This is a genomic window from Bythopirellula goksoeyrii (assembly GCF_008065115.1).
Classification (GTDB): Bacteria; Planctomycetota; Planctomycetia; order Pirellulales; family Lacipirellulaceae; genus Bythopirellula; species Bythopirellula goksoeyrii.
The window spans coordinates 6169092-6226762 of the sequence record NZ_CP042913.1 but is presented as its reverse complement, the minus strand read 5'-3'; the positions used below and the strand labels follow the sequence as shown (position 1 = coordinate 6226762).

General features: G+C 55.0%; 56 protein-coding genes (2 of these 56 cut by a window edge). 40 read left to right on the top strand and 16 right to left on the bottom strand.

The window, feature by feature from the left end; all coding sequences use genetic code 11:
• From Pr1d_RS24695 to Pr1d_RS24665, 6 genes are all read left to right on the top strand, one after another.
• Window positions 1-438, top strand: partial view of a MogA/MoaB family molybdenum cofactor biosynthesis protein gene (locus Pr1d_RS24695; RefSeq protein WP_238476588.1) — the 3' portion only. The gene continues 129 nt to the left of window position 1, outside the view; the window shows 438 of its 567 coding nt (coding positions 130-567); its start codon lies off the left edge, out of view; the stop codon is at window positions 436-438.
• A 233-nt stretch (window positions 439-671) separates the two neighbouring features.
• Entirely contained in the window at window positions 672-1751 is a 1080-nt protein-coding gene (locus Pr1d_RS24690; RefSeq protein WP_148076020.1) for an endonuclease/exonuclease/phosphatase family protein, read from the top strand.
• A gap of 148 nt (window positions 1752-1899) precedes the next feature.
• Complete coding sequence (locus tag Pr1d_RS24685) at window positions 1900-2187, top strand: type II toxin-antitoxin system HicB family antitoxin (RefSeq protein WP_148076019.1); 288 nt, start codon at window positions 1900-1902, stop codon at window positions 2185-2187.
• On the top strand, window positions 2184-2369 hold the full coding sequence (locus Pr1d_RS24680) for a type II toxin-antitoxin system HicA family toxin (protein ID WP_148076018.1): 186 nt from the start codon (window positions 2184-2186) through the stop codon (window positions 2367-2369). Before Pr1d_RS24685 ends, Pr1d_RS24680 begins: the two co-directional genes overlap by 4 nt.
• A 1101-nt stretch (window positions 2370-3470) precedes the next feature.
• Window positions 3471-4064: a hypothetical protein gene (locus tag Pr1d_RS24670; protein ID WP_148076017.1), complete on the top strand. Its 594-nt coding sequence runs from the start codon at window positions 3471-3473 to the stop codon at window positions 4062-4064.
• A gap of 1 nt (window position 4065) precedes the next feature.
• On the top strand, window positions 4066-5103 hold the full coding sequence (locus tag Pr1d_RS24665; RefSeq protein ID WP_148076016.1) for a S1 family peptidase: 1038 nt from the start codon (window positions 4066-4068) through the stop codon (window positions 5101-5103).
• Window positions 5104-5221: 118 nt separating this feature from the next.
• Here Pr1d_RS24665 and Pr1d_RS24660 read toward each other — a convergent pair whose 3' ends face one another.
• A complete protein-coding gene (locus Pr1d_RS24660; protein WP_148076015.1) occupies window positions 5222-5461 on the bottom strand; it encodes a hypothetical protein in 240 nt (79 codons plus the stop codon).
• A gap of 37 nt (window positions 5462-5498) precedes the next feature.
• Between Pr1d_RS24660 and Pr1d_RS24655 the strand changes: the two genes are divergently transcribed.
• The 17 genes from Pr1d_RS24655 to Pr1d_RS24575 all read left to right on the top strand — a co-directional run bounded on the left by Pr1d_RS24655 (window position 5499) and on the right by Pr1d_RS24575 (window position 20805).
• Window positions 5499-6179 carry a hypothetical protein gene (locus tag Pr1d_RS24655; RefSeq protein WP_148076014.1) on the top strand — a complete coding sequence of 227 codons (681 nt, stop codon included), beginning with the start codon at window positions 5499-5501 and terminating at the stop codon, window positions 6177-6179.
• A gap of 141 nt (window positions 6180-6320) precedes the next feature.
• A complete protein-coding gene (locus Pr1d_RS24650; RefSeq protein WP_148076013.1) occupies window positions 6321-6575 on the top strand; it encodes a hypothetical protein in 255 nt (84 codons plus the stop codon).
• Window positions 6576-6636: 61 nt separating this feature from the next.
• Complete coding sequence (locus tag Pr1d_RS24645) at window positions 6637-7200, top strand: ParB N-terminal domain-containing protein (RefSeq protein WP_148076012.1); 564 nt, start codon at window positions 6637-6639, stop codon at window positions 7198-7200.
• Between the two features lie 84 nt (window positions 7201-7284).
• Window positions 7285-8430 carry a GNAT family N-acetyltransferase gene (locus Pr1d_RS24640; protein WP_148076011.1) on the top strand — a complete coding sequence of 382 codons (1146 nt, stop codon included), beginning with the start codon at window positions 7285-7287 and terminating at the stop codon, window positions 8428-8430.
• A gap of 105 nt (window positions 8431-8535) precedes the next feature.
• Complete coding sequence (locus Pr1d_RS24635) at window positions 8536-8985, top strand: hypothetical protein (protein ID WP_148076010.1); 450 nt, start codon at window positions 8536-8538, stop codon at window positions 8983-8985.
• Complete coding sequence (gene terL, locus Pr1d_RS24630; protein ID WP_148076009.1) at window positions 8982-10610, top strand: phage terminase large subunit; 1629 nt, start codon at window positions 8982-8984, stop codon at window positions 10608-10610. Before Pr1d_RS24635 ends, terL begins: the two co-directional genes overlap by 4 nt.
• Before the next feature lie 114 nt (window positions 10611-10724).
• A complete protein-coding gene (locus Pr1d_RS24625) occupies window positions 10725-12089 on the top strand; it encodes a phage portal protein (RefSeq protein WP_148076008.1) in 1365 nt (454 codons plus the stop codon).
• A 153-nt stretch (window positions 12090-12242) separates the two neighbouring features.
• Complete coding sequence (locus tag Pr1d_RS24620; RefSeq protein ID WP_148076007.1) at window positions 12243-12794, top strand: PH domain-containing protein; 552 nt, start codon at window positions 12243-12245, stop codon at window positions 12792-12794.
• 87 nt (window positions 12795-12881) lie between these two features.
• Complete coding sequence (locus Pr1d_RS24615) at window positions 12882-14126, top strand: serine hydrolase domain-containing protein (RefSeq protein WP_148076006.1); 1245 nt, start codon at window positions 12882-12884, stop codon at window positions 14124-14126.
• A 117-nt stretch (window positions 14127-14243) separates the two neighbouring features.
• Window positions 14244-15098 (top strand): pyruvate, water dikinase regulatory protein, encoded by an 855-nt coding sequence (locus Pr1d_RS24610; RefSeq protein WP_148076005.1) that lies wholly within the window; start codon window positions 14244-14246, stop codon window positions 15096-15098.
• 140 nt (window positions 15099-15238) lie between these two features.
• A complete protein-coding gene (locus Pr1d_RS24605; RefSeq protein ID WP_148076004.1) occupies window positions 15239-16330 on the top strand; it encodes a DUF6268 family outer membrane beta-barrel protein in 1092 nt (363 codons plus the stop codon).
• Between the two features lie 59 nt (window positions 16331-16389).
• Window positions 16390-17220, top strand: coding sequence for a PEP-CTERM sorting domain-containing protein (locus tag Pr1d_RS24600; protein ID WP_148076526.1), 831 nt, complete (start codon window positions 16390-16392; stop codon window positions 17218-17220).
• A 199-nt stretch (window positions 17221-17419) separates the two neighbouring features.
• Window positions 17420-17602, top strand: coding sequence for a hypothetical protein (locus tag Pr1d_RS24595; protein WP_148076003.1), 183 nt, complete (start codon window positions 17420-17422; stop codon window positions 17600-17602).
• 182 nt (window positions 17603-17784) lie between these two features.
• The gene (locus tag Pr1d_RS24590; protein WP_148076002.1) at window positions 17785-18564 is read left to right on the top strand and encodes a hypothetical protein; all 780 of its coding nucleotides are present in this window, start codon (window positions 17785-17787) and stop codon (window positions 18562-18564) included.
• A 96-nt stretch (window positions 18565-18660) separates the two neighbouring features.
• On the top strand, window positions 18661-19131 hold the full coding sequence (locus Pr1d_RS24585) for a hypothetical protein (RefSeq protein WP_148076001.1): 471 nt from the start codon (window positions 18661-18663) through the stop codon (window positions 19129-19131).
• A gap of 175 nt (window positions 19132-19306) precedes the next feature.
• Entirely contained in the window at window positions 19307-20467 is a 1161-nt protein-coding gene (locus Pr1d_RS24580) for a phage major capsid protein (RefSeq protein WP_148076000.1), read from the top strand.
• A gap of 122 nt (window positions 20468-20589) precedes the next feature.
• Window positions 20590-20805: a hypothetical protein gene (locus Pr1d_RS24575; RefSeq protein WP_148075999.1), complete on the top strand. Its 216-nt coding sequence runs from the start codon at window positions 20590-20592 to the stop codon at window positions 20803-20805.
• A gap of 31 nt (window positions 20806-20836) precedes the next feature.
• On the opposite strand, the gene Pr1d_RS26820 is transcribed toward Pr1d_RS24575, so the two are convergent.
• Window positions 20837-21202, bottom strand: a complete 366-nt coding sequence (locus tag Pr1d_RS26820) for a four helix bundle protein (RefSeq protein ID WP_168205472.1) — start codon at window positions 21200-21202, stop codon at window positions 20837-20839.
• Between the two features lie 44 nt (window positions 21203-21246).
• Window positions 21247-21777 carry a helix-turn-helix domain-containing protein gene (locus tag Pr1d_RS24565; protein WP_148075997.1) on the bottom strand — a complete coding sequence of 177 codons (531 nt, stop codon included), beginning with the start codon at window positions 21775-21777 and terminating at the stop codon, window positions 21247-21249.
• Between Pr1d_RS24565 and Pr1d_RS26435 the strand changes: the two genes are divergently transcribed.
• Window positions 21772-22332: a DMT family transporter gene (locus tag Pr1d_RS26435; protein ID WP_238476587.1), complete on the top strand. Its 561-nt coding sequence runs from the start codon at window positions 21772-21774 to the stop codon at window positions 22330-22332. The two genes, Pr1d_RS24565 and Pr1d_RS26435, sit on opposite strands and share 6 nt — an antisense overlap.
• A gap of 23 nt (window positions 22333-22355) precedes the next feature.
• Here the strand turns inward: Pr1d_RS26435 and Pr1d_RS24555 are convergent, their stop codons facing one another.
• Complete coding sequence (locus Pr1d_RS24555; RefSeq protein ID WP_148075996.1) at window positions 22356-24686, bottom strand: serine/threonine-protein kinase; 2331 nt, start codon at window positions 24684-24686, stop codon at window positions 22356-22358.
• Window positions 24687-24885: 199 nt separating this feature from the next.
• Here Pr1d_RS24555 and Pr1d_RS24550 point away from each other — a divergent pair, with 199 nt between their 5' ends.
• Window positions 24886-25257 carry a hypothetical protein gene (locus tag Pr1d_RS24550; protein WP_148072168.1) on the top strand — a complete coding sequence of 124 codons (372 nt, stop codon included), beginning with the start codon at window positions 24886-24888 and terminating at the stop codon, window positions 25255-25257.
• Window positions 25251-26729 (top strand): group II intron reverse transcriptase/maturase, encoded by a 1479-nt coding sequence (gene ltrA / locus Pr1d_RS24545; protein WP_148072169.1) that lies wholly within the window; start codon window positions 25251-25253, stop codon window positions 26727-26729. The genes Pr1d_RS24550 and ltrA overlap by 7 nt, the downstream gene beginning before the upstream one ends.
• A 268-nt stretch (window positions 26730-26997) precedes the next feature.
• Here the strand turns inward: ltrA and Pr1d_RS24540 are convergent, their stop codons facing one another.
• Both Pr1d_RS24540 and Pr1d_RS24535 read right to left on the bottom strand, forming a co-directional pair.
• The gene (locus Pr1d_RS24540; RefSeq protein WP_148075995.1) at window positions 26998-27804 is read right to left on the bottom strand and encodes a hypothetical protein; all 807 of its coding nucleotides are present in this window, start codon (window positions 27802-27804) and stop codon (window positions 26998-27000) included.
• A 218-nt stretch (window positions 27805-28022) separates the two neighbouring features.
• Window positions 28023-28475: an ion channel gene (locus Pr1d_RS24535; protein WP_148075994.1), complete on the bottom strand. Its 453-nt coding sequence runs from the start codon at window positions 28473-28475 to the stop codon at window positions 28023-28025.
• 377 nt (window positions 28476-28852) lie between these two features.
• Here Pr1d_RS24535 and Pr1d_RS24530 point away from each other — a divergent pair, with 377 nt between their 5' ends.
• The 5 genes from Pr1d_RS24530 (at window position 28853) to Pr1d_RS24510 (ending at window position 35673) form a co-directional block, all read left to right on the top strand.
• The gene (locus Pr1d_RS24530; RefSeq protein ID WP_148075993.1) at window positions 28853-30151 is read left to right on the top strand and encodes an efflux RND transporter periplasmic adaptor subunit; all 1299 of its coding nucleotides are present in this window, start codon (window positions 28853-28855) and stop codon (window positions 30149-30151) included.
• On the top strand, window positions 30148-33273 hold the full coding sequence (locus Pr1d_RS24525; protein WP_148075992.1) for an efflux RND transporter permease subunit: 3126 nt from the start codon (window positions 30148-30150) through the stop codon (window positions 33271-33273). Before Pr1d_RS24530 ends, Pr1d_RS24525 begins: the two co-directional genes overlap by 4 nt.
• Before the next feature lie 99 nt (window positions 33274-33372).
• Window positions 33373-33894, top strand: a complete 522-nt coding sequence (locus tag Pr1d_RS24520) for a hypothetical protein (RefSeq protein ID WP_148075991.1) — start codon at window positions 33373-33375, stop codon at window positions 33892-33894.
• Between the two features lie 370 nt (window positions 33895-34264).
• Window positions 34265-35122, top strand: a complete 858-nt coding sequence (locus Pr1d_RS24515) for an HAD-IIA family hydrolase (protein WP_148075990.1) — start codon at window positions 34265-34267, stop codon at window positions 35120-35122.
• A gap of 77 nt (window positions 35123-35199) precedes the next feature.
• Complete coding sequence (locus tag Pr1d_RS24510) at window positions 35200-35673, top strand: hypothetical protein (RefSeq protein WP_148075989.1); 474 nt, start codon at window positions 35200-35202, stop codon at window positions 35671-35673.
• A 111-nt stretch (window positions 35674-35784) separates the two neighbouring features.
• Here Pr1d_RS24510 and Pr1d_RS24505 read toward each other — a convergent pair whose 3' ends face one another.
• From Pr1d_RS24505 to Pr1d_RS24495, 3 genes are all read right to left on the bottom strand, one after another.
• On the bottom strand, window positions 35785-37179 hold the full coding sequence (locus Pr1d_RS24505) for a Gfo/Idh/MocA family protein (protein WP_148075988.1): 1395 nt from the start codon (window positions 37177-37179) through the stop codon (window positions 35785-35787).
• 130 nt (window positions 37180-37309) lie between these two features.
• Entirely contained in the window at window positions 37310-38641 is a 1332-nt protein-coding gene (locus Pr1d_RS24500) for an SUMF1/EgtB/PvdO family nonheme iron enzyme (protein ID WP_238476586.1), read from the bottom strand.
• A gap of 247 nt (window positions 38642-38888) precedes the next feature.
• On the bottom strand, window positions 38889-39284 hold the full coding sequence (locus Pr1d_RS24495; RefSeq protein ID WP_210417832.1) for an SRPBCC domain-containing protein: 396 nt from the start codon (window positions 39282-39284) through the stop codon (window positions 38889-38891).
• Window positions 39285-39387: 103 nt separating this feature from the next.
• Here Pr1d_RS24495 and Pr1d_RS24490 point away from each other — a divergent pair, with 103 nt between their 5' ends.
• From Pr1d_RS24490 to Pr1d_RS24480, 3 genes are all read left to right on the top strand, one after another.
• Window positions 39388-39777 (top strand): type II toxin-antitoxin system RelE/ParE family toxin, encoded by a 390-nt coding sequence (locus tag Pr1d_RS24490; RefSeq protein ID WP_148075985.1) that lies wholly within the window; start codon window positions 39388-39390, stop codon window positions 39775-39777.
• Window positions 39770-40090, top strand: a complete 321-nt coding sequence (locus Pr1d_RS24485) for a helix-turn-helix domain-containing protein (protein WP_148075984.1) — start codon at window positions 39770-39772, stop codon at window positions 40088-40090. The genes Pr1d_RS24490 and Pr1d_RS24485 overlap by 8 nt, the downstream gene beginning before the upstream one ends.
• A gap of 67 nt (window positions 40091-40157) precedes the next feature.
• Window positions 40158-40649 carry a GNAT family N-acetyltransferase gene (locus Pr1d_RS24480; protein WP_210417831.1) on the top strand — a complete coding sequence of 164 codons (492 nt, stop codon included), beginning with the start codon at window positions 40158-40160 and terminating at the stop codon, window positions 40647-40649.
• Window positions 40650-40691: 42 nt separating this feature from the next.
• Here Pr1d_RS24480 and Pr1d_RS24475 read toward each other — a convergent pair whose 3' ends face one another.
• Both Pr1d_RS24475 and Pr1d_RS24470 read right to left on the bottom strand, forming a co-directional pair.
• Window positions 40692-41318 (bottom strand): hypothetical protein, encoded by a 627-nt coding sequence (locus Pr1d_RS24475; protein WP_148075983.1) that lies wholly within the window; start codon window positions 41316-41318, stop codon window positions 40692-40694.
• A gap of 9 nt (window positions 41319-41327) precedes the next feature.
• A complete protein-coding gene (locus tag Pr1d_RS24470; protein WP_148075982.1) occupies window positions 41328-42374 on the bottom strand; it encodes a hypothetical protein in 1047 nt (348 codons plus the stop codon).
• Between the two features lie 284 nt (window positions 42375-42658).
• Between Pr1d_RS24470 and lpdA the strand changes: the two genes are divergently transcribed.
• The 4 genes from lpdA (at window position 42659) to Pr1d_RS24450 (ending at window position 49060) form a co-directional block, all read left to right on the top strand.
• A complete protein-coding gene (gene lpdA, locus Pr1d_RS24465) occupies window positions 42659-44077 on the top strand; it encodes a dihydrolipoyl dehydrogenase (protein ID WP_148075981.1) in 1419 nt (472 codons plus the stop codon).
• Window positions 44078-44308: 231 nt separating this feature from the next.
• On the top strand, window positions 44309-47020 hold the full coding sequence (gene aceE, locus Pr1d_RS24460) for a pyruvate dehydrogenase (acetyl-transferring), homodimeric type (protein WP_148075980.1): 2712 nt from the start codon (window positions 44309-44311) through the stop codon (window positions 47018-47020).
• A 67-nt stretch (window positions 47021-47087) separates the two neighbouring features.
• Window positions 47088-48464 (top strand): 2-oxo acid dehydrogenase subunit E2, encoded by a 1377-nt coding sequence (locus Pr1d_RS24455; protein ID WP_148075979.1) that lies wholly within the window; start codon window positions 47088-47090, stop codon window positions 48462-48464.
• Between the two features lie 242 nt (window positions 48465-48706).
• Window positions 48707-49060, top strand: coding sequence for a hypothetical protein (locus Pr1d_RS24450; protein WP_148075978.1), 354 nt, complete (start codon window positions 48707-48709; stop codon window positions 49058-49060).
• An 84-nt stretch (window positions 49061-49144) separates the two neighbouring features.
• Here Pr1d_RS24450 and Pr1d_RS24445 read toward each other — a convergent pair whose 3' ends face one another.
• The 3 genes from Pr1d_RS24445 to Pr1d_RS24435 all read right to left on the bottom strand — a co-directional run bounded on the left by Pr1d_RS24445 (window position 49145) and on the right by Pr1d_RS24435 (window position 54189).
• Window positions 49145-50059 carry an aldo/keto reductase gene (locus Pr1d_RS24445; protein ID WP_168205471.1) on the bottom strand — a complete coding sequence of 305 codons (915 nt, stop codon included), beginning with the start codon at window positions 50057-50059 and terminating at the stop codon, window positions 49145-49147.
• A 319-nt stretch (window positions 50060-50378) separates the two neighbouring features.
• Window positions 50379-52577, bottom strand: coding sequence for a hypothetical protein (locus tag Pr1d_RS24440; protein WP_148075976.1), 2199 nt, complete (start codon window positions 52575-52577; stop codon window positions 50379-50381).
• Between the two features lie 10 nt (window positions 52578-52587).
• Window positions 52588-54189, bottom strand: coding sequence for a hypothetical protein (locus Pr1d_RS24435; RefSeq protein WP_148075975.1), 1602 nt, complete (start codon window positions 54187-54189; stop codon window positions 52588-52590).
• Window positions 54190-54489: 300 nt separating this feature from the next.
• Here Pr1d_RS24435 and Pr1d_RS24430 point away from each other — a divergent pair, with 300 nt between their 5' ends.
• A complete protein-coding gene (locus Pr1d_RS24430; protein WP_168205470.1) occupies window positions 54490-55479 on the top strand; it encodes a helix-turn-helix domain-containing protein in 990 nt (329 codons plus the stop codon).
• Between the two features lie 33 nt (window positions 55480-55512).
• Here Pr1d_RS24430 and Pr1d_RS24425 read toward each other — a convergent pair whose 3' ends face one another.
• Window positions 55513-56157 (bottom strand): zinc ribbon domain-containing protein, encoded by a 645-nt coding sequence (locus tag Pr1d_RS24425; protein ID WP_148075973.1) that lies wholly within the window; start codon window positions 56155-56157, stop codon window positions 55513-55515.
• Window positions 56158-56303: 146 nt separating this feature from the next.
• Entirely contained in the window at window positions 56304-57440 is a 1137-nt protein-coding gene (locus Pr1d_RS24420; protein ID WP_210417830.1) for a DUF6607 family protein, read from the bottom strand.
• Between the two features lie 195 nt (window positions 57441-57635).
• Between Pr1d_RS24420 and Pr1d_RS24415 the strand changes: the two genes are divergently transcribed.
• Window positions 57636-57671 carry the 5' end (the start) of a type 1 glutamine amidotransferase domain-containing protein gene (locus Pr1d_RS24415; protein WP_148075971.1) on the top strand. 495 nt of this gene lie beyond the right edge of the window, so 36 of the gene's 531 nt are visible here — the first part of the coding sequence; it begins with the start codon at window positions 57636-57638; its stop codon lies beyond the right edge, outside the window.

The following is a 57671-nucleotide window of genomic DNA, read 5'->3' as shown; positions in this document are numbered from 1 at the left end:
GACACCCGTACGCTGGACACGGACAAGAGTGGGCACCTTATTGTTGAAGGCCTGCAAGGGAAGGGACACCCAGTGGTTGAGCACATCGTTGTGCCCGATGATCCCTTGCCGCTGGCCGAGCTTGTGACAGCACTCGCAGCGCGCGACGACGTCGATGCCATTCTTGTGACGGGCGGGACTGGTATCGCCGCGCGTGATCAGACGCCCGAGGCGATACTTCCGCTCTTGACCAAAGAACTTCCAGGCTATGGAGAATTGCTCCGCTCGCTCAGCTATCAGGAAATCGGCGCTGCCGCGATGCTTAGCCGCGCCTGCGGTGGATTGATCGGCCAGACGCTGGTGCTGACCATGCCTGGCTCGTCAGCAGCCGTACGACTGGCGATGGACAAACTCATTCTGCCCGAGTTGGGCCATCTCGTGAACCACGCCCTACGATAAGAAAGCGGTCAACTCCATGTCATTCTCGCGCAGGCGGTAACCCAGTGGTTCACCGCCACCGTCTGGATTCCCGCCTGCGTGGGAAAGACGTAACAGCAGTGCGACGCTAGCACGGAAAACACATCTGGTCGCGATAGCACCTTTTCGCTACCCTTCGTCCACTTTTTCGCCCGGGAACATGCTGCGCTTTTCAATCTCTTTCACCATCTTGTTCGTCACCCAAGGAGGGGGTCGTGCAACGGATACTTTCACTAGGAACACTCGCCTTGATCGGCTGGCTCGGCTACACCTTTCTTCAAGGAGGTGGCCTTGAGCACATTGCCACGCAGTCTGGCGCGAGTCAGCAGAACTCTCCCCAAGCCGGCACCCAGTATCGCAGTCCTGGCAATTGGAATGCACCGCCGACCGACTCTTCGCCCTATCAACCCGCTTCCACGGGAAACAACGGCGCGATTCAGCCACCTGGGCAACCCAACAGCGGCCCCGTGATTCGAATCGCTTCGTTCAACGTCCAAGCCTTGGGCAACACCAAGGCGGGCAAGCAACATGTGATGGTGCGACTGGCCGACATCATCCGCAAGTTCGATATCGTTGCCATTCAGGAAATCCGTTCGAGCAACGACTATTTAGTCCCGAATTTCGTCCAGCTTGTCAACAACCCCGGCGGCAATTTCCCCCAGCGACGCTACGATCACATCATCGGTCCCAGGGTAGGTCGCACGACCAACCAAGAACAGTTCCTCTACCTATTCGACACCGAACGCATCGAAGTCGACCGCCAAAGCGTCTACACCATCAGCGACCCCGACGATCTGTTGTTTGCCGAACCGCTGGTGGCAACTTTCACGACGCGAGGGGTCCACCCTGATGAAGCCTTTACATTCACGGTGGTGAACAATCGCACCGACCCTGTCAAGGTGAACGACGAACTCGACGCTTTGGCCGAGGTCTATCGCGTGGTACGGCGTTCGGCCCGCCAGGAAGACGACGTGATACTGGTAGGAGATTTTCACAGCGACGACCGCCATCTCTATCGCCTAGGACAAATGCCGGGCATTTTCCCCACGATCGCCGGCGTATGGACCAACACGCGGCAGGACAATCAGTACGACAACCTCATCATCCACCAACCTTCGACCACCGAATACACGGGTCGCTCGGGCGTGTTCGACGTGATGCGCAACTACAATCTCACCGAGCAACAGGCCCTGGAAATCTCCGACCATTTTCCGGTGTGGGCCGAGTTCAGTGTCTATGAGCGAGACTACCAAGGCCGCGTCGCCAATCGGCGATTGGAAGGCACTAGGCGCTAACTGATAGACGCCAGTCATTCCTGGTTGTCGGCGGGAGCAAATATTCTCTACTCGCTTTGGCATTTCTCGCCGAAAGGGTATAATAGACTCGTGTCGAATAATCTATTAATGCCATGAATTGTCAGCCACAAATAGGCGAGAGTTCCAAATGATACGTTACAAAGCGGGTTACAAATACGTCGATGGCGGCGTTCACGCTCAGGTCATGGACTTCCCGGCAGCCATCACCTGCGGGCAAGACTTATCCGAAGCACGTCGCCTACTGACGGTAGCCCTACTCGATGTTGCAGAAACCCGCTTGGAACTTGGCCAATCCTTGCCGCTGCCGAATCCCCAGGTGAGTGATCCGGAAATGGATATCGAAGAACCAGTGTATTTACATTTGAGTGTGAGTACCGAGATGGAAGAAAACCTGGCAGGAGAGATCGCTTCATGAAGCGAAAGGATCTTCTGAAGCATTTGCGTCGCCAGGGTTGTGAACTATTGCGTGAAGGACGTGGCCACTCGGTTTGGGTAAATCCTGCCAACGAACAGCAAGCCGCGATTCCACGACATCGGGAGATTAACGACTACACGGCGCGAGGCATTTGCCGACAACTGGGCGTTAGCGAATGTTAAAAGCATGTAGGGGGCACCGCCCACCATAAACAAGTCCATTTTAATATCACTCTTTGGTGGGCGGTGCCCACCCTACGGGAAACAGAAGAGGTACAAGGATACAAACCATTGACCAATTCCACCAAGTAGTCGAGTGGAAAGAAGGAGATCTGATTTTCATCGGCAGGTGCCCGGACCTGATCACCGGCATTCACGGCGCCGATCCAGTACGGGTCTATCAAGAACTGAGCGAAGTAGTACAAGACGTGATCGACCACTTTCAGCAAACGGGTCGGGAATTGCCCGTGGCGAAGACTCGGCCGATAATGGAAGTTGGTTGAGGAAGAGATGGACTCGGAGTGAGTTCGTGGTTTTTTGTGAACGTTATACTGCAAAGGGATGTCGAAATAAATTTCCAATGGCTACTAGCTTTGTCGCATGAAATCATTTGTACGTATACTCGACGCCGAAGAAGTGCAAAAAGAATACCCCATAGCTGATCGGGTTCCAGGATGGTTTTTTCGATTGCGGGAAGTGGCAAACTGCGCATGGATAGCCGAGGGCACTGATTTGTGGGGTAGGCAAGTAAGTGATAGTGGACATGACGAGGAACAGTTATTAGAGTCATGCTGTGCCGCTGCTTACCGCATCAATGAACAGATACAGAAATCAATTAGATAGCAAGCTGCTTTATTGCTGGCCATGACACGTTCTTCATTGCCTCTGTTTCTTTCTGATTCATATCTGAAGATTCTTGCCTGAACGTTTTGCCACTCAGATCCCTCTGGTCGTGAAACTCCCATCGGGATGACAGACACGAATCACATCTCTTGACTCGCGCCTCGCAACTCAAAACTCGCAACTTCTTCCAAACTTTCTTGTAGAAATTGTGCCACCCCTTCTGCTAGGCTGCGGGGGTTGATGAGGTATCGAATATAAGCCCGACCAGGGTATTTCACGAGCCCGTCACTGGAATTCATTTTCCGGTGGCGGGCTTTTTTCGTTGGTGAAGATGTAGGCCGGAACAAGCCCCGCGCAGTTCCGGCAGGACATCGCCACACGTCACGCTTTGCCGGAACTGCGCACGGCTTGTTTCGGCCTACTTGATTGCAAAGGAAACTGATGGTGACACATCAAAAGCAAAAACGGGTCCGGCTCAGCGAGTGTGCCTCGCTGATCTGGAATGGCGACCTGCTGCTCTTTCGTGGAAGCGGACTCCTCGCGCGGCTGATTGGCACGGCGGGTCGTTCGCCCTACACCCATGCGGCGCGGGCCATTTGGTGGGGGGACACCCTCTTTTGCTGTGAAGTGCGGGAACTCAAGGGAGGCCGGGCGGTGACGCTTGCGAGTCAGGTTCGCAAGTTCCCCGGGCGGATCGATGTGTTTGCCACCAATCCCGACAACCGGTGGGCCGAGTACGACCGCCATGGGGCAATTCAACACATGCTGCAACTCACTGGGTGCGACTATGGCTATCGAGGTCTGCTGGAAGCGGCCCTGTTACATGTGCCGCTGTGGCGCGTGTTTATGCGGCCCACGACCGACGATTCGCACGTGGTAAAACGTCCGCCGTTCTGTTCTGAGGCGTGCGCGATGGCGGATCGCATTGGGGGCCATGTCGATCCAGTGCCGCATTTGGCAGACCGCATCACCGAGCCTGCCGATTTGGCCCGCAGTTCGTTTTACCGTTACCGGTTCACTTTGAGGGGAGTGTGAGATGAATCTAGCAAGAGAGAAGAATCGTGGTCTCGCCCCGACAGTCGCCGGAGTGTGTTGGCTGGCCGTATTGCTGTTGGTGCTCTTGGCGATGTGCAACCGTTGCCAGGGAGATACCGTGCCGCATGAAGCGGTGTGCCGCGTGACCAACAGGCTCGGCGAGATTACCAACGTCGGCAGTGGCACACTCGTCGACAAGAGCGACGCGCAAGGGCTTGTTCTCACTTGTGCCCATCTGTTCACTGAGGGCGTGGGTGAAATCGTCGTCGAGTTTCCTGGGACGAAGTCGCACGGGGCTCGATTGGTAGACCTGGACCGAGATGCTGATCTGGCAGCAGTGGTGATCGCCAATCCGGCGAACACGACCGCGACTGTCGAATTCAATTTCAACCAGAGCGACCAATTGAGTGCCTGCGGCTTTGGCCCCACAGGTGATTATCGTTGTGCGACGGGACCGATTGTGGGCGAATCCAATTCAACGGGGCAGCGCAGCATCTTAATTGGCGATGCGGTGCGCTCTGGTGACTCCGGCGGCGGCGTATTCGACAGCCAAGGCCGATTGGTCGCCGTCGCGTGGGGCGAATCGGCAGGCATTACCTACGCGAGTACCGGCCCACCGCTGCGGCGGTTCTTGGATCGCGTGTTGGGGCGGCGCACAGCGACGTTGCATGCCTGCCCGAATGGGACGTGCCCTCGTGTGGTGCCGCAGATTCCCGTGCAGAACCCACGACCACATGAACCACGGCAACCGCAGTTGCCGGGCATTGAGAAGAATCAGTTCGATTCGTTGGTGGAGCGGGTGGATCGATTGGAATCAGAGAGTAACTCGCGGCATGCATCGCTTACGGAACGAATTACAGAACTCGCCAAAGCAAGTGGTACCGGTCGCGTTGCGGAGGCTGTGACAAGTTTGCTCGGCATCAGCGGACCGACGGGCTGGGCAGTGATTGCGGCTGGCAGCGTCGGCGGTTGGCTGATCGGACGAGTTTGGAAACGAAGCGGCGCCGGAGGTCGTTGCAAAGAACCCTTTCGCAGCTAGTGAGGAGACGACCGCCACCGCGGACGATACGTTTCGCGCTGAGTATCAACCGATCGAGCGTGACGACCATGAGACTCAAGAACTTTTACAACTTTCACGACTGGAGGGACGTGACCCGCTACAAGACGCAGTTGCAGGACGCCTTGCACTCGACCGGCTCGACGCGGCTGCCGACAGTGACGCTGATCCGCAGCGTGCGAAGTGGGCCGACCAGCTGAGACGCGAACTCCGCGAACGATTCAACGACATCGCGCCAACGAAGTTCACTGTGGGCCGGAACGCGTAGCACGAACTCCGTCTTACAGTAAGGAACGAACGTAACGCCGGGGGATTGCAATCCCCCGGCTTTCGACAACACCACGTTTCACTAACCACTAACCATAAGGAACGAATCTATGCCTGCTGGAGATCCTGGAAAAGAACAATTTCGACGAGCAATCTCGGAGTTTCGCAATTTGCACATCGTCGCCGCCCTCGGACCCCTTTTTGACTTTCGTAGCGAGGTTGTCTCGAATGATGAGTTCGGTGTCCGCGGGGGCTTGGACGAGACGACCAAGAACCACTACGTCGAACACCTGCTGGCGAGCGACCGCATGCGGCGGCGGGTGACCTACAATCCCGACAAGCGGCCGCTCGGCGAGCTGATCGAGAACGCGACCGACACCAAGATTACGCTCCTGGGTTCGACGAACCCCTTCGGGGGTGACGAAGTGCAAGAGGCCCCCGGCGGGTTGATCGCTTTGCCGTGGGCGCTCGATGGAACGGACCCCAACATCCCGCTGGCGAGTCAGCTCAACTTTCGCAGTCAGAATGCATTGATTTTGCTCGGAGCCGTCGATCGGGCGATCGTCAATTGGAGCCGCCTGGAAAGCCGCTTCCGCAGCACGTTTATCTACGTGAAAGATTCGATGCGAATGTACGGCAGCTACGTGCAGATTCTCGAGTATCTCAACGCGTTTGCTGGCGATGCCAACCGCGTCGATATGGCCGCCGGAGTGCGACCTACCGAAGAACCGCTTGGGCCGACCGATTCGCCTAACCTGAGAAGTGAAACGGCAGGTGGAGGAGTGAAGTAATTAGAAATGTCATCCCGAGGGAGCCTAAGCGACCGAGGGATCTGGGTGGCGACAAGAACATGCATTGAGAACGAGAACATGCTCTACCTAGGTTCCTCGGTCGCGGAACTCCTTCGGAATGACAATGAGAGGAATCTCACGATGACAAGTGACCCACGTAAACAACTCGGTTGGCCAGCGGCGGCGACGTTGATCGCTGCGCTTCTGTCGGCGTCGCTCGCATTGGCGCTCGCGCAAGCGCAGCAAGAACCAACCGCCGAAAGTAGGTTCGCCTCAGCCCGAGAGATTGGCGAAGTGAAAGCTGGCCTCAAGGCATTGGAGCACACCACCGAGCAATTGCGCACCGACATCCGCGAACTCCGCGACTTGGTTGGCCGCTTAATAAACGAACGATAGCCGTAACGCGCCTGCCGAGCCTCACGAGGCGGAGCGGAGCACTGGAATAGGATACTCACCCATGCAAATCCGCGACCGCATCCAAGAACTCCGCCGAGTGCGCGCGAGCGAACTCGTGCCGAACATTCGCAACTGGCGAACCCACCCCGTCGCCCAGCGGAATGCCATGCGTGGCATCTTGGCCGAAGTCGGCTACGCTGACGCACTGCTCGCTCGAGAACTCCCCGACGGACGCTTGGAAATCATCGATGGCCACCTGAGGGCCGAAACCACTCCTGACGCCCTGGTGCCGGTATTAGTGCTGGACGTAGACGAAGCCGAGACGATCAAGATTCTGCTCACCCACGACCCCCTCACCGCGCTGGCCGAAACCGACGAAGAGCAACTGCACGATCTGATCGAGTTGTGCGATTTCAATAATCCGCAACTCGTAGCCATGGTCGCCGAACTCGAAGCGGAAATGCAGCAAGTAGAAGAGGATCTCGACGCCGTCGCCGAGCGTCCCGAACCCCCGATCCCCACCGCCTACCAGGTCGTGGTGGAATGCAAGGACGAAGAGCAGCAGCAAGAAGTATATGAGTTCGTAAATGGGCAATGCTATCGTTGCCGAGTCGTGACATTGTAGGGAAGGCGCGAGTTTCGAGGCGCGAGTCAGAATAGCTCGCAACTCGTGATTCGAAACTCGCAACCAAGTGAGGAACGAACAATTATGACCAAACACAACATCACCGTATCCTGCCCCGTCCCTGAATCTTTCCGCGTGCAGCAGGTGGCCGGCATGTTCGATGTGCCGCTGGAAGACAAATGCACCGAGCGGTTTTCCGTGGAACTACCCACGCAAGACGAACCCTGGGACGTTGGACTCATCGTCGGTCCGTCGGGCAGTGGCAAGAGCACCGTCGCGCGGGAATGCTATGGCGATGCAATTGCTGGCGCCGCCGACTGGCCCGCGGACAAAGCAGTCGTCGATAGTTTCGGCGACATGCCGATGCGGCAAGTGGTGGAGCTCTTCACCGCAGTCGGCTTCAGCTCGCCCCCGTCATGGGTCAAGCCGTATCATGTACTCAGCACGGGCCAGCGGTTTCGATGTGATTTAGCGAGAGCGTTGGGAAGGAGTTTCGAGTCGCGAGTTACGAGTTTTGAGCAAGATGAACCGTCTTCTCTCGCAACTCGTAACTCGAAGCTCGCACCTCTTTTGGTTTTCGACGAATTCACCAGCGTTGTGGATCGCACGGTGGCGAAGGCTTGTTCGACGGCTATTGCCAAAGGGATTCGACGTGGATCGATTCCGTGCCGGTTTGTAGCGGTGACTTGCCACTACGATGTGGCCGAGTGGCTCGAAGCGGATTGGGTGTTGGACATGGCCACCGTTCGGCTAGAACGGAGGCGGCTTCGGCGGCCACTTATCGAACTGGAAATCTATCGCTGCCAGGTGGCTGCTTGGCAACTGTTTGCGCGACATCACTATCTGAGTGGCAAGATCGCCCCGGGAGCCCGCTGCTACCTGGCCCTCTGGAACGGCGAGCCAGTCTCTTTCTGTGCAACGCTACCGATCATCGCCCAGAAAAATCACCGCCGCTTCACGCGGATCGTCACGCTCCCCGACTTCCAAGGGATGGGAATCGGCATGCGCGTGGTCGCGGCAGTAGCCCAATTACATCGGCAAGCCGGCCTGCGGATCAACGTCACCAGCAGCCACCCGGCGCTGATTCGCCACTGTAAGCATTCGCCCCAATGGCGCACCGTAAGCGTCCGCAAAGCCGGTTCACGAACGCGGCAATCCACACGATTCAAAGACTACCGCAGCGCCACGGGCCGCGCCGTAGTGTCGTTTGAATTTATAGGCAACCCGTAGGCCGGAACGAGCGGTAGCGCTGTTCCGGCATGGCGGCGGTGTTGACTATGGCCTGCCGGAACTGCGCACGGCTTGTTCCGGCCTACGAAACGACGATATAAAACCATGGAAGACAAACCAATCACCGAGAGCGACAAGCGAGCCATTCGGACAATGGTTGCCATGGGGTGCGAAATCACCGTGGCGGCTCAGGCGCTTGGGTGGAATTCCGAGCAACTTGCCGACGAGCTCCACTCTAATCCCGCGTTCGCTTCGGAGGTGGAGCAAGCCGAAGGGCAGGCTCAGTTTCATTTTGTCCGCAGCTTGCACAGTGCATCCAAGGACGAAAAACATTGGCGGGCCGCGACGTGGTGGCTGGAACGGCGGGCTCAGAAACAATTTGCCCTGCGTGGCAGCCGCGCCTGGACCGATGCCGAATTGGTCGCTTTCCTGGATTCGCTCACGACAATCATCGTCAAGTCCGTGAGCAATCTGGAGGATCGCCAGCAGTTGCTGGCCGATTTGGGTTCGCTGGCCCAGGGTGAGACTCACACGAGCGAGGGAGCGCTGAAGTGAGTTCTCGCACACAAAGCCTGGTCGATCAAATGTTGCGAACGGACTCGACGCCGCAGCAAACACTGGCAAGCCGCTTGCGACAAGGTGTGAATCGCCAGTGGCGCACCGCAGCCCGCGCGCAAGAGCGGAATCAGAGCCTCGACTTACTCGCCTGGGGGCGGCGGTATCTCGCACGGCACTTTGTCCACCCACCCTCGAAGATGCATCGCTGGTTGGCTGCCGAGTTGGATCTGCTCCCCCAACAACGGGGAACCAAGCTCAACGTGATCGGCCCACGTGGCGGGGCGAAGTCGACCATCGCCTCGCTGGCCTATGTGCTGCGTGTCGCCCTGGAGGGGTGGGAACCCTATGTCTGGATCCTCTCTGATACCAGTTCCCAAGCTCAAATGCATCTGGCCAACCTCAAGCGCGAACTCGTCGAGAACCAGCGAATCACCCAGGAGTACGAACATGTCCACTTCGAGCGCGATGTCACCGAATGTCTCCTGCTCAATAACGGAACCCTTGTCGAGGCCTTCGGCTCGGGGCAACGACTCCGCGGCCGTCGCCACGGGGCCCATCGTCCGTCGCTGATCGTCTGCGACGATCTGCAAAACGACGAGCACATGCAATCGGCCTACCAACGGGATACGAGCAGTCGTTGGTTTCATGGCACCGTCCTGAAAGCAGGTGACAAACGCACAAACATCCTCAACCTCGCCACAGCTCTGCACCGCGATGCCCTGGCGATGCAACTCGACCGCACGCCGGGTTGGATCTCGCGCAAGTTTCGCGCCATCGAGCGCTGGCCCACCGACATGGATTTGTGGGCCGAGTGGGAACGCATCTATACGGACGTTTCGCGACGTGATGCGGGGCAGGCCGCCTGGAATTTCTTCCAGAAGAATCGTCAGGCCATGCAGGCCGGCGCGGATCTCTTATGGCCCGAGCGGGAAGACCTCTACCTGCTCATGAAAATGCGCACTCAGGAAGGCCACGCCACTTTCGAGCGCGAGAAGCAGAGTTCGCCCCTCGATCCCGCGCGGTGCGAATGGCCGGCGGAATACTTTGATGACTCGATCTGGTTTCAAGCTTGGCCTGCCGACTTGCAATTCAAAACGATCGCCCTCGACCCCAGCAAAGGTCGCGATTCAAAGCACGGCGACTACTCGGCCTTGGTCGTGCTGGGAATCGACCGCCGCGGCATGCTCTACGTGGAGGCTGACCTGGCCCGCCGGCCCACTCCTGAAATCGTCGCGAGCGGCGTAGCCCTCTGTTGGCACCATCAAGCCGATGCCTTCGGCGTCGAGGCGAACCAATTCCAGGAACTCTTAGCCGACGAATTCGTCCGCGAGTTTGCCCGGCAGGGAATCCACTGGTGCACTCCCGCAGCGATTCACAACCATGTGAACAAGCAAGTCCGCATTCGCCGTCTGGGCCCGTACCTCGCCCAACGACGCGTGCGGTTCCTCGCTGCCAGCCCCGGCACGCAGCTCTTGGTCGATCAACTCAGAGATTTCCCGCTAGGCAGCCACGACGACGGCCCCGACGCGTTGGAGATGGCGCTCCGCCTGGCGGAGGAACACTACGGCAGCGGAAACAGAAACGACGGCCTCGGAAGCCGGCTGATCGGAGGCGAGCCGTAAGCGTAAGCGCCCGGAGAACTTCAACTCTTTCGTCGCGCAGGATGCTCCGGGCGCTAACGCTTACGGCTCGCCAAAGACACCTATTTATGACACCAACCTAAAAGGAGAATCCAAATGCAAGACACCACCCGCCTTGAACACCGCCTCACCGAAGCCTGCGACGCACTGTGGGATCTGTTCGTCGATCCCCGCAGCGCCTACCTCGACGACACTGGCCAGTGGTGGGACAGTGTCGCCACCAACGGCCAGGCGGGGCAGGGGGTCAGCGTCCCCTTTGCCACCGAACAGCAACTCGCTGACATCCGCAATCAAGTCCGTCATCTGGCGGCCACCAACGAGTTCGCTATCAATGGCATCGAGAACCGCGTGAGCTATCTGGTGGGCACAGGCCACGTCTACCGGGCTTGCGTCCGCAAGGGAACCCACGCCAGCGCTGAATTGGAAACCGAAGTGCAGACAGTCATCGATGAGTTTCTCGAAGTGAATCATTGGCAAGCGCGGCAGCAGGAAATCGTGCGACGATTGGACCGCGATGGCGAGGTGTTTCTGCGCTACTTTGTCGATTCCCACGGCATCACTCGCGTGCGGTTTGTTGAGCCGGACCAAGTGGCCACCCCGCGCGAGCTGGTCAATGTCCCCGAGGCGACTTTTGGCATCCATACCGAACCGCGCGACGTGGAGTCGGTGCTGGGCTATTACATCGATGGCCAGCCGGTGGATGCGGCGGCGATTCAGCATCGCAAGGCGAACGTCGACGCGAACGTCAAGCGTGGCCTGCCGCTCTATTACCCCGTGCGGAAGAACTTGCGCCGCATCGACAAGCTGCTCCGCAACATGAGTGTAGTCGCCGAGATCCAGTCGGCCATCGCGCTGATTCGCAAACATCGGGGCGCGTCTCGCAGCGGCGTGGAGCAGTTCGTCGCCGATCAGAGTCAGACAACTTCCGCCGGCAGTCGCACGCGGCAACTGTCGCACTACGCCCCGGGAACGATCCTCGATGCCCCGGCGGGCTTGGAGTACGACTTCCCCGCCGCAGGGATTGACGCGAGCAATTTTGTCGCCGTGTTGCAGGCCGAACTGCGTGCGGTCGCCTCCCGCTTGGTGATGCCAGAGTTCATGTTCACCTCCGACGCGTCGAACTCGAACTACGCTTCGACGCTGGTGGCCGAAGGCCCCGCAGTAAAGATGTTCCAGCGTCTGCAAGCCGGCCTAGAAACCGACGACCGCGACGTGATGTGGCGGGCTGTTGAAAACACTGCCTTGGCAGGACGATTACCTAACGACATTCGCCGTCTGGTCGACATCCAGATCACACCCCCATCGCTAGAAGTGCGTAACCATTTGCAGCATTGCCAAGTCGAAAAGATCGCTTTCGAGAAAGGCATCCTTTCGCCGCAAACCTGGAGCCTGAAACTGGGGCTTGACTACGACCAAGAGCAAAAGAACCTGGCCATGCACCAAGGCGAGCGGGAAGCGTAAGCGACCGGAGGGTATAAAGAACCACGACGACACAGCGACACAACGTAGAAATGAGTTTAGTCCGTTGTGCCGTCGTGTCGTTGTGGCAAAGAATTCTTTGACATGACAAACCACTGATTGACGCTTATCGGCGCTCATGGGAAAATACCAAGCATGAACGACCAATATCCTGAAACGTTTCCTATCGAGATCGAACGCGACAAGTTGTGCAGATTCTATCGCGTGCAATCATTTATCGCTTGTTCTATCGTGCCTTTTGCGTTTGGTTTTCTTTTCGGGGGAGCCAGTACGAGCAAGGATCGACAGCGGGATTTCGAAAACGCGGAACAAGTTTGGAGCGAGTTTCTGCGTGGAGCAATCACTGGAATTGGATGGGGGCTGCTGATCGGAGCGACTCTTTACTTCGTCTTTGGACATTTTGCTGCTCGGCGATGGGCCACCGCTTTGGAAGTTGCGGTTGAGGGAGATTTCCTTCGTGTCAAAGAGGGGGGCTCCACCAGACGAGATAGAAAACTTCATTTTCGGGCGATTGTCGATTATGCGACTTTTCAAAATCCACTGATGCGCCTCTGCGAAATCGATGGGATTTTGATCACAACGACTTCCGGGGGAGTGTATTCCACGATCAATGTCTATGCCGTCAAGAATGCGTTGGAAGTGCGTGACATGCTAAGCGAGATTGATCGCCTCCGCGAGGATTCTTGAAGCAATACTCCACAGGATTGCAGGCGATGCGTGACTCGACTCTAATTGAGGCTCCAATTCCCATACTCATACCCTTGGCGGCAGGCGATGCATTTCCGAACGATTTTCTTATTCAATTGTCTGGCGATTCTTTTTCTCACCAACTACGGACTTGCCCAACAGCTTCCCACTGTCTCGCCCGAAGAGGTCGGCATGTCGAGCCAGAAGCTCGCCAAGATCAGCGAGGTGATGCAGCAGCGCGTCGAAGACGGAGAAATCGTGGGCGGATCGGTCTTGGTCGCGCGGCGGGGAAAAGTCGTCTTCTTCGAGCAGTTTGGGCACATGGATGCCGAAGCCCAAAAGCCCTGGCAAGCAGATACGATCGTGCGGATCTATTCGATGACCAAGTCGATCACGACGGCTGCGGCGTTGATGCTCGTGGAGGAAGGAAAGCTCGCGCTCGATGACCCGGTCGAGAAGTATCTGCCGGAGTTGGCCGATCGCACGGTGTACGATGAGGCGGGCAATCAGCCAGCGAAGTCAGCGATGACCATCCAGCAGTTGATGACGCACACTTCGGGATTGATCTATGGCAACCCCGAGGGATCACCGGTAGAACGGCTATACGCCGAGGAGGATCTCTTGGACCGTAATGGCACGCTTCAGGACGTGATCGATAAACTCTCTGGTCTGCCGCTAATCTTCGACCCAGGAACCGACTGGCACTATGGCACTTCGACCGACGTGTTGGGTGCGGTCGTGGAGCGGGTATCGGGCAAGCCGCTTGATGCATTCTTAAGCGAGCGGATCTTTGAGCCACTCGGGATGGTTGATACGGCGTTTCAAGTTCCCCCTGAAAAGCTCGATCGGTTCGCCGTTTGCTATGAGCAGAAAGAGGGCAAGTGGACCGTGGAAGATGACCCCGCGACGAGTCGGTATGCGCGGCCGGCAACATTCTTGTCGGGTGGCGGGGGGCTTGTTTCCACGGCCTCCGACTATTGGCGGTTCTTCAACATGATCGCTGCCGGTGGCGAGGCAGGCGGAAAGCGATTTCTCAAACCGGAGACCGTAGCGCTCATGACACACAATCAACTCGACGACAAGACCGGCTGGGCCGATGATCCTGGCGCAGGTTTCGGCCTGGGCTTCCGTGTGGTGTGTAAGCCGATCCCTGCGGAAGATCGACGTCTGCTTGGCGAGTACGGCTGGGGCGGAATGGCGAGTACCCAGTATTGGGCAAACCCGCGCGAAGAATTCACCGTGGTTACCCTCGAACAGAGTTTGCCCTACAGGGACAGCACATTCGTCGTAGCGAACCCACTGGTGTACGATGCGATTGTCGAAGGGAAATAAACGATAGTTGTAGGCCGGAACGAGCAACGCTAGTTCCGGCATCGTTTTGCGTGTGACGATGTCTTGCCGGAACTGCGCACGGCTTGTTCCGGCCTATCTGTCTGTTACAACGGAAGTATGGGAAAAAAACGACAAGCTGCCTCTGATCGCGAGCCTGAGAAGCCCAACGAGTCCTATACGATCCACTTGATTTCGGGCTCTACGGGTGATCTGCTGTTTCGCCTTGCCTCGGTTGCTGAAACACAGTTCTCGGGGATTGATTTCGAGATTCTATCGCACCCTTTGGCGGATACACACGAAAAGCTCGAACACGTCCTGCATGGGATCATGGGGCCACGTGCAATTGTAATTCATGGGCTCCCCGATGCGAGTTCCAAGCAATTCGTGCGGTCGTATTGTGTGCGGCAGCACGTGCCCCATTTCGACGCGACCGGTCCCTTGTTTGATTTCATGGCAGACTGCGTCGGACAATTGGCGGACAATGATCTTTCGCAACTGCACAAGTTGGATGCCACCTATCAGAAGCGGATCGAGGCGATGGAATTCGCGATGGAACACGACGACGGTCTGGGTGCCGCGACACTACAACAAGCGGACATCGTGATCGTAGGCTTGAGCCGTGTGAGCAAGAGTCCCACGACGTTGTACTTAGGTTCGCGTGGTTTCAAGGTAGCCAATGTGTCGATTTCGCCGGTGACAGGTTTTCCCGCAGAGCTTACACGACTTGGCAAGAATAAGATCGTCGCCTTCACGATGCAGCCCAAGCGGCTCCATGAGATTCGTGTGGAACGGATGAAACATGCCGGTTCTCCCGGCACCGACTACGACGACCTGCAGAGCGTGATTCGGGAAGTAATCGAGTTTGAGCAGGAGTGCCAGCGACGAGGCTACCCCTTGATCGACGTGACACAGTTGACCATCGAACAGACTGCCGTGCAGGTACTGAAGGCGTTGGAACTGGCAGCGCGGTGAGAAGTGATAGCAGCGCAAAAGTCTGATCCCCTTTGAATTCGCTATTCTCGCTGGACTTGACGGAGCTAGCCATGCTGGTACGATCTTCCCGCTCTATTTGAACTCACGAAGCACTTGAAGAAACGACGGGGAGGGGTGGCATGCATCGCTGGCAAATCTCTCCAGTTGTGTGTGTTTTCTTGTGGTCGGCTGGTCTCGATGTGCAGGGACAGCAAGCTGTGGTAAGTGACCTCGGTGGGATCGAAGCGGTAGACTTTCAGTTGTCTCCGAGCCGCGATCTTGAGGCCGATGTGTCGCAGGGGCTTGTCGACTTGCCGACTCTGTCTCGACCGGCCAAGCGAAAGGTTGGAGCTCCCAGCGGAGAGCGTTCTCCCTTTAGTAGTCAGGCCTATTGGCTGCCGACGCAGAACCTTGCCAGTCAGCCGGGGAACTGGTCACAAGCGGGAACCGAGATCAAGTTGGCCGCGCCACTTTCACTTGCTGAGGGTAATGTCTGGCTAGCGACGGGTGGCGTGCAATACACATCGATCAACACGCTGGCCGTGCTCCCCGATTCACTCATCGCCATGCCGGGAGAATTGTGGCAGATTCAAACGGGAGTCATGAATTTTCGTGAGTGGGACAATGGCTGGAGTTCCGGCACAATTCTGACGGTTGGCTCTGACAGCGATCAGCCTTTTGCCGCGCTGCGGGATATGACCGCAACAGTGGTTACCTTTGTAGAGATTCCCCGAGGTGATCGGGACGCGTGGAACCTAAGTGTGTTTTACTCCCCCACCTCGCAGTTGCCCTATCCGCTGCCGGGAGTGGCGTACGTCTGGCGGCCCAGCGATCAATTCACTGCTAACCTTGGTGTGCCGTTCTCGCTACACTACCGACCGACCGAAACCTTCACTCTAACGGCAAGTTATTTTCCGCTGACCAATGTTGATGTCTTAGCGAAGTGGCAATTGAACGAGGACTGGAGCCTCTACGGCGGCTATCAGGTGGTGAACGAAACCTACTGGCTCGACGAACGCCTCGACGAGAACCAGCGGCTCTACCTCTTCGATCAGCGCGTCACACTTGGCTTGCAACGGAAGCTCTTCGCGGGGCTGAGTTTGGATCTCTCAGGGGGATATGTCTTCGATCGGCAAGTGTTTCAGTCCGACTCCTTTTCCGACAATCGGCGCGATGAGATCGATATCGACCCTGGATTTCTTGGCCTTGTGCAGCTGAGTTGGGCATTGTGAACACGGTTGCCGCAAATAATAAGTTGTGAGGTCTGCCGGGAACAGAGTATTATCAGGGGATGAAAAATACTTCACGTTGGTTGCTGTTCCTGGTCGTGCTGCTTGGATGTTCCGTCCAGTCTGCGGCGGCACTGACTAATCAGGTCGTGTTCTTTAACGGCTTCCTAGCCGATACGAACCCGAGCACGGGGCTGGGGATTCTCAACTCGACGCTCACCATGCTCGGCATCCCCGGTTACGAGGGCAAACTTTTCGAGTGGACACAACGGCAACAGGCTTATGATTGGGTGCAGCAATACACAAGCGACCGTAGTACCTTGGTGCTCGTCGGCCATAGTTTTGGCGGTAACAGTGCATTCGAGCTTGCCGACGATTTTCTGAAACCGGCGGGGTTAACTGTCGATCTCGTAATCCAGCTCGATCCCGTGGCCTATCAATCCGGTGCGATCGACATGGTGCCGACTAACGTCGATGTGGGCATCAACTACTATCAGATTTCCACGGGATTATTCGAACCTCAGGGAGAAGACTTTGTTGCGGGTGCCACGAACATCAACACGGAAGTGCTGTTTAACGACACATCGATCACGCACACCTCGATCGACAACGACCCGCGCTTGCACGCTCTCATCGGCCAGAATATTCTCGACAATCTCAATCAAACGAGCGTCGACTTCGATCAAGATGGAGACTTCGACGGCGCTGATTTTCTCACTTGGCAACGTAATCCAAACGTCGGCAGCCTAAGCGACTGGCAGGCGAATTATGGCGAAGTCCCAATCTCGGCAGCTTCAACTGCGGTGCCCGAACCATCAACGTTCGTGTTGCTATTCATGGCAGCGAATCTAACGCTTCTCAGCCGGAGGCACACCTGCCTCCGGGGAATGTGAACAGGGAGAAACCGAGAGAACGGAGAACACCCACTCCGTTCTCTCCGTTTGCTTCTGTTTTATTACTTTTCGCTTAGTCGCATTCATTCCCGGACCGAGTGGCGGTTCGGCTAGGGAAGAGTTCTTGCAGGCCACAATCTGCGAAGTGGCACAAAAATAGTTGCTGAATGTGCGCTGCGAATTTGCTAGATTCACACGCATGACAAGAACGAAAGCCAACTCACCGCCGAGCGACCGACGCCGACAAGCGCAAGCCGAATTCCAGCGACTACTAGAAAACGCCTGCGTCGCCGGGTTTCATGGCTCGGCCAGCGTGACGATCACCGTGCAAGATGGGCATATCCAGTACTCGCGAGTCACGGTGGAGAGAATGATTAAGTGATGAGTGACGAGTTGCGAGGCGCGAGTTGTAGGACTCGAAACTCGTAGCTCGAAACTCGCAACTAGACAACAGGTATCCGACAGAGCCACCTTAACCAGTGGTATCAAGTTCCAGCCCCGATTGAGACACACACAAGTGTGTTTCGATCGGGGCTTTTTTTGTGCAATCAGGGAGACTAACCAATGCCAACGACAATCGAGAAGCAGCTTGAAACATTGCAAGAATTCATTGACTCGCGGGGAGTCGATTTGCGAATAGATCGCGAGGCAGGAGTCCTCACAGGAGTGAAACTCCTCGGGCTCAGTTCCCGCAATGGACGAACCTACCGCGAGGCGGCACTTGAGCAGGCGATGCCGCTCTATGAAGAGGCCCGCGTGAATGTGAATCATCCGAAGGAGGGGCCACTCGCGCCGCGGGATTATCAGGACCGTCTCGGCACGATTCGCGGTGTCGAATTTCGCGCCGGCGAAGGGCTCTTTGGCAATCTGCACTTCAATCCCCGGCATGCCCTGGCGGAGCAATTGGTGTGGGACGCTGAGCACAATCCGCGAAATGTTGGCTTTTCGCACAATGTCCAGGCGCGGACTTCGCGAACCGATGCGGGTCTTGTCGTTGAAGAAATCACTCGCGTGCAGAGCGTCGATCTCGTCGCCGATCCGGCGACGACTCAAGGATTGTTCGAGCAAAAGAAAGTTTTCGAGAAGCCTGCCAAGGTTCAGTGGGACTCGCTGACGCTCGAAACCTTGCGGCTGCATCGGCCGGATCTCTTGGCAGAGATCGAAGCACACACTTTGGAGGAGCAGGTCTTGCCCAGAATCGCGGAACTAGAACGCCGCCTCGATGTGGTGACCGGTCCCCGATCGCGCGACCAATTGGCACTCGTTGAATCCAATCGTCGGCAAGAGGCGAATCCGCGCGACTTCGCGCGATCGCTGCGAATTGTAGGCCGGAACGAGCGATAGCGCTGTTCTGGCATTGTGTATCGATCGATTGCCGGAACTGCGCACGGCTTGTTCCGGCCTACCTATCATCAACCACTTCACACAGGAGAATTTCAAATGGCGAATACGATGCGATGGCGTTACGGGGATACCAATCCGATCATGTTGCCCGTGGGCTCGGCCACGGCGATCGAAATTGGCGACCTCTTGTATTTAAACAGCGGCGATGTGTTGCCTGCTTCCGCCTTGTCTGATCAGGGTACCCTGGCCGCTACTCAAGAGGCATTTCATGACGAATTTCTCGGCATTGCGATGCAATGCTCGCCGGTAGGGTCGACCGAGGCGATTCGAATCGCGACCTCCGGTGTGTTCGAGTTTGACTGCGCGTCAGCAACGTTCGAACTGGGCGACTTGGTCGGCGGCAGCGATGCCGGTGCGGGAACTCTCGGTGCTCAAATTGTCGACGGTGTCGCGACCGCCAATCTTGCCCTCGGCCGCTGCATGAAACGCGTATCACCCGCCGCGACCAAAGTGTTGGTCGACGTGGTCAGCACTGTCGCCAAGGGTGGCCCACAAGTGGCGGCTTAACCAAGGCGAGCCGTAAGCGTAAGCGCCCGGAGCAATTAACGGCGAGCCGGCCCGTCCCCAAGCCCGATCTACTTCGCTTTCAATGTAAGTTCAAGGGCGGCATAGACCGGGGGCGAGGACGCCCCGGCTCGCCAGTGGAATGAATCAGCAACCAACAAACAAGGAGACATCAATCGTGTCACTCAATTATCGAGAACTCAAACGACGCTATGAATTGGACGGCGCCGACCGCACGGTCGACCACTTGTCGGAAGCCCTGCGCGAACGGCATCTGACGGCCGAAGATTTTTCACTCCGCGATTTGGCTGAGGCGTTGGTGCCTGATGGTCGACAGTGGTTGCGGATGCTCGACCCGCGCAACAGTGGGCAAGTAAGCATGATGGAAGCCTCGGACGGCGTTGATGTCACAGCGTTTCTGAACGTCACTGGGCAGGTCGTGTACTCCAAGATCCTCGATGCCTATACGCAAGAGGCGTTTGTCGTATCGAAACTCGTACAGACGATTCCTACGCGGCTCGATGGAGAAAAGATTCCCGGCGCCACTCGTGTTGCCGACAACATCGACGAGGTCGGGCCAGGAATGCCGTATCCGAATCTGGGCTTCGGCCAGGATTACATCGAAACACCAGCCACCGCCAAGCGGGGGTTCATCGTGCCAGTGACCAAAGAAGCAATCTTCTTTGACCGCACCCACTTGGTGCTCAGTCGGGCTGCGGAAGTCGGCGAGATTCTGGGCCTCAACAAGGAAAAGCGGCTCTTGGATCTCGTCATTGGGGCGACCAATAACTACAAGACCAATGGCACGAGCTATGACACCTACCAAACGGTTGGGCCGTGGGTCAATACGCTTGCGAGCAACGAACTGGTGGATTGGACCAATGTCGACGCGGCTGAACAGTTGTTCGCGGAGATTCTCGATCCGCATACCGAGGAGCCTGTCTTGGTGCGGGGGACGACGGTGCTGGTGATGCCTGCTTATCGTCACGCGGCCCATCGTGTGTTCAAAGCGGCGGAGATCGAATACACCGCTAGTGGAAGTGAAACCAGTACACGCGCCAGCAACCCGCTGGGCAACTACCGCGTCGAGGAGAGTCGACTGGCCTATCGCCGGGTGATTGCCTCCGGCGTGGATGCTGCCGATGCGCGGAAGTACTGGTTCATCGGCGATCTCGCCAAGGCGTTTGCCTACATGGAGAACTGGCCGATCACCGTCACGCAGGCCCCGGTCAACAGCGAAGCCGATTTCAACAACGACATCGTACTGCGTTTCAAAGCAAGCGAACGCGGCGCGGCCGCAGTATTGAATCCTCGCTTCGTAGTGAAGTGTACTGGCTAAGTGCGTCTTAGGTTCTAGCTCCCGCCGGAGGGCGGGGGTGTTTTTCCTGCATCGTCCATCGGCTTCCGCCGACGGCTACGAATAAAATGTTCTTCTGACACAGTCCTTCGGAGAGTTCAGCCATGCCAAGCGACGTCGAGCAAATCGAAACTATCCGCACACTTACGCTAGCGCAATTGGCGGATATGCACGCGGATCCCAGTACGGGTTATCAATTCGGATCAGAGGATGTTACCTGGGCTGAACTTGTGAGCCGACTCGAGCAAACTGTTGATTGGTGTGACGAGAAACTCGCAGGCTACGAGCCGTTTGAGGTTCGCTCAGAAGGAACGACGTAAGATTGTGTGGTTGGTGGTTTGTGGTTGGTGGTTAGAGATTAAGCTTTCTGCGAAGGGAGCGACGTAATCCTCCGAGTAGCTTGGCGCAGGTCTCAAGCTGCTCTTCTATTGTTGTCACAGATTCTGGTGTAACGAAACGGCGTCGTTGGACAAACGTCAAGAAGGTAGAGAGTTCTGCGAGGGAACCGCGGGATATGGCAACGTGCCTCAGGAAATCTTTTGTCGAATCACGGCCACATCCTTCAGCTAAGTTGGCAGGTATCGAGATAGAGCATCTTTGCATCTGAGAGATAATGCCATATCGTTCATCAGTTGGTAAGAGTTTGCACAGATCATAAACTTGGTCTACTAACTGCATTGATTGCTTCCACGCCTCAAGCTGCTTGAAATCACTCATTCCAATCATTACCTCCCATTCTCTCACCACTAACTACAAACCACTCACCCCACCTCCGTCACCCGCCGAAACAACATTCCGACAAATTCCCGCAATAAATCAGCCTCGCCGGTTTCCAGAATCACCGACACCTGGTACTGCAACTCGCGGCGAGCATTCATTGCGATCGCCGCGGAGAGGGTTCCCTCCTCGGTCAACTCGCCGCCGACCCCCATGCGGCTGAAGAGTTCTTCGTAGTCCGTGCTGTGCCAGTCGTCGAACATCTCGGGATGACTGTCGATCACATCGGCAACGAGCGGATTGGTGGCCCGATCGAAGGCTGCCTGACCATTGCCGAACGGATCCTGAAACAGCTCGTCGGTGGCAACGCCCAGGCCATGAGCCAATTTGTGCAACGTACGCGCATGAGGCCGGGTGGACCCCTGCAACATGCTCCGCAGGGTCCGCTCATCGAGTCCCGTGGCGCCCACCACATCTTGCAGGGTCATATCCAGTCGGGCCATCAACCGCCGAATATTCGCCCCCGGCAGCAGTCGCAGCCCGTGCAGTTGAGTCTCAGATTGTGTCGTATGCATGACGTTGCCTACCAGAAAGAGTACAAAACGCCCCTTGACGAATATAAACGTATGTACACTAATAGGTGTACCGAGTCAAGTGGGGGATACTTCTCGTTAGCCGCAATGCGCAGCGCCAGCGCAGCAGAGCGCGTCCTCGGTCGCCATGTCAAAACGCGCTCTGCTGCGCTGGCGCTGCGCATCGCGGCTTACAATGCAGACGCTAATCAACACGAAATCAAAGGAGATTCCATGGCTTGGCTGTATCTGATCATAGGAGGTTTGTTCGAGATGGGTTGGCCCTTGGGTCTGAAACTAGGCTGGAACGAACAGGGGATCCGGCCCATGCCACTTGCTCTGGCGATCATCTCGATGGCGCTGAGTGGGTTGTTTCTCCTTATCGCCCAGCGGACCATCCCGATGGGATCTGCCTATGCCGTCTGGACGGGGATCGGCACGATCGGGACCTTTGTACTCGGCATCATCGCGTTTTCCGAGCCGGCAACTGCGGCCAGAATGGCAAGCGTGGGATTAATCGCAGCAGGAATCATTGGGCTAAAGGCTTTCGAGCACTAGAACCGCGATGCCTCGCCCATGCTCTATTCTTCCGGCAAGCGCGCAAAAATCGTGACACCACGAGCCTGGGGGTCGATATAGAATCGCTGGGCGACATATTCGTCTTCGCTATGCAATTCAAACGACTCTCCTTCATGGGCCATTTGTTCGGCAACCTGTTTAGGGAGATCGGGGATGGTTTCTCCCTGATGTGCCATGCGTACTCCTTGCTCTGGTTTGGTCGACGCCCAAAGGTTGCCGCTCCCGTCAGCAATGTAAATGTCGCAATCAACAGATCCCAGGCCGCGGAGAACTTCCTGGATTCTTCGTGCGATGTCCGTTTCGATGACGGTCATGCCAAAGCACTCTCCAGAATTATCGCCATAGACGGGAGTGGCGGCGGAAAAGCGTTCCACACTGGTCGCATCATTGGTGTGGCGACCACGTTTTGCCAACGACAACCGTACATCGCCGGGGTCCAGTGTGGAGACCTCATTCATGAGTTCATCCGTTTCGACCATTTGACGTCGGCTCTCCGGCAACACGCGAATCAAAGTGGGATCGGCTGGGCTACGTTCGACGCGTACAAGGTCTACAACTCCCTCGCCTTTCATTTCTTCAAAGGAGAGCGCGAGGTAGTCGGAATTCAAACCGAGCATGCCTTTAAATATCGTTTCGAGTCGAGGGCGCCAAACGTCTTCGCTTTCTCCTTCTACACCGCTGAGTGCATTGACCAGACCTTGAATCGGGGGGAGCGAAGAAAGAAAGCGAACATCCTGAGACATGTCTTTCGCGATTCCCTGCAAATGTAATGAGACCTCGCGGACATCTCCCTCCATTTCGGAATATCGATTGTGCCATTCTGCCTGGTGCCTTTGCCGAGCTGCCATTCCCAGTGTGGTTAGTGCAACGAGAATCACCATCGCTGCACCGATAAGCGATTGCGACAGACGCTGATGCTGTGAGATCCAGCGGTTCACGCGTTGCCAGGAAGTTTCCTGGTAGGCAGTGACCGGCTCGCCAGCCATCCAACGTTGCACGTCCTCGGCCAGCTCTGACGCACTTTGATACCGAGCGTAACGGCGACGTGCCATTGCCTTGCGGCAGATGGCTTCCAGGGCAGGGTCTGCATTCGCATGGACATCGCGTGCCAGTGGTGTGACGCCACTGGCAATCGTGCTGATCATCCCCCGTGCGCCAACACCCGAATCAATCGATTCCTTTTGGGTTTTTTCGTGCGGGGCATAGCCGGTGACGATGGCAAAGAGAATCGATCCCAGACCGTAGATGTCGGTCCGTTGATCCAACTCATCGAGTCGTCCCGCCGCCTGTTCCGGTGCCATGAACAGCGGTGTTCCCAGCACTTGCCCCTCGTTTGTGCGGTCCGCGCTTCCCATTGCCGTCGAATCCATAAGACTTTCGACCGAGGCATCGTCAATCACCTTGGCCAGCCCCCAATCGATGACGATAACCTGTCCAAAATTGTCGATCACCACGTTCTCGGGCTTCAGGTCGCGATGAATAACTTTGCGCGAATGGGCATGGCCGATCGCATGGCACACATTGACGAAGGCGCCCAAGAGTCGCCTCAGCAGCATGGGATCTTCGTCCCCCTCCTCGCGTCGCTCGTGATACTCGCTAATTGAATCTTGTAGCGTCGATCTGCCGAGGAAGCGCATGGTGTAGAATGCTCGTCCCGACTGAAGGTCTTCGCCAAGTTGATAAATTGGCACGATGCTGGGATGATCGAGCCGACCAGTGATCTCTGCTTCGTGTTTGAAACGTTCGATTGCGATCTCAGACGCGTTTGCCCCATGACTGATTTCCTTCAGCGCGACATGGCGATTGAGATTCACATCCCGTGTGAGCCACACACGCCCCAGTCCGCCTTGACCAAGCTTGCGAATGATTTCGTAGCGACCCTGCATCTCGCGGGCATCGTTTTCGCCAGCCCGAGCAGCAACGGTCACACCCAATAGTTTTGCAACACGACCTGATCCGTCGAGCCGCTCCAGCGTTGCCAGCAGCATGCTCTGGCCTGCCGCGGGCATTTCCGTTCCTCCCGCGATGCTCTGGCGCGCGCGATCGATACGCGTGGCAGCACGGATAATGAGCATCTCGATTTGCTCCGCCGTGAGAAGGTCACGGTTCTCCAAGTGTTGAGCCAGCGAAAGACTACCGTACATCGACCAATCGGAAACAGCTGCCGCGATTTCGCGCTCATTAACCAGTCCAGACTGCAAAAGCTCTGCCGCAAGCGCGATGTCTTGTTCCTGGCGCGAGATATCCGCATTGGGCTCAAAGAGCAGGGTGGCGTCGTAGCGGTCGTCGTTGGTCAGGCCCGACTGCGGTGTTTTCTCGGCTTCTTCGGCCATAAAAATGTTCTTCAGAAGGAGGTTCGTCTAGTGATTGGTACCAAATCCTTATCTTACCATGGCGAGAATGATTGTGGGCAAAATGCTGGCGCATATTTGAAAATTCCGCCGAATCGCGTAGCCCTTGAGGGTGCGCTGGGCATGGTCGAGCGATTGAGGGTGGAAGTCCCCTGTGGATCCTAACGGAGGTAACCACGAGGTGAAAGCAACTGCACGAGACGGAGTTTGGACATTGGACAATCGAAGTCTATCCCGCGAGGGCGTGTGGGGAGGAAGCCGTAGCCGAACTGCAGCACCGAACGTAAGTGAACCCTCAAACGGGCTTCTCGGACCTGGGTTAGCGTGCCTTCCAGCGCGACGCCCGATATCCGTTGGTGGCCGAGGAGTAGTGAGGGCGGAGGCGGCAGGACATTGTTCGATCTTACCCCAGGAGATCTCTGCGGGTCCGCCTATCGGTATTCCGGAAGAAGGCAACGACGACCGGTTGATGCCCGCAGAGAAGTCGGATCGCCCCATAGTAGTGCTGAAGCTGGGTAATGCCGGTGGAGCGAAGGGGGCGACAAGTTGTTAAGTGCTGGAACATGCCAACTGGCTTTCGCGTTTGCCGACAGCCCGCATGGGGGCAAGGACGAGAGAACCTCGGACGAATCCAAGGGAAAGTCGCACCTGCTGCTCAGAGCGAATACCAAGGAGGTAGATCATCCAGCCACCTGGGTAGCCGACGACACAAGTCGGTCACTGGAACAAGTAGCCTCGGTGTCTAATTTGGCCCGGGCGTTGCTTAACGTCGCGCGCAATAAAGGTGCGGCAGGTGTGGACGGACGTGGTGTACGGGAAGTGGTTGAGGCTTCGCCCCAACTGCTTGCTCAGCTACGCCGTGAATTGCTTTCGGGTACCTACCTGCCTGGCGACATTCGCCGGGTCTGGATTCCCAAGTCCGGTGGCGGGCATCGGGGCCTAGGTATTCCGAATGTCGTGGACCGCTGGGTTCAGCAGGCCGTACTCCAAGTTTTGGAGCCGATCTTCGAGCCGACGTTTCACGACAGCAGTCACGGATTCCGTCCGAGGCGTGGTGCACAAACGGCCATTGCTGCGGCCAAGCAATATCTGGCAGAAGGATATGCCTGGACGGTCGATATTGACCTTTCAAAGTTCTTCGATCGTGTTCACCACCAGCGGCTATTAAACCGCTTGGCGAACCACGTAAAGGATGGGCGTCTCCTAAAGCTAGTGCATGGCATGCTCAAGGCGAAGGTTGTGTTGCCCGATGGCACACGAACGGCCACGACCGAAGGCGCACCGCAAGGTGGTCCGCTTTCTCCGCTACTTTCCAATGTAGTTCTTGACGAACTCGATTGGGAACTGGCACGTCGTGGACTTCGGTTCGTGCGTTACGCCGACGACTTCAGCGTGTTCGTGAAAAGCGAACGTGCCGGTCGTCGGGTGATGGACTCCGTCAGTAAATTCATTGATAGACGCTTGCGTCTGCTGGTCAATGAAGACAAGAGTTCCGTCACGGGTCCGAATTATCTAACTTTCCTCGGCTTTCAACTCGGCAAGAATGCCGAGGGCCAAGTCATGGTGGCAATCTCTCGCCGAACTAAGGAGCGAATGGATGCCCGTATTCGTGAGCTAACGCCACGAGTCTGGGGTCAATCGCTGTCGACGTGCTTCGAGAGAACCGAACGCTACCTGCGAGGATGGATTGGATACTTTCGGTTGTGTACCGAAGATTCCCTGCGACCGCTCCACAAGTTCGACGCCCACATTCGGCGTCGTATTCGGGCGATTATCATTCGTCAGAAGAAGCGGGACCGGTATCTGTTCCGCCACCTGCAAACACGTGGCGTTTCTCGGAAGTCGGCGGCTAAGACCGCCTTCACTCGTGCTGGCGTTTGGAGACGCAGTGTCAGCTATGGCATCCATCAGGCGTATTCCAACGCCTGGTTCGCCGAACGATTGATGCCGCTCACCGACCGTTGGCATGCCTTGAACCCTTCCCGACAGGTCTTCATCAAACAGCAACGACTGTTTGAAACCTAAGGCAGCAACTTGAAGAGCCGGATGCGTGACCCGCAAGTCCGGTTCTGTGAGAGGCTTGGGGGAGAGATCCCCCGGGCCTACTCGACCGGGCGGATCGATGCGCGTAGAGAGGCTCTTCAAGAGAACCAGCACGCCCTTTCAGGGCTAGCCGGGTTTCTTGAATTGATACCCAGGGCAAGATCCTACAAGCAACAGCGAAGTCAGAACGCCGCCCTGGGAAAATGAATACCATGCCTCATCTTAGCTCTGAAAGAGAGAGCTAAAAATTCTAGCGACGCCGAGCGTTGACCAACGCCATCGCGAACCCCGCAATCAATATCAAGCTCGCTGGTTCCGGAATTGCACTAATCGCAGCATTGCCGCTGGCAACTAGCGCTGCATCAAGCATGGCATCGAACTCGCCGATCGAGGGCGCCGTCTCACCGTAGGAACGTTGCCAACTGAGAAAGTCGCGACCGCCGAGCACGTTACCTGCGGCGTCGTGTCCGGACTGCCAAGCAGCGAGATCCGACGCGCCGACATTCCCATCGTCGTCGAAATCACCATAGGGAATCTGTCGCGCAATCGCCTTGATGTCGTACCCAAAGAAATCGCAACAAAGGGGCTCGGTCCCTCCTCGCATGAACATCCAGCGCCGGAAGGTGGCGACATGCAGATCGACTCGGGATTCTTGAGAATCGAATCCGCTGAAGTGATAGACAACCAGCCCATGCGGGCCATGATGAACGGGGGTTCCGTCCAAGCCGGACAGATTCAAGAAATTGTCAATGTTGTGCGGCTCCATGTAGAAAGGATGTTGCACGGTAGCTTCGACATTGGCGAATTGCGCATAAGGATTGAGCGAAGGCAGCGGAGAATCGCTCCCCTGATAACCCGTGATGAAATCGTACGGCCCGGAGATGGGCATGTGGAAATCAGTCCCGATAAGCCCGCCCGTTTGATGCAACGTGCTCAATCGGGGAATGAATCGATAGGAGCGAAGCAAATCGGGCGGCTGAGCCGAAGCCGATTGCAGTCCGAGTGAGAGCAGAGTGAGTATTTCAAGCAGACTGGCCAGACAAGTTACGCGACGCATGAGACACCTCCTTCGAGTGATGGCCCGCGATAAGAGGAGTATCACTTTAGCAGATTTGGTAAAGAAAGTACACAAGCGGAATCGTACTATCAGGAGAAATCTATGAAAGCTCCCGCCGACTACATCGCTTGGCGGCCTGATTTCGGACTGAAGATGCTTAATTCGTGGCATAGGTTTCCTTTAATAAAAAGTTGCTGACTAGCGCGACCGATCATGAATCATTCGATTGGCAGACTTCGCGATTCCTTAATCGAGCGACGCTTGATAAGTATCGACATGAACGAGAAAAGCACGCTGGTTGTCACGCCAAACATAACCATACCATTGGCTGCCTCAAGTGCGCCTAAGATTCGCCTCTCTTGAGACATTACAACGTCTCCATATCCGAGAGTAGTGAAGTTGACCGCCGAGTGGGAGAAAGCCTGAAACATGTCACTGAATTCACCGATAACTATAAAAAAGCCACCCCAGATCGCAATTTGAACCAAGTTGCCTATTAACATAATAAGAGTGATGAGTGAAAGCAGCAAAGAACTACGAAAAATCGACATTCGAATCAGGCCTTTTTCATCCAGTCGAATGAAGATCCGTAAGAGTATGGCCACAAACAAAGTTTGGATGAAGACGCAGCACACGATGATAAGACTGCTATAGAAGAGATTGGCGATCATGCGTCTTTCCTAACTCATTTGACGCCTTTCATCAAGGTTCCACGTAATTTCGACAGGACTTCCAAATTACTGGCTCCTCACCAGAATCTGTGGGTAAATTCTGGCGAGGAGCCAAACTTGGAATTGCCTTTCTCGTCCTGTGATCGGTTCCGACTACCTGATTTACGCTGAATGTACGGGCTAAAATTGACTATCAGAAAGGTTGCCTGTCAGTGATCTTGCCTAAGTTCGTCTGATTGATGCAAGTTGTCGCCATTATGCACTATAGTATTACTATTATTACAATCGCGAGTGGACAGCGCCTACGGTCCATCCAACCGTCACATTCTGTCCAGTCGCGTCCGCTGCAACAAGTGGGTCCTGCGAGGAGTTGAAAGATGCTTTTTCCAAGTTGGCCTAAGATTTCGTCATGCAGTTCGCTAATACTCTACGGGACTTGCCTGGCTTTGTTGGCTGTTGTTGGTTGTGAGAAGGGTAAGAATACCTATGTTGCTCCACCACCGCCGAAGGTGACGGTCGCTCATCCTGTCGCGGAAGAGATCGTTGAAACCCGCGACTACACCGGCACAACCAAGGCATTCGAAGCGGTCGAAATCTTGGCACGCGTCGAAGGTTTTTTAGATGCAATTGAATTCGAAGATGGTGCCGACGTTAAGCATGATCAATTGCTTTCGCGGATTGATCCGAAACCTTTTGCAGCGGTGCTAGCCCAAGCGAAGGCAAGTCTGGCATTGGCTCAGGCTCGTCGAAAAAGTTCCCAGGCCGAGCTATCTCGAGCCGACGCCGAACTAGCAAACATGAAGACCCAACTCCGCCGCGTCGAAGATGCACAATCCCGTTCTCCCGGGGCGGTCACCGAAGCAGAGATCGATATGCGGCGCACGGCCGTGATGACCGCTGATGCGGCCGTTGAATCAGCCCAGGCAGCCATCGCCTCCTCGGAAGCGGAAATCGCCGTCGCCGATGCCGAAGTCACGAAGGCTGAATTGAATTTAAGCTACACTGAAATTCATTCACCGATTGCCGGTCGCGTGGGACAAAAGAATTTCGACGTGGGGAGTCTAGTAGGTACTCCCAGCACCAAGCTACTGACAACGGTCGTGCGGACCGATCCGATTTACGCATATTTCACAGTGAGCGAGCAAGATTTTCTCCGTTTCAATCGCGAACGGATCGCTCAGGATCGCAGTATGTCGAGCACCAAATCTGGAGGGGAGGCGCGATCCGTGATGTTGGGCCTCGGAGACGAGGAGGGCTATCCGCATCAAGGGATAATCGACTTTGCGGACTTGGCGCTCGATGAAAGTACGGGGACGTTTCTTGTGCGTGCACGGTTCGACAACCCCGACGAATTAATCTCTCCTGGAGCGTTCGTGCGGATTAGTATCCCGATGCAGAAAAAGCCTGCTTTATTGGTAAGCGAAACTGCTGTGGGCCGTGATCAAGGAGGTGCTTATCTCTTAGTGGTCAATGACAAGAACGAAGTCGAGATGAAACGTGTCACCTTGGGCGGAAAATTCAATAGAATGCAAATCGTGAGCGGTGGTGATTTGACGCCAGAGGATCGGGTCGTCGTCGAAGGGATCCAAATGTCACGACCTGGGGCGGTGGTAACACCGGTCGAGAAGTCCAAGGCCACGAGTTCTGCGGAAGAAGGGACTGTCGCACACCCATGATTTCGCGATTCTTTATAAATCGACCAATTTTTGCCAGTGTGATCTCGATTGTGATCATGATCGCAGGCGCGGTTGCGCAGCTTGGGTTACCCGTGGCGAAATTTCCTGAAATTGCTCCCCCTACGGTACAGGTGACCTGTTTCTATCCAGGTGCCAATGCCCAGGTATTGGCGGAGACTGTCGCGGCCCCGATCGAGCAGGAAGTCAACGGTGTTGAGGGGATGATCTATATGTCATCTACTTCGGCCGATGACGGATCATATGCGCTGAACGTGACGTTTAATATCGGCACAGACATCGACATGGCGACCGTGCTAGTGCAGAACCGGGTGTCGATTGCTACGCCAAAACTTCCCGAAGAGGTGCGTCGACAAGGAGTCACGACCAAGAAACAATCCACAAGTATTTTGCAGTTTATCGCCTTTTCGTCGACCGATCCTCGAATTGATGCGTTGTACTTGAGCAACTATGTGAAGATCAACATCAACGATGAATTGAGTCGCATCCCTGGTGTCGGATCGATTAAGGTTTTTGGGGCTGAAGAATACAGCATGCGGATCTGGCTCGATCCCGAGCGGCTCAAGGCCCGGCAACTTACCACCGAAGACGTGGTCAAAGCGGTTCAGGAACAAAACGTACAAGTTGCCGCCGGTCGTATTGGCGAGCCACCTGCCCCGGATGATATTGCCTTTCAGTTGGTGGTAAATACCAAGGGGCGGCTGTCAGAAGCCAGTGAGTTTGAGGATTTGATCGTTAAGGCGTCGCCAGGGGGGCGGATCATTCGAGTCCGCGATGTGGCCCGCGTGGAACGGGGCGCCAAGAGCTACAATTGGCAGTCCAGTTTCAATGGCGATCCCTGCGCGACGATTGCTGTTTACCAATTGCCAGGGGCCAACGGGCTCGAAGTGGCTTCCAAGATTGAAGCGACCTTGAAACGGCTGAGCAAGAGCTTCCCGGCGGGAATGAAATATGCTGTGCCGTTCGACACAACCCGGTTTGTGCATGCCTCGATCGCCGAGGTTTATGAGACACTTTTCATTGCTGTGGTCTTGGTGGTGTTGGTGATTTACATTTTTCTCCAAGATTGGCGGGCAACGCTGATTCCATGTGCAGCAATTCCCGTCTCGCTCATTGGGGCATTTGCTTTCATGGCGGCGATGGGTTTTTCGATCAACATGCTCACCCTGTTCGGCATCGTGCTGGCAATCGGAATTGTGGTAGACGATGCGATCGTGGTGGTGGAAAGCACTGCCGCGAACATTGACAAAGGGATGACTTCCAAAGAAGCTGCCTTGGCGGCGATGGAAGAAATCACAGGACCAGTGATCGCCACTACCTTGGTGCTGCTGGCCGTGTTCGTTCCCACGGCATTCATGGGGGGCATCACCGGGCAGCTTTATCGGCAATTTTCGCTCACGATCTCAGCAGCAGTGGTGATCAGTTCGATCAATGCTTTGACGATGAGTCCCGCACTATGTGCGATTCTCATGCGACCTGCGCCGGCCAAGCGAAATATCATTTTCCGCGCGTTCAACAATGTGTTTGAACGCATTGCCAGTGTGTATGGTGCGGTGGGCGTAAGTATTGTCCGTCGCTTGGTTGTGTCACTGATGGTGTTTGGCGGACTTGTAGCACTCACTGGTTGGGGTTTTAGCCGACTGCCGACGGGATTTCTCCCCACCGAGGATCAGGGCTACGCCTTTGTGAATGTTCAGTTGCCTGACGCGGCGGCCATCGGTCGTACCCAAGAGGTGATGGACCACATTAACACGATTCTCAAAGAGACGCCGGGGATCGCCGACTGGGTGATGATCACGGGGTTCTCGATTTTGAGCAACACCAACGGCTCGAACAACGGCATGGTGGCTGTGGTGTATGAGCCCTGGGATGAGCGGACCACACCAGAGCTCAGTCAGGATGCGATCGTGAATCACCTGCGAAAAGAGTTTCGAAAAATTCGCGACGCATTTGTGATCGCCTTTGTACCGCCGGCAATCGATGGCTTAGGCAACGCCGGTGGTTTCCAGTTGCAGTTGCAAGATCGTGGTAACGCGGGGCTTGAACAGTTGCAGACTGTGGCACGGGAACTGGTTGAGGCTGGCAATGGCCAGACTGGGCTGCAGGCGGTCAACACTACTTTCCGCGCATCTGTGCCGCAGTTGTTTGTCGATATCGACCGCACAAAGGTGAAAACGCTCGGCGTCCCGCTGACGTCGGTCTTCAACACATTGCAGGCATATCTTGGTTCAACCTACGTGAACGACTTCAATCAGTTTGGAAGGACCTATCAGGTCCGCTTACAGGCGGATCACCAGTTTCGTTTGGATCCCGATGCGATCAAGAAGCTTGATGTTCGCAATCAAAATGGCGACATGCTCCCGCTGGGAACTTTTGTAAGGGTCGAGGAAACACTCGGCCCACAAGTCATTCAGCGATATAATCTTTACCCCAGTGCCCAGATCAACGGGGAGGCTGCCCCGGGGTTCAGCTCGGGTCAGGCCCTGCAGTTGGTCGAACAGATGGCCGACAAGACTTTGCCTCCTTCGATGGGTTATGAATGGACCGGAATGTCGTACCAGGAAAAGCAGGTTGGCAACGAACAATATTTCATTTTTGCACTTGCAGTGGTGTTCGTCTTCTTGGTGCTGGCAGCGCAGTATGAGAGCTGGACCAGTCCCGCGGCCGTTATTTCAGTGGTCCCCTTAGCCGCCCTGGGAGTGGTGGTCGTGCTGTTCTTGCGCCATGCCGACAATAATGTCTACACGCAAATCGGGGTGGTCTTGTTGGTCGCACTGGCCAGTAAGAACGCGATTTTGATCGTGGAGTTTGCCAGCGAACTTCGGAAGAAGGGACAGGACATCAGTAAGGCTGCAACTCAAGCGGCCCGGCTGCGTTTTAGAGCGATCCTGATGACGGCGTTTTCCTCCATCCTAGGTTTCTTGCCGCTGTTGTTCTCGAGTGGTGCCGGCGCCGCCAGCCGTCAGGCAGTAGGCAACGCCGTTGTCGGCGGCATGATCGCCGCAACATTCTTCTCGCTGTTGTTTGTTCCGACATTCTTTGTCGTGTTTCGCAGCATCAGCGAGTGGTCGGCGGGGAAACCTGAGATAGATCGGGTTGTTTAGGTTGTCGGATAGTTTCCTCTGGAATGTCCGCTTGCAACTGGACGTTTGCATCAGCCAAGATATGGGCTTTCTTTTAGGAGTAAATACTGGGACTCAGCCATGGAAATTCTCGATGCTCTGCGAGACTTCGATGGTAAGCATACCAAACCATTGGAAGAACTTGCCTTTCGAGGTGAATGGGATACTCAGGCAATAGGGACGCTGCTCGTCTGCGTGGAGAGTGACGAGTCGAATGTGCAATCGGCAGCGACCTGGGTTCTCAAATGCTTGCAAGAGCGTGGGGTCAGCTTCAATGCCTCACAGCATAACCAACTGCTGAATCTCCTGCACAAAGTTGCTCCTTGGGAAGCGAAACTGCACCTTCTGCAAATGCTGCCACAATTGCGAGTCACTTCGCAGCAGGCTGAACCTCTCTTTCAAACAATCGCAGGATTTCTTGATTCCGAGGACAATAAATTCGTGCGCGCATGGAGCTACAACGGACTGATCGTTCTCGCAACGCAGCACAGGAAGTTACGCAAGAAAGTCGCATCACTGATTGCCGAGGGGCAGCAGGAAGAGGCTGCGTCGGTCAAGGCACGGATTCGCAAGGCGTTGAAGGACGTGAATTGGATGGAGTAGTCCTGTCCTTTCCTACCTGTGCCTGCACAGGATCGGCTACAAGCAACGGAGAAGGAAATTCGCAACAGATGGGTGCAAGTGCTGCCTCAATTATGTTCACCACCTGCTCATGTTTTGCGTTTTGATAGCTGCATGCTTGCGTTTTAGCGGAAGGGACGAAAACTCGTTCTACTCGAAATATCATTGCGAATTTTGCTATTCCGACGGAAGCACGTCGCAGAATCTCCGAATGGTACGCCGTTTGCAAATTCGTTCGACTCCCTCCGAAACCTCCCGCCCCGACACCCCACCCCAAATGTCCACTTGTTGCGTTCAGGACGATGAATGGCGCAACGGCATCAGAATAACCATATTTCACAAGGATGATAGTATGCGCTCCCCATTAGGTTTCCTCGTAGACATGGATGGCGTGATCTACCGAGGTTCAGAATTGATCCCTGGTGCGAAACAGTTTATCGAGCGACTGCTCGAAGAACAGATTCCCTTCCTATTTCTCACCAACAATAGCCAGCGAACCCGCCGCGATGTGGCGATCAAGCTGGTGCGGATGGGCATCGATGTGGACGAACACCACGTCTTTACCTGTGCCATGGCAACGGCCCGCTTTCTCGCGCGTCAGAAGCCTCATGGCACGGCCTACGTAATCGGCGAAGGGGGACTTCTGCAAGCCTTGCATGAAAATGGCTACGCCGTGGTCGATCGGTCGCCCGACTATGTAGTAGTGGGAGAAGCCCGGACCATCACCCTGGAGATGCTCGAGCATGCTGTCGATCTGATTCTAGGGGGTGCCAAACTCATTGGTACCAATCTCGACCCGAATTGCCCCACGCAGTCGGGCACCCGACCAGGATGCGGCGCAACACTTGCCTATCTGGAAACCGCCACAGGCAAGAAAGCATTCACCCTGGGAAAGCCAAGTCCGGTGATGCTTCGTATCGCTCGCAAGGAACTGGGGCTCACTACGTCCCAGACTATCATGATCGGCGACACGATGGAGACCGACATTTTGGGCGCCGTGCAGATGGGTTACCGCTCGGTACTAGTGCTCTCGGGAGGAACTCGTCGGAGCGATCTACGAAACTTCGCCTACTGCCCCGGCTTGGTGCTGGATTCCGTCGCAGAACTTTCCGATCGCACACGAGATCTCGAGGAGATATTTCCCGCACCCATATTGCGCGCGGACGATACCCCGCATGACTTGCAGGAATGGATTGCGGCCCACGCTTGAGGAATCGGAATCTAACCGATCAAAGGATAGGTAGATTATTTACTTGAATAGGCGAATCACTTTCGAGAACTAGCTCCATGAATACTAAAGCAACTCGGTCATTCCAAGCCGCATACTTGGCATCTGCAATTGTCGCTCTATTTGTCTCACCATTGTTAGCACGTGAACCCATCGCTTGGGAAAGCAGCAATAGGGCTATGGAAACGAAGGGGCAGAGTAGCATAGAAGGATTCGACTATCCTTGCTTGAATATGGTGAAGTTTGATTTGGAGAGCACCGCCTCTAAGCACATTCAAACCCATGAGATAGACATTGTCCTGATTCCGAATCGCGAATCGAGCGAAGGGAAACTCCTTCCATTAGAATGTGCTGATCCTCTAAGTATTCGAGCAATTGGCCTACTTGAGGAGATTGATCTTTTCGATTTCAGTGATATCGTCGATGCTCAACCGAGTTCGCTAATATCGATTGACTGCGTAGACAACCGGCTTGAAATGCCAAACGGGGGCGCGAAGATTGTCAACATGCCAGCCGTACTTACGATCCAATAAGCGTTGTCATAGTTCGAGCTTATTGAGATGCGATAGAAACCAGAAGAGCTACGGATCAGTGGGAAATCTTTAAGGCAACACTTGCATGCAGGGTGAGTATTTACAAGCAGACTAACTCAACACCTTGTACTCCGCATCGCGGACAATCCCCGGCATGGGAAATGGATAACGCCCCGCGGAGTCCGGCATCACTGGTGCGGGTCCATCGGGGGTGAAATCGGCGATGTTCGGTGCAAGTTCTTGTGGCCAATCCATTGTCTGCTGGAAAGTGATTTCCTGGCCAGTGTGGGCAGCAATGCGACCCATATTGCTAACGACGCTTGCTTCAACGCCACGGGGGACTTCGTTGTAAGGACGATCTTCGACAATCGCGTCGACCAGGTCTTGCCACTCAAGTTGATAGGGGTTCTGTTCAGGCTGAGGATAGGCCCACACGACATCGCGACGATTTTGCCGTTGGCCACCGAAGATGCGGACTTTTCCCGGTGTGTGCCCTGCTGTACTGACTATGGCAGACCCCTTACTGCCATGAACAACACTCGACATGTCGTTGTAGCAACCGGTCATAGTGCGGCCGTCGAAAAAGAATTTGGTTCCGTCATCGAATGTATACTCCACGGAGTAGACGTCGAAGTTTTGATCGACGTAGTTTTCGCGATAATTCCGACCGCCGAGTGCTTGGGCTTTGATAGGCCACGCATTTTTCATCCAACAGATTTCGTCGATCTGATGAATGTAGAAATCGTTGAACAGTCCTCCACTGGCCCACAGAAAGCTATGGAACCGTTCGATCTGCCACATGAGTTCTTTGCGATCTGCAGGTTTGCGGGTGGAGAAACACGAGCCAACCGGACCATGCATTCGATAAGCACGCATGGCAACTAGATCACCGATTTCTCCGTCCGCAATCCTTTGGTGCAATTCCTGCCGTCCGCGGCAATGACGCACCATCAGCCCTACACCGCATTTGAGGTTCTTGGCATCGGCCTGCGCAGCAAGTTCGTACATCTGCTTCGCGGAAACCCCATCGGCTACGAGCGGTTTTTCCATGAATACATGCAGCCCACGGTCGATTGCGTACTGAAAATGGATTGGCCGAAATGCGAGAGGTGTAGCGAAGATGGCGATGTCGCCGGGACTAAGGAGATCCATTGCCTTGCGGTAGGCATCAAAACCAACAAAACGTTGATCTTCGGGGACTTGGACCATGTTGGGCGAACTCTCAGCGAACTTCGTAATTTCCTCGTAGCTGGAAGCGAGACGCTCCTCAAACACGTCGGCCATCGCGACGAGTTGCAAATCAACATTTTCATTCTTGACTGACAATGCATCGGCAGCAGCACCTGTGCCCCGACCCCCGCAGCCAATCAGGGCAACTTGTATTTTATTTTTCTCGCCCTCTGCAGCGTGGACACCCGAAAGTGTCAAAGTACTCAGTGCCGAGGCTGCCCCGGCGATCTTAATAAATTCGCGACGATCGGATTGCTGACTTGGTTGTTTAGTCATGGTTGCTCTGTGGAAAGAAATTTGGGGGCGGAAGTGTAGGGCAGACTTGCTGATTTTGAGCGGAACGGCTCTAGCCGCCAGTATTTGAGATTCATTGGTGTCTCGCGCCATGCCGAGTAAATGTGATTGGTCATCTTTTGTTCACTGCACTATTCCAATATACATCCATCTCCTCAGCACTCGGGATTTCGAGCGGACGGACAATTCGAAAGCCCAACCAACGGGCATCTGTATGATACCAAATACTCTTGGGTAATTGGGGGTCTTGCTGCTTCCACGATGAATCGGAACCAATGCGGTAAGCAGAGCGCAAGTGCTCCGGATCGCTGTCCCAACTACCCCCACGTACGGTACGCGGGTAAAGTGTCTTGGGTTTGATGAAGGGGTTTTTAGCATCCCCCGCCAGCTTCGTGAAATAATCGGGCAGGAATTGGTCGAGCGTCCATTCGCTCACGTTGCCGTGCATGTCGTACAGGCCCCAGGGGTTCGGCTTTTTTTCGCCAACCTTCTGATATTTCTCGTTGCTGTTGTCATAATACCAGGCGTACTGGTCGAGGTCCTGCGAGTTGTCGCCAAAAGAGTAAGCCGTCGTCGAGCCAGCGCGACAGGCGTATTCCCACTCGGCTTCGGTCGGCAGGCGATAAAAATGGCCCGTTTGTGCGCTGAGCCATTCGCAATACTTACTGGCGGCATGCTGCGTCATGCTGATGGCCGGATAGCCACTTTGCCCCATACCAAAACTCATCTCCATATAAGGCGCTGTCGGTTGGCTGATCGCATCGACGAGGCCGTGCTTGACAGGGTCGTAGTCTTTGCGCGCACCGTTCTTATGCCGGTCGACCTTCGTGATCATATAGGGTTCGTACTCATCCCAGGTAACTTCTTGCCGACCCATCCAAAACGGCGCGACGGTTACTTGCGTTTGGGGGCCTTCGTCTGCCTCTCTCAGCGGCTCGTCGGAAGGGCTCCCCATAAGAAACTTCCCGCCAGGAATAGGCTGCATCCAGAACTCGACACCCGTCTTGGGGATTTTCTCCTGATAGACCTTCATATCCGGCTGGGCCGTTTCGACCGAGTGCTTGTGAATCTTCGCCCAGATCTGTTGGACTAGTTCTTGATTGTCAGGCGCCTGAGATTCTTGCCGAGTCTTTTCCTTCGCGCTGAGTACGAGCCCCCTTGGCCATTCGGCTCCCTCGTCGATCCACTGTTTGATACGCTCGATTTGCGTCTTCTCCAGCGGACCGTCGGGCGGCATGATCAGGTCATCGTCCGCAGGCAAGGTGATATATATGTACAGCGAGCTCTCGTCAGATTTGCTGGGGAAGAGTGCCGGACCACCGCTGCCTCCTGTCAATGCACCCTGCCGCGTATCGAGCCACAACTCGCCGTCGGCCTCCTCGCCACTGTGGCAACTGACGCAGGATGTCTCGAGAATCGGTTGAATTTCCTTGCTGAAATCCACTGCAGCCTCCACTGTTGGGACAAACAGTAGACAAGTGAAGCTAATGCTAGCGAAAGGCAAGTTCATTCTTTGGAGGAGCTCACAAGTAGAAGAAGGCAAAAATAGAATCTTTGCGGAACTGGAATCTATTGTATTGAACATTACAAACTCGGTAAAGCAATTGATAATGTTTTCTGATTGTGTGTAAAAATGTAATGTTCTTTACCGGAGCCCAGCGATCCATTAGCAGTTCCAAGAAAACCAACTCCTATACAGTGCCAAGATATTCCCGCCAGGGAGTCCAGTAGTGTCTCTCCCAGCCCTGGCAGACCCCGGCAAAGTCTACGTCGGGCACGTTGACTTGTACTAGTTCTATCCGTGCTCCGTCTTTGTCTGAACAGAATGAGAGTGTGAGAGTAGAGTCGATCGCATCAGAGGGCCAATTCCCCGATCGCCAGGTTTGCACAATAAGTCGCTTCGGTTCGACATGCAGGATCGTGCCGGAAAGCATACCCTCAAATGCACGGAATGCACTGCCGGGGCTTTCTCCAATCTCTACAGTCGCTCCCGAGAACGCGGCATGCTGTTTGGGGTCGAGATACATCTCGTAAAGTCGGTCGGGCGTTGCAGGCAAAAAAGCGGCGAGAATGACGGTGCGGGGCATAGTGATGACCATTGTTTTTCTAGCAGTGTTTAGTGTGAGTTGAATTGACTTTCAGTCCAAAATATCATAATATTGTTGTATAGAGATTAGCAACGAGGTCTCGGTGCCTGAAACAACAATTCACTTTTTTCGGGAGGATGATGGAACAGTACCTTTCAACGAATGGCTTGAAGAGCTGGCACAACAGAATCCAAAGGTACGTAATAAATGTCTCACCTACCTGCGACACCTGCAACGCGAAGGCCATGAGCTGCGCAGACCAACGGCAGACCTGCTCCGTGACGGCATCTACGAATTGAGACCATCCTACCAAGGAGTGAATTATCGCATCCTTTATGGATTTGCAGGGCAAGGCCTCGTTGTAGTTTCACATGGCATTACAAAAGAAAAGCGAGTTCCACCTGCTGAGATTGAAAATGCAGTAGCAAGGCTTGCAGCTTATCGTAAAGACCCTAAGCGGCATTCTTACCCAATGGATGTGTTAGATGAATAAAAAACTTCCAAAGAAAGATGCTCTCGATACTTATATTGACGAGGCTGGTATTGATGCCGACAGAGATTCTGATTTCCAGCAGTTTTCTCGGCAGATCAAGATTGCTGAGATGATTTATGCTGCAAGAAAACAAGCTGGACTTACCCAAGCCGAACTTGCGAAAGCAGTTGGTACGAAGCAACAAGTGATTTCGCAACTGGAAAGCGCTGACTACGAAGGACACTCTTTTTCGATGTTGGAGCGAATTGCAAGTGCTTTGCATAGTAGGATCGAGATCCGAATCGTTCCGGAGGAGGCCGAGGTGGTCGGTTGACCAATTGTCCACAAGGTGGAGTATTTTGGACCTTCAAAGAATTCTCTAGATCGACTGAAACCTTCAAGTGCTCGAAATCGACTTCATTAAGGCGGATTTGACTAACGAAGTGCACCAAGCAGCCGTGTTGGCGATGTTGAACTGCTATGCTTCGGATGCCATGGGCGATGGCAAGCCGCTTTCGGAGTATGCGAGTTCCCATTTAATCGAAGGTTTGGTCCGTCACCCAACCACTGTGATCTTTTTGGCCACGCGTGACACAATGCCCTGCGGTATCGCGATTTGTTTCCGCGGATTTTCAACTTTTGCCGCCAAGCCGCTCATCAATATCCATGACTTCTACGTCGCCGCTGAAGTGCGTGGCCAGGGTGTTGGACGAGCGTTACTCGATGCCGTAGAGAACGAAGCACGAGCGACTGGTTGCTGCAAGCTGACGCTCGAAGTCCAAGAGAATAATTCTCGAGCTCGATCGATCTACGATCGCTTCGGTTTCGCCCAGGCCGTTTATGCTGCCGACGCGGGAGGAGCACTTTTCATGTCCAAGCCGCTTAGGCCATGATCTCGCTGACCACTGCATCGAGCGCCAAGATTGTATTCAGCGTCATTCTCCTTCGAGCTTCTCCGCTTGCTCTTTCGACTTGCGCCGCCAGAGCTGAGCTTCTTTTTTGTCGCCCAGTTCGGCAAAGGCATCGGAGAACATCGAATAGGCATTGGTTAAGAGGGCGGGATCAGTGTGGTCGTCGCTCTCGGCATATCGCTCGCGAACCTTTTCTATGCGGTTGCGGAAGCCCTCATCGGTCATCAACCGGCGGCACTCTTCACCGGTGCAGCCAAAAAGGACTCCGGCTAGCTTGTCCCATTCGCCGAGGAATTCTGTACCTTTTGGCTGCAGTTCCAGCCGTACTTGGAAGGTTTCACCCTCGACAAGATCTACCTGCCTACGTCTTGCTCCGCGAGCTACAGGGAGTTCCAGATGGTCGTGCCAGACACCCAGGTCCTGCTTGCCTGCAGGTAGGAACATGGTGGCAAGGCCTTGCTGATTTGCTTCAGCACGAAATGGCACCGGGCCGTGTTTTTCGATTGCGGCTTCATAATCTTTTTCTTTCAATACTCGTTCACTGCGGCAGAGCCAATCACAGTAGATTTGTGATCCACCATTCCACCAGCCGACGTTGGGGTTAGAGAACATCTTGGCCTCTACGACGGGCTGCTCGCGATGATCGACCACTTCGATTTCTCAGCGAACCATGGGCTGCATCTCGATGAGTAGCTCCTCGGAGAACTGGCTCGGTTGAAAGGTTTGAGGGCGCCAGTACGGGTCCGGATCGCGCGGCTCGATACCTGAGGGAGTGTCGCCCGACCGAGCGATGTAGTGATCGCAGAGTGCCGTTACTTGTATCGGTTGTGTGGCTGGCCAACGCTCGATCACAAACTTTCCATCTTCTGCGATCGGAGACCAAGACCACCAATCAACGCTATGAAGGTGATGCTTTTCCGGCAAAGTCGAAACGCACACGCGGCCATTGTGAATTGGCCGAGGGACGTTGTCGCTCAATCGACCAGTGATACGCACCGCTGGTAGCAGCTCCAAGCGATGTTTCACAACTTCGCCGGCTTTACCCTCCACGGTGTCGATCGGGCTGAAATGAGTTGCATGCTCCCCATCGAGTCGAACCAACAGCACCTGAGATTTGCCCTCAGAAAGCGGAGGGATGCGCAGTGTTCCTTGCTGTGTCACGGTCGGGCTAGCTCCCGACAACCAACTTCGCCCATCAGACCATAGACAATGAAGAGCCTTCAAGTCGGTTGGTTTGCCATTCTCGATCGGTTCGATCTCGACGGTAACACCCTTCTCCAGCTCGACAAGAAACGGTTCGTCCTCCTCGTAGGGCACATTAATATTTTGATGGCTCTTGAAGACATACTCGGGATGGTCCACCGACAGAGTGACCTGTGTTGTAAGCACATGTTCCTTTGGGTTGGCATAGAAGGGATATTGCACCTCCACCATACCATTGGCATCCGACTTCACCTGTTCCGGTACAGGATACCCTGTTCGCTCATCGTTCCATTGTCCGTGACCTTGGGAGCTTCTAAGTGCCCAGGGGCTCACTTCGACATCGCCCACAGGCCGCCCCTCTTGGTTGACGAACTTCACTGGAAGGGTGATCAGGTGTTGTTCGACAGTCTCGGAAGTCGAAGCCGTCTCTTCCGCTGACGCCATGACTATGACGAAGAGGAAACATCCGAGCGTGCCCAATAGCAATCTGAAAAGACGTGACATGGTAATCGCTCCGCCTGGAAGAAATATGCGTTGAAACTATTTGTGAGGATATTCTTGCGAGTCAGATTTGTTCAAGAATCTTTGGGCCACCATTCAGAATTCTCAGGATTATATGGGGTATCCAGCAATAGCCCCGACATTCATGTCAGATTGTGATTTTCTCTCCATTTCTTCCTTTCATTCGCCCCTTTCTTAGGCATTGTGAGAACGCCCCGTTCAGGTAAACTGGGGGTTTCTCTGTCTTGCGCGGGGCAGGACCTATACAACCGTGGAAAACCAGTTTGATGCACTCGCAAGTTGTCGTATTAGGAGGAGGTCCCGGGGGATATGCTGCCGCGTTTATGGCCGCTGACCTGGGGCTGCAAGTCACCATTGTCGAGGCGGATCCGCGGCTGGGAGGAACCTGCCTCATACGTGGTTGCATCCCTTCCAAAGCCCTGTTGCATGTGGCCAAGGTGATCAGCGAAGCTCGCGACATGAGCGAGTGGGGTGTCACCTTCGGCAAGATGAAGCTCGATGTCGACGGTTTGCGTGCCCGCAAAGAAAAAGTAATCGACACGCTCACCGGTGGGTTGGCCCAGTTGGCCAAGCGGCGGAATGTGCAGGTGGTCAACGCGCGAGGAATCTTTGTCGATTCTCAGACTCTTCAACTCGAAGGGGGCAATCCAGAAACTTACGAAAGCGAGCGACTCACCTTCGACCATTGCATCCTCGCGACCGGCTCGGTTCCCGCGATGCCCAAGATGTTCAAACTTGGTTCGCCACGCGTGATGGATTCGACCGGCGCACTTGAACTGGAAGAAATCCCTAAGTCGCTGCTGGTGATCGGCGGCGGATATATCGGGCTGGAGATGGGCACTGTCTACGCGGAGCTCGGCAGTAAAGTGACCGTGGTGGAGCTCATGGATGGCTTACTTCCCGGAGCGGATCGCGATTTGGTCAAACCGCTGCACAAACGACTCGAAAAACTGTTCGACAAAATTTACCTTGGTACCAAGGTGCTGGGTCTCGAAGACACTGGCAAACAGGTTGAAGTGCAGGTCGAAGGAGCCGATGGGAAGCAAACACTCACCTTCGATCGTGTGTTGGTCTCGGTCGGTCGCCGCCCTGTCTCGACGGGTCTTGGCTTGGAGAACACCAAGGTGACGGTCAACAAGCGTGGCTTCGTTGAGGTGAATGAACGACAGGAAACCTCCGACCCACATATCTTGGCAATTGGCGATGTGGCTGGAGACCCGATGCTTGCGCACAAAGCGTCGCACGAAGGGAAGGTTGCCGCCGAAGTTCTCGCTGGCGAACCGGCTGCCTTTGATGCGGCAGCAATCCCAGCGGTCGTGTTCACTGAACCAGAAATAGCCTGGGCCGGGCTTACCGCGGACGAGGCCAAGCGAGACAACATCAACGTCACAATCGCACAATACCCCTGGCAAGCGAGTGGCCGGGCTATTGCTATCGGCAAGACCGATGGACTGACCAAGTGGCTTGTTGATCCCGAAACCAACAGAGTCCTCGGCTGCGGCATCGTGGGTACTGGGGCGGGTGAATTAATCGCCGAGGCAGTCGTCGCAATCGAGATGGGCTGCACCGTGCGTGACATCGCCGACTCGATCCATGCCCATCCCACATTAAGTGAAACAGTGGCTTTCGCCGGGGAAGTTTACCTGGGTACGGCAACCGAGGTTTATCGTCCGAAGAGGAAATAACTGAACTGTACGAAAAGTAAAAAGTCGCAGATAAACGCGGTTTTGCAGGATTGCCACAGGTGAGAATTTCCCCGGAGATAGGTAGCGATACAATTGGATGGATGTTCAGGCAATTAGTTTCCAAACATTAACTAACACGAATCCGCAGAGATCCCATGGATCCGCGGCAATCCGCGTCTGATTTATTGCAGCTAGGACGCGAGGTAAAACAGATACGTTAGGAACCGTTTTATGGCAGAAATGAAAGCAGAGATGATCAAGTCGCCGATTCCCAACGACAGCGACCCCGCCGAGACCGCAGAGTGGCTCGAGTCGCTCGACTACGTGCTCGAAAGCAAGGGACCTGAGCGGCTTCAGCAATTGATCTCTGCTCTGGAGCAAACGGCCCATCGCAATGGGGTGGATCTGCCTTTCACGGCCACCACTCCCTATTACAACACCATCTCGCGCGAGAAGCAGCCTCCCTATCCGGGCAATCGCGAAATGGAGCGACGCATCAAGAGCTTCATTCGCTGGAATGCGATGGCCATGGTCACCCGTGCCAACCGCGATCCGGCCGCTCCCGGTGGTCACATTTCCACATACGCCTCGTCAGCCACGCTGTACGAAGTTGCCCTGAATCACTTCATCCGCGGCCGTGGCGAAGATGGTTTTGGCGGCGATCAAGTTTACTTCCAGGGACACGCCTCGCCTGGCATGTACTCTCGCGCCTATTTGGAAGGACGACTTACCGAAGAGAACTTGATCAACTTCCGCCGCGAATTGGCCGAAGGAGGGGGTCTTTCCTCGTATCCCCATCCTTGGCTGATGCCCAACTTCTGGGAATTCCCCACCGTGTCGATGGGGCTTGGGCCGATCATGGCCATCTATCAGGCGCGTTTCAATGAATATCTGACAGATCGCGGTATTGTCGACTGCTCACAAAAACGCGTCTGGGCATTCCTCGGCGACGGCGAATGCGACGAGCCCGAGTCATTGGGTGCTATCACCCTTGCCTCGCGAGAACATTTGGACGGACTGATCTTTGTCATCAACTGCAACTTGCAACGACTCGACGGCCCGGTCCGCGGCAACGGTAAGATCATCCAGGAACTCGAAGGTGCCTTCCGTGGTGCAGGTTGGAACGTCATCAAAGTTGTCTGGGGTGGAGATTGGGATCCGCTGCTGGAAGATGACGACACGGGCCTCCTTGCTCAGCGCATGATGGAAGTCGTCGATGGCCAGTACCAGAAATATGTTGTCTCGCCTGGCGACTTTATCCGCAAAGATTTCTTCGGCAAATATCCTGAATTGTTGGAACTGGTGAAGAACTATTCCGACGAAAAGCTTAGCAAAATGCGTCGCGGTGGGCACGACCCCGAGAAGGTGTTTGCTGCCTATCAACTGGCTTGCCAGCGCAATGGCAAGCCGACCGTCGTCATCGCCAAGACCATCAAGGGCTATGGACTTGGTGAAGGGGGCGAGGGTCGCAATATCACCCACAACCAGAAGAAGCTCAACGAAGCAGAGCTCCGCGAATTCCGAACCCGCTTTGGCATCCCCATCTCAGACGAACGGGTAGCCGAAGCACCTTTCTATAAGCCACCCGAGGATAGTCCCGAGATGAAATATCTCCGCGCACGGCGCGAAGAGTTGGGAGGCTTCGTACCTAGTCGCACTACCGAGCCGATCAAGTTGAAGGTTCCCCGTCTGACGGACTACGAAAAGACCATGGGGAAGTTGGTCAGCAAGGGTCCCGGCAAAGAGATGTCGACCACGATGGGCTTTGTCCGTTTGTTAGGCGATTTATTGCGTGACAAAGAGATCGGCAAGAACATCGTTCCGATCGTTCCCGACGAATCACGCACATTCGGTATGGAAGGTCTGTTCCGCCAGGTGGGTATCTATTCCCATCTCGGCCAGCTTTACCAACCCGTCGATTCCGATCAGGTGGCATTCTACAAAGAAGCCAAAGATGGACAGCTCCTTGAAGAAGGGATTACCGAAGCGGGGAGCATGTCGTCATTTAATGCAGCAGGCACAGCCTACTCGTCGCATGGCGTGAACATGATTCCCATGTTCATCTACTACTCAATGTTCGGCTTCCAGCGGATCGGCGATCTGATTTGGGCAGCAGCTGACATGCGGGCCAAGGGTTTCATGCTCGGCGGCACTGCGGGGCGCACGACCCTCAACGGTGAGGGGCTCCAGCATCAAGATGGTCACAGTCTGGTAAACGCGATGGCCTTCCCAACGGTCCGTGCCTACGATCCGGCCTTTGCCTATGAAACGGCGGTTATCATCTTCGACGGTCTCAAGCGTATGTACGAAGACAACGAACAGGCGATCTACTACATCACACTGGAGAACGAGAACTATCTGATGCCTGAGATGCCGGAAGGTTGCGAGGAAGGCATCATCCGGGGTATGTATCGCTGTGCTAGTCACGAAGCCGAAGGCAAAGAAAATGACAAGCGAGTGCAACTCTTTGGTAGTGGTCCGATTCTCAACGAAACCTTGCGTGCCGCCGGCATCCTGGCCGAAAAGTATGGCGTCTCCAGCGACGTTTGGAGTGTTACCAGCTACACCCAACTGCGACGCGACGCTCAAGAGTGCCAGCGTTGGAACATGCTCAATCCTGGCAAGAAGGCACGTTTGTCCTACGTGGAAGAACAACTCGGCGATTGCCAAGATCCCGTGATCGCGGCCAGCGACTACATGCGGATTCTCGCCGATCAGCTGATGCCGTGGATTCCCAACTTGTTTACTCTGGGAACCGATGGCATGGGCCGCAGCGAATCCCGCGAGGCTCTGCGACGACATTTCGAAGTCGACGCCGAGTGTATCACTCTGGCCTCCCTGACCCAATTGAGCGAACAAGGCAAATTCGACAAAAAGAAACTTGCGGGTGTCGTGAAAGAACTCGATATCGACCCCGATAAGCCCTCCGCGTTGTACGCCTAGTAATCGGAACGACCAATTTTCACTGAACAATAGCTAACGACTAACAGCTAATAGCTAACAACTTATAATGGCAACACAAATAAAACTGCCCCATTTGGGCGAGAAAATTGAATCGGGCGACGTGCTTTCGATCTTGGTCGCCGCGGGCGATACCGTCACGGTCGATCAAGATCTCATTGAAGTGGAGACCGACAAGGCAACGATGCCGATCCCGAGCCCCGAAGCGGGGAAGGTGACGAAAGTGCTCGTCTCGGAAGGAGATACCGTCGAGGTCGGTGCGCCGATCCTGGAGATCGAAGCGGGGGAAGGGTCTTCGAACGGGAAGGCCGCTGCTGAACCTGCACCTGAGGTGGAGAAGCCCGCGAAGAAGCAAGCTCCCCCGGAACCGAAGCCAGAGACTTCGGAACCAGAAACTTCTGAATCAGACATCCCCCCCGCCCCCGAGACCGACGTTCCTACCGTTGTCGAGCCAGAATCAGTCGCGAAAGCGCCACCGAAACCGGCGCCAGTGAAAGAAATCCCAGCCACGGCAGGCGATGGACATGCGCCCGCCGCTGCCGGACCTGCTGTGCGGCGATTGGCTCGCGAGTTGGGCGTCGACCTACGGCGTGTGCGACCAGCCAGCGGCGGTCGCATCACGGAAGAAGACGTTCGAGTTCACGTCCGTGCCAGCAATGCCCAAGCGGCTTCGTCCGCTGCGCAAGGTGTGACTCCCCCCGGTACTCCCGACAGTGATGGCCATGGTGCTGTGCGGCGCGAGAAGATGTCTCGCCTGCGGCAGACCATCGCCCGCAACATGTTCGCGTCCTATTCGACGATCCCCCAGCTCACGAATTTCGATGATGTGGATGTGACGGAACTCGAGCGGATTCGCAAAGACAGCAAAGACGACTATGCCTCGCAAGGTGTCAAGCTCACTTCCATGCCGTTTCTGGTGAAGGCCATCGCAACTGCCCTGAAGCAGCATCCCATTGTCAACGCCTCCGTGAGCGAATCAGGCGACGAGATCATTTACAAGGAATACGTGAACATTGGCATCGCGGTGGATACTGAGAAGGGTCTCATCGTACCCGTGCTGCGCGACGCAGATCGCAAGAGCATCCCGTCCATCGCTCGAGAGATGGCCAAGATGGCAGAAGCGGCCCGCGATGGGACTTTCGTCATCGAGGACTTGCGCGGTGGCACGTTTACGATCAGCAATCTAGGCGCAGTGGGTGGCACATATTCCACGCCGATCATCAATCCCCCTGAGGTCGCGATCCTGTTGGTGGGCCGCAGTCGCACGCTGCCGATGTACGTCAAAGAAAGCCTCGAACCCCGCCTGATAATGCCACTCTCAATAACCTACGACCACCGCGTGGTCGACGGTGCGGCAGCGGCAAGGTTCCTCAACGACGTGAAGCGCTACCTGGCCAATCCAGGTAGATTGTTGTTGGCACCTTGATGCATTGAACGGTTAGCCGCAATGCAAACCGCCTCCGTAGCAGAGCACAATTTGCGATATCCACCTTCGCATTGTCCAGTCCGTCTGACTCAGTGGGATTTAACGAACCGGGGATGAATTATATTGCTCTCTGGCAGATGTCGGCATTTCGTCTCTATTCAAGCGACTAACAACGACGCGAAATCTTTCTTTTGCGGTAACATTTCAGATGGCTGAAGTGTTACATTCGATCCAGTTTGAAGGTGCCACCGACGATCTATCTCGACAGTGTGGCCCACAATCCCGATGGGAGCTTGCTCGCATCCCTAGGAGCCTTTGACTACGACGGTGATGTCGATGACGCAGATTTGGAACAGTGGCGAGCAGAGTTTGATACCGCGTCGGGCGCCTCATTTGATTGGAGCGATGCCGATATTGATGGTGCAGATTTTCTTGCCTGGCAACAAACCTACCAACCACTCGCCACTACCTCTCTATCCGCAGTTCCCGAGCCGCGCAGCTCTCTTCTTTTCGTCGCTGCAACTCTGTTCATTTTCTGTTCAATCAGGTGCCCAAGAAGAAATGCATCACTGAACTCGATACGAAGCAATTGCTAGTGCGAACAGCACACGGGTGTTCGGCCACTGGCACTTGCCAGCAGCACGAAACCGCGAAAAAGCACTTGTCAGCTACGATAAAAACTAGCCTATAAGCTTCTTGACGGGATATTTCGCGATGAGTCGTAAAGTTTCATCCATCTGTGCGGGAGTCTCAGCACCAACGGTCATCGCATCCAGCAAACCGTTTTCCTGAGCGAACTGAATACACTCTTCCTTGTTGTCCACCAGCGTGCCTTCGCCATAAATCTTCATCCCTAAGATCGCTTTGCCATTCTGGCGAGCCTTGGTCAATACGGGTACCACATCCTCCAGATTTCCATCCATTCTGGCACCAAACGGATTGATTCTGGCCAAGATCACGTCGACCCAGGGAGAATTGACGGCCGTCACCACGGCTCGAAGATCGTGACAGGAGACACCAACGGCTCGAACCTGTCCCCGCTGTTTCGCTTCGTCGAGGGCTTCCATGTAAGGTGCCAACTGATCGGGCCAATTTGGTGTCATCATGCAATGCAAGAGGACAATATTCAAATGATCGGTGGCAATTTCATGGCAAAAGCGATCAAGCGTCGTTTTGGCGATTTGCTTGCAGAATTTGGGCGCGTCAGGTGTGCAGGCGCTGTCATATCGTGTCCAGATCTTTGTGAGGATCGAGACCTTGTCGCGAGGTATTGTCTTCAATGCTTCACGGAAGTAGACATGTGAGCCATACAAATCGGCCAAGTCGAAGAACGTAACCCCGCGATCGTAAGCGTGTTGCATGAGCGCAACGAAATTCTCAAAGCCTTTTCGGGTATGATCCGATTGACGATTACCACCATGCATGCCGGTTCCCTGACCGACGCGGGACATGACGATGCCCGTCTTCCCGATCGGCATCTGCGGTGGCGGCGGTGTGGCGTCGTCGGCTCGAACTACCTGAGGCGCTATGCTGGAAGCGAGTGTGGCAGTACCCGCAGATACTGCGAGAAAGCGACGTCGATTGAACTCTGGCATGCTTCCGCCTCCCCAGTTAAAGAATGATGAAACGGCATGCATCTTGGGAGGCAGCCAGCCTGCCCTCGCGGATATTTACTACACTCGTAGGTTACAACTTTTGCGTTGAATGGACTAGCCCCAAGGATTGACTGCACTGAGGTGAGGGAAAGCTGGCGTGGGCTCAGCCCTTGCCAACATATTTGTGTTCCCCAACCCCTGAACAGGAAAGCTTGCAATATTCACTTTTGAACGTGTTGAGCCGCACTCTGTCGAATTCGGCGAGGAAATTGAAGTCTGCGAGCAACTAGGTCGTGGTACTGAGAAGCTTTTGAAGGGATCACCAGGCAATCCTACTGAGGAACTGCCCTCGGAGCGATACGAGCAAGAGTGACAACAGAACCAAAGGTCTCGGCTCGGGGACCGCAGCCGTCGCAGCAGTAATCGGCGCGCCGTAATGTGACTGCCACAGCGCCAAGTCACCGCTATTGATTCCATTCGGCGACCCACCTCGCTGCCAGATGAGAAAGTCATTTCCGTCCACGTCGCCGTCCTGATCGAAATCTGCGGTGAGCTGGGTCGGATCGACGACCTCCAGTACAACTGAAGTTGGGTTGTATTGAATGCTCCAAGCGTGGCCACTGGCAACTGGAGGCAACATCAGTTCTTCAAAGGTACCTGTAACACTCGTGGCGGAAAGGATAGGAAACGAATCGCCCAGGCTCGGCATGCTCGCGCCCAGCCAATCGACGGCGAGCATCCCATCAAGGGATGCCGGGCCATTGACAATCAACTGATCAAAGTCACCGAGTGTTGTGCTCTGGAGTTCAAGGTTCAGACTCTCCTCGACCCCGAGGACCGACGGCGCATCCGTTTGAGTAAACCCAGCCGTGGTCAAAACGCCCACCTGATTGTCACCACCGACGACCAGTGTTGCGGAATTAATCAAAGGTGCGGAAATGGCGATACCGCCAGCAAAGGTCATGGTGCCAACTAGGTTCTCAAGCTCTCCAGGCCCGCTGATTTGAACGCCCTGCTCGAAATCCGAATCGCCAAGAAGTTCCAACTGCGATCCGTAGTCCATCTGTAGTTCCGCATCGCCCCGAAACACAACCGGTGCGTTGAACACTGAGGCACCTGGTCCACTCACTTCGACTAGGGCGTCGTTGCCCGTGTCGAAGCCATCGCCAAGGATAAAAGGCGCCCCCTGGATTGTTGCTTCCGAGCCATTGGTGTACTGGAGCATCATCCGGCCATCGAACACCCACTGGCAACAAATGTCCATTCTGAGTTCTCCGCCGTTGACCTCCAAGGTCCCCCGGAATTCGTTATCGGGGAAAGGGTTGCCCGGGTCGATGGTGTTGCTATTGATCTCGAGTCTGCCACCGGAGTTGATGGTCGTCGTATGGCTTCCGGGAGAAGGGCTATCCCAGTCGATATGCGGATCGTCGATCCGCAGCAGCTTATCGACAATCAAATCGTAATGATCCCCTGTGACAAATTCTCCGTTCTCGCGAATCCACGAGTTTTCGCTGAAGTGAATTGTGGCTCCCGGAGCTACATTAACTTGGCCGCGTGTCACAGTGACGGGACCAAGAAGCGATGCCTTGCCCGAGAGGACATTCAACTTGGCGTTGTTGTGAAACATTTCCAGGGCCTCGCCCGATAGCGTCGCCGTGCCGTTGTCGCCGTTCATTTCAATCAGACCGGCGTTGAGCACTTGGTTGCTGCTTCCCAGCCGCCAGGGAAAAGCGAAGTGGGCCTGATCGTCTTGTCCAATTTGCAGGATGCCGGTAAACGAATCGGCCAGGGGGCCGTACACATTGAGTCGCACGCTGGTTGCAAGAAACGAACCATCGTCCACATCCAGAACACCGTCTTCATTCGCGCCATCGAGATCGAAGACGCCTCTACTCGCTCCCACTGGCAACAGCGACAAGAATCCGTTCTGTGGTCGAATGGTCCCGCTGTTGTCTAGCAAGACGGTTTCTGAGTTGCCTTGGAAGTTGTCAAACTTAATCGTTCCATTGCCAGCCAGTGAGCTCCCTGCACCGATCGTCGATTGCGGTCCACCAATTTCCACGGTAGCCGCTGCTTGTCCCAGCCCGCCCAGCTCGACGCTGCCTCCATCGGCAATATCCAATGCAAACGTGAAAAAAGCTTGTGAGCTATTGGGGGAATCGGGAACGATCAAGGCAGTACCATTGTCCTCCACGTATGTATGAACTAAAGCTAGTAGTGTGTGACCGTTGGTGTTCACGGTGACACCATCTCGGATGGCTAGGATATCGATATTGACGTCATCGGAGAGACTCGCGAGGTCGCTGCCCAAGGGACCGACATTTTGAAGGATCGCGTTATCGCCCACACCCGGCGGCGACTGCAGGCAAAACTGCCCGCTGCACTGCGGCTGCCAGTTCGTGCCTGTGTGCCAGTCGCTGCTGGTTTCGCCGTCCCAGAAGACGTCATCACTGCGCGCGATCTCGCCGAACAGGTAACCGGTGATTACGATCGTCAAGAAAAGTGTCCTCGTATACATTTCTTCCTCCTCAATGCCGATGCCTCTGGAAAACGTTGGTTCGTCCGCTTCGCTCTCCGAGTCCCCACCCTACGAACCACGTAGCTGCGAACGTTAACAGTGCCCCTGTCGACAGCTCTGGAACTGGAATGCCGATGGCGATGCGTGAGGCAGAGTCGAGGCTTCCGTTGAAATAGTCGATCGATAGAGACGACACGCCGGAGACATCAAACAAAGAGTACTCTTCCTCGTTTCCGCCGCCGCCGGGCCTGTTTTCGACGAGCTGTCCGGTCAAAGAATCATAGATCGGAAGAAACGAAGTCTCTCCATCAGTCGTCTCGCCTTGGTCAAGGAGCGTCAGAATTCCGATGTCCGAGGAGATCGTGAAGGTCTCGCCGTTCCAGTCGACGTCGAAGGCCAACAGGATTGATCCGGTGGGAAGGGCATCAGAAAAGTTGATGTCTGTCTGTACGTCGCCCGGCAGCGCACTCGAAGGTGCGCCGTAGTCGAGAACCGGGATGCTTTCGCCGTAAGACGCGACAAAGGCCGAATCGGTGGCAGGCTGGAGATTTACGTCAAACTCGCCTGAAGTGACGGTTGACGAGATGGACCCGGTGATGCCTCCGGCTGAACCGCTGGAGGTCGATGACCAGTCAAAGTAGACCGGTGCTGCCTGCAGGGAGCCTGCCGCGAAGACGTTCAGCGAGACGAAGGCCAAGATCAACGCCCAAACTGCGATTTGTGAGCACCTGTATCGTTCACAGCACAGAACTAACAACGCGATCCCAACCAGCACTAGCAATCCTGCCCCAGGCTCAGGAACAGCAAAGCCTATCACCGGATCGATAGTCACGAAAGCTTCCTCGAGCGGCTCGAGAAACACGCCCGGTCCAACACCTAGCTGAAAGTGTTCGTGGAAAATATACTCCTCTCCCACAGCGACACCTGCCGCATCAAGATCGACCACGACGGCAAAGCCTTGGTTAAACTGCATCAAGGTCTCATGGAAGGTCGGTCCAGGTGGCACGCCAAACATGTCCCCAAAACCGTCACCGATATCAAAATGTGGCACGGTTGGGTCGTTTAAAAAGTGATCGGTGTAGATCCCGCCATTGAAATAGCCAGTCATCAGCAAGCGGATACCATTCCCGCCACCAGCACTTGGTCCCACATCAAGTGGTGCGAATCCGCTCGCCGAGTTCGGTGCGACTGCGTAAACAAAATACTTTTCATTCCCACGGGTGTTAGTAAAGTTTGCAAACGAATCCGCAAAGTGCCAGTCGTTCGGTCCAATGTGAAGCGTAGTTGAAGTCTTGACCACCCAGCGAGTATCTCCCAAGACCTGTAATGGACCGGAGGGAATATCTGCCACACCAACGACATACTCGTTGATCGGCATCAGTTCTAAGGTTGCCTGGGAAGCAGCAACGGCGACATCGCCTACTCGCGATTCAGACTCGGTTAGATCTCCTCCAGGAGCAAGCCGATTGTTATCGGCAATGACCTCACCCGACAGCTTTTCAAGTTGTGTAGACAACTCGATAAGCTGAATCGCTTGAGTGGGTACGGCTGAGACTCCAGTACTGAGCGCCAGCAGGAAGAGGACGTGTGGACAAGAAGTCTTGTTGATCATGAGTTCTACCTCCGTTCGATATCATGTCGACAGTAGGACAACTCGTGAGATGGTCGCTCGCATTCGGTGGGGCGGCAAGCAATTCCTCTAAGAAGTGACATCGCCGCCTATTCAAGACTGAAATGGCGAAAGTCCAGTTTCTCACGCTATTCAACAACTTTAAGGAGTGATTCTTAGTTTCAAGAAGTTAGCTTACCCCGAGGGATTATTTGCTTCTCCTCATTTTGTGCATTAGAATGCCCCAATCTGTGCACGCACGGCCGCACCATGACGTTCGGGAAACTTCCACAAGGAGTACTCATGAATGACATGCAAAGAAATAGCCAAGAAAGTAGGAAGCTGACTTTCTCAACGGAAGCTCTCGGACCTGAAAAGTGGCGTGATGTGGTATGCGGGTTTTACTCCGGCATTTCTCTGGATTGGATCCAGGAGCAGCCTCGGCCAGCATGGCTTGGCTTAAGCCGATTCGCCGATTCTCAAGTTATGGAAATTGCCAGTGCCAGGCCAGTCCGAGTAGTAAGTACTCCTTCACCTTCATGGTTTCAAGATACTTACAACCTTGCACTTCTTGCGAAAGGCAATTGCCGAAGTCGTCATGCCGGCCGCGAAGAGGTTTGGAAAGCAGGGGATCTCATGTTGTTCGACAGCTCCCAATCGTTCGACATTGTGCATCCCGCCAACTACCATCTGCTCTCGTGGAGTTTGCCGCGAGAATCCGTAGCCAAAATGATTGCCGCACCAGATCGTTCGCTCGGTATGAGAATCTCTGGCCATTCAGGCATTGGCGCTATCCTTGCAGACTTTGTGCGCGCGCTGCTCATTGAAGCGAGGCATCTCGAACCGAGCGAACAAAGCTCCATGTTGACACATTTGTATGGACTGATCGGTTTGGCCGTCGGTGCCAGTTCCGAAGCACATCAGTCGCGCCGTGAAACTCAGCGCGAAGTACGTCGGCAACAAATTCTTTCCTATGTCGAAGCGCGCTTGACAGATCCAAGTCTTACGGCGCAGCAAGCTGCGAAGGACCTAAAGATCTCGCAGCGTTGGCTGCATGCAGTGCTTGAGCGGAGTGGAATCAGCTTTGCCGCCTGGGTTGCCCAGCGTCGGCTCGAAGAATGCAGAAAGATTCTCACAAATCCCGCCTACGACCATTTAACGATCGCCGATATTGCCTTCCGCTCTGGCTTCAGCAATTTGGCAACTTTCAACCGACGATTTCGAGATTATTTCGAGATGGCTCCCCGAGATGTGCGATACTTGGCGCAACGAAATGTAAACCGCGCAGAATAGCAGGCTATCGACCTCGCGAGGTTGGTCCCGAGATTACGCAGCAACCCTTGTCAGCTCGCTCAGTAGCGATTCCAAACAACGGGTGCTCTTGCCCCAATCAAACATCTGGCCGGGGATCTCGGTCTTGGCTTCGACTTGCGTACCCCCTGGGCTGCGGCACACCTTGATGATCAATTCTCCTTCGAGAGCAAGCATATCCGAAGGGAGAGCCGCCACAATCACACAGCCATCGGCGAGTTGATGGACGCCACGTATCGCGCGGCCAGACCGTGCAAGTGAACATAGTAGAGAGACGATCACTTTGCCTGGTGGCTGGACCACAAACTTCGACTTCTCTTTGCCTGTCTTCACACCCAATTTGGCGTAGGTCGATTGCGCGAACTGAGCGAGACTTGCCATCGGCAACTTGATGGGGAGCCCGGCAAGCTTTCCCAGGGCATTGCCATACATGTCGAGAAAGTCTTCGCCGGTGAGTGACTTTTTTGACTGTGCCGCACTTTCGGCGATTCGATCACGGACCTCGGGAATGCGAAGCAGGGTTTCATAGTCACTCACATCGGACCAGTCGATCGGAAGATCGATCGTCTCGATTGCTGCCGAATCCATTGCCGTCAGCTTTGCACCACACGACGAGCAGAATTTTCCTGCGGCTTTGGCACCGCACTCTGAGCAAAACATCGTAAACCCCTCCCAATTCTTATCATTCACCTGCGCAGCATTGCTAGCACGACGGATCCAAATCCATCCGCCAGCGATATTATCGTCACTGACTGGGAGGCTTCGACACCAATTCGCAGGTCCATACATTCTGGGCATAGTTTAGTTCAGAGGTTTTCCAGGAATCTATTTACTGTCTCCTGGGCATGTGTCCGACCGTTTTCCTTGTCGTAGCTGTCTGTTGCTTCAATCTCTGCTGCGTAGCCGAAGTGTTCTTCATAGAGTTTCTTGCCGTCTGCTTGGTTTTTCAGCTGAAACCGGTCGCGTGTGCGAAAAATATCTTTCCATGCGCCACGCACTTCCTTCCAATAGTCGCCGGTCTTGGCCCAATACGCGTCGGCAGGTTTTTGTATGGTTGGCTCAAGGATCCGTTCGTAGCGATTGATTCCTATTTCGCAGGCGACGCTGCGAGGCGAGTTGGTTTTGCTATCGACTTGCAGCTTGCAGTTATCCTGGAAATGCACCCATCCGGTTGGTGTGATCGTGATCGCCTGCGTCCCGCCCAAGACATTGTAGTCGTCGCGAACCGAGAACTCGCGACGAGGCAACGGTCGCCAGGCATCATTGCTCGTCCAGCGAGAAAAACCGGCTTCATGTTCCCAGCGCCCGAACGCTTCGTAACGAGGCGAATCGTCCACTTGAAACACGGCTTGGGACCAGCCTCCGGAAGCTTCTTCTTCCGCGAGTTTCATTTTCTCCCAAACCAAATGCCCGCGATAGACAACCAGTTCACGGTCCTCGTAAGTCCAGTCCTGCCGCCAGTGCTTCATGACCATCGGTCCCCCCATTTCTTCATCCTCGAAATACATGACCAGCGTATGTTGTAAACTGACAAAAGTCGGTGTGTCGGCTAGTACACGAACATGTTCGGTGGCCCACGAGAAGTAGGGCCGACTTGGCTTATAGTCCTCGGCAAAACCCATCGATTCAATGAACTGAAAGCTGACTCGAAACGATCCCGCCATTGCCAGGACGGCCATACGATCTCGTTCTTGCTTCGAAAGATCAGGTTGCCGAATCTTCTCCCAAGCCTCGCTCGGTTCCCCAGCCAATGTAACCTTGCTCCCCTGAGTTGTACCGCCCTGTGTTTCCATCGTAGTGGGATCGAGAAAGGGCCACCCGAAGGCCATGCTGACTACACTTTCCGATGCCTCCTTCGGCGAGTCAGCATCGTGGGCCCGAGAGTCGACAGACATGGCAATGGCAATTCCGAATAATAGGAATGGTGAATGAAGGCGTAGCATGGCAGGGAGGTCTTTCGTGATTGAGGGTCTATGATTTTGCTCAGGTGGAAACAATGCAAGTATTGTATCGCAGAATGATTTTCTCTTAAAGAATTATCTCTCACACAGGCGCAGAGACAGCAGGGAAGGAATTTGGTATTCTCTGCGTCTCCACGTCAGTGCGAGACACGATTCTGGATAACGGAGAACAAATTTATGAACCGACTACTCACAGGAAAACGTATCCTGTCT

Bases quoted from the DNA above. Each gene is read 5' to 3' on its own strand.
- Pr1d_RS24455 (WP_148075979.1), top strand. From the start codon at position 47,088: ATGGCAACACAAATAAAACTGCCCCATTTGGGCGAGAAAATTGAATCG.
- Pr1d_RS24515 (WP_148075990.1), top strand. From the start codon at position 34,265: ATGCGCTCCCCATTAGGTTTCCTCGTAGACATGGATGGCGTGATCTAC.
- Pr1d_RS24585 (WP_148076001.1), top strand. From the start codon at position 18,661: ATGGCGAATACGATGCGATGGCGTTACGGGGATACCAATCCGATCATG.
- Pr1d_RS24615 (WP_148076006.1), top strand. From the start codon at position 12,882: ATGCATTTCCGAACGATTTTCTTATTCAATTGTCTGGCGATTCTTTTT.
- Pr1d_RS24645 (WP_148076012.1), top strand. From the start codon at position 6,637: ATGCAAATCCGCGACCGCATCCAAGAACTCCGCCGAGTGCGCGCGAGC.
- Pr1d_RS24425 (WP_148075973.1), bottom strand. From the start codon at position 56,157: ATGTTTTGCTCAGAGTGCGGTGCCAAAGCCGCAGGAAAATTCTGCTCG.
- Pr1d_RS24520 (WP_148075991.1), top strand. From the start codon at position 33,373: ATGGAAATTCTCGATGCTCTGCGAGACTTCGATGGTAAGCATACCAAA.
- Pr1d_RS24665 (WP_148076016.1), top strand. From the start codon at position 4,066: ATGAATCTAGCAAGAGAGAAGAATCGTGGTCTCGCCCCGACAGTCGCC.
- Pr1d_RS24485 (WP_148075984.1), top strand. From the start codon at position 39,770: ATGAATAAAAAACTTCCAAAGAAAGATGCTCTCGATACTTATATTGAC.
- Pr1d_RS24440 (WP_148075976.1), bottom strand. From the start codon at position 52,577: ATGTATACGAGGACACTTTTCTTGACGATCGTAATCACCGGTTACCTG.
- lpdA (WP_148075981.1), top strand. From the start codon at position 42,659: ATGCACTCGCAAGTTGTCGTATTAGGAGGAGGTCCCGGGGGATATGCT.
- Pr1d_RS24510 (WP_148075989.1), top strand. From the start codon at position 35,200: ATGAATACTAAAGCAACTCGGTCATTCCAAGCCGCATACTTGGCATCT.
- Pr1d_RS26820 (WP_168205472.1), bottom strand. From the start codon at position 21,202: ATGAGTGATTTCAAGCAGCTTGAGGCGTGGAAGCAATCAATGCAGTTA.
- Pr1d_RS24650 (WP_148076013.1), top strand. From the start codon at position 6,321: ATGACAAGTGACCCACGTAAACAACTCGGTTGGCCAGCGGCGGCGACG.
- Pr1d_RS24535 (WP_148075994.1), bottom strand. From the start codon at position 28,475: ATGATCGCCAATCTCTTCTATAGCAGTCTTATCATCGTGTGCTGCGTC.
- Pr1d_RS24605 (WP_148076004.1), top strand. From the start codon at position 15,239: ATGCATCGCTGGCAAATCTCTCCAGTTGTGTGTGTTTTCTTGTGGTCG.
- Pr1d_RS24575 (WP_148075999.1), top strand. From the start codon at position 20,590: ATGCCAAGCGACGTCGAGCAAATCGAAACTATCCGCACACTTACGCTA.
- Pr1d_RS24655 (WP_148076014.1), top strand. From the start codon at position 5,499: ATGCCTGCTGGAGATCCTGGAAAAGAACAATTTCGACGAGCAATCTCG.
- Pr1d_RS24530 (WP_148075993.1), top strand. From the start codon at position 28,853: ATGCTTTTTCCAAGTTGGCCTAAGATTTCGTCATGCAGTTCGCTAATA.
- Pr1d_RS24555 (WP_148075996.1), bottom strand. From the start codon at position 24,686: ATGGCCGAAGAAGCCGAGAAAACACCGCAGTCGGGCCTGACCAACGAC.
- Pr1d_RS24595 (WP_148076003.1), top strand. From the start codon at position 17,420: ATGACAAGAACGAAAGCCAACTCACCGCCGAGCGACCGACGCCGACAA.
- Pr1d_RS24685 (WP_148076019.1), top strand. From the start codon at position 1,900: ATGATACGTTACAAAGCGGGTTACAAATACGTCGATGGCGGCGTTCAC.
- Pr1d_RS24640 (WP_148076011.1), top strand. From the start codon at position 7,285: ATGACCAAACACAACATCACCGTATCCTGCCCCGTCCCTGAATCTTTC.
- Pr1d_RS24540 (WP_148075995.1), bottom strand. From the start codon at position 27,804: ATGCGTCGCGTAACTTGTCTGGCCAGTCTGCTTGAAATACTCACTCTG.
- aceE (WP_148075980.1), top strand. From the start codon at position 44,309: ATGGCAGAAATGAAAGCAGAGATGATCAAGTCGCCGATTCCCAACGAC.
- Pr1d_RS24430 (WP_168205470.1), top strand. From the start codon at position 54,490: ATGAATGACATGCAAAGAAATAGCCAAGAAAGTAGGAAGCTGACTTTC.
- Pr1d_RS26435 (WP_238476587.1), top strand. From the start codon at position 21,772: ATGCATGACGTTGCCTACCAGAAAGAGTACAAAACGCCCCTTGACGAA.
- Pr1d_RS24505 (WP_148075988.1), bottom strand. From the start codon at position 37,179: ATGACTAAACAACCAAGTCAGCAATCCGATCGTCGCGAATTTATTAAG.
- Pr1d_RS24620 (WP_148076007.1), top strand. From the start codon at position 12,243: ATGAACGACCAATATCCTGAAACGTTTCCTATCGAGATCGAACGCGAC.
- Pr1d_RS24635 (WP_148076010.1), top strand. From the start codon at position 8,536: ATGGAAGACAAACCAATCACCGAGAGCGACAAGCGAGCCATTCGGACA.
- Pr1d_RS24445 (WP_168205471.1), bottom strand. From the start codon at position 50,059: ATGCCAGAGTTCAATCGACGTCGCTTTCTCGCAGTATCTGCGGGTACT.
- Pr1d_RS24610 (WP_148076005.1), top strand. From the start codon at position 14,244: ATGGGAAAAAAACGACAAGCTGCCTCTGATCGCGAGCCTGAGAAGCCC.
- Pr1d_RS24525 (WP_148075992.1), top strand. From the start codon at position 30,148: ATGATTTCGCGATTCTTTATAAATCGACCAATTTTTGCCAGTGTGATC.
- Pr1d_RS24435 (WP_148075975.1), bottom strand. From the start codon at position 54,189: ATGATCAACAAGACTTCTTGTCCACACGTCCTCTTCCTGCTGGCGCTC.
- Pr1d_RS24495 (WP_210417832.1), bottom strand. From the start codon at position 39,284: ATGCCCCGCACCGTCATTCTCGCCGCTTTTTTGCCTGCAACGCCCGAC.
- Pr1d_RS24680 (WP_148076018.1), top strand. From the start codon at position 2,184: ATGAAGCGAAAGGATCTTCTGAAGCATTTGCGTCGCCAGGGTTGTGAA.
- Pr1d_RS24590 (WP_148076002.1), top strand. From the start codon at position 17,785: ATGCCAACGACAATCGAGAAGCAGCTTGAAACATTGCAAGAATTCATT.
- Pr1d_RS24470 (WP_148075982.1), bottom strand. From the start codon at position 42,374: ATGTCACGTCTTTTCAGATTGCTATTGGGCACGCTCGGATGTTTCCTC.
- Pr1d_RS24565 (WP_148075997.1), bottom strand. From the start codon at position 21,777: ATGCATACGACACAATCTGAGACTCAACTGCACGGGCTGCGACTGCTG.
- Pr1d_RS24420 (WP_210417830.1), bottom strand. From the start codon at position 57,440: ATGCTACGCCTTCATTCACCATTCCTATTATTCGGAATTGCCATTGCC.
- Pr1d_RS24600 (WP_148076526.1), top strand. From the start codon at position 16,390: ATGAAAAATACTTCACGTTGGTTGCTGTTCCTGGTCGTGCTGCTTGGA.
- Pr1d_RS24670 (WP_148076017.1), top strand. From the start codon at position 3,471: ATGGTGACACATCAAAAGCAAAAACGGGTCCGGCTCAGCGAGTGTGCC.
- Pr1d_RS24625 (WP_148076008.1), top strand. From the start codon at position 10,725: ATGCAAGACACCACCCGCCTTGAACACCGCCTCACCGAAGCCTGCGAC.